This is a genomic window from Porticoccus litoralis (assembly GCF_030676955.1).
In the GTDB taxonomy this organism is placed as follows: Bacteria; Pseudomonadota; Gammaproteobacteria; order Pseudomonadales; family Porticoccaceae; genus Porticoccus; species Porticoccus litoralis.
The window spans coordinates 230,687-287,713 of sequence record NZ_JAUUUU010000001.1; the positions used below are offsets into that span (position 1 = coordinate 230,687).

General features: G+C 52.6%; 58 protein-coding genes and 1 tRNA gene (1 of these 59 running past the window's edge). 30 read left to right on the forward strand and 29 right to left on the reverse strand.

All coding sequences use genetic code 11. The features are described from left to right. The first annotated feature begins 140 nt into the window (after nt 1–140). From Q8A57_RS01165 to argF, 5 genes are all read left to right on the forward strand, one after another. The gene (locus Q8A57_RS01165) at nt 141–1,379 is read left to right on the forward strand and encodes a porin (protein ID WP_305169090.1); all 1,239 of its coding nucleotides are present in this window, start codon (nt 141–143) and stop codon (nt 1,377–1,379) included. 122 nt (nt 1,380–1,501) lie between these two features. Next, entirely contained in the window at nt 1,502–1,936 is a 435-nt protein-coding gene (locus Q8A57_RS01170) for an FMN-binding protein (RefSeq protein WP_305169091.1), read from the forward strand. A 13-nt stretch (nt 1,937–1,949) separates the two neighbouring features. Continuing rightward, on the forward strand, nt 1,950–2,702 hold the full coding sequence (locus Q8A57_RS01175; protein WP_305169092.1) for a PepSY-associated TM helix domain-containing protein: 753 nt from the start codon (nt 1,950–1,952) through the stop codon (nt 2,700–2,702). A gap of 115 nt (nt 2,703–2,817) precedes the next feature. Beyond that, a complete protein-coding gene (locus Q8A57_RS01180; RefSeq protein ID WP_305169093.1) occupies nt 2,818–3,987 on the forward strand; it encodes an acetylornithine transaminase in 1,170 nt (389 codons plus the stop codon). 6 nt (nt 3,988–3,993) lie between these two features. Then, nucleotides 3,994–4,911 carry an ornithine carbamoyltransferase gene (gene argF / locus Q8A57_RS01185; protein WP_305169094.1) on the forward strand — a complete coding sequence of 306 codons (918 nt, stop codon included), beginning with the start codon at nt 3,994–3,996 and terminating at the stop codon, nt 4,909–4,911. 60 nt (nt 4,912–4,971) lie between these two features. On the opposite strand, the gene Q8A57_RS01190 is transcribed toward argF, so the two are convergent. From Q8A57_RS01190 to hisB, 7 genes are all read right to left on the reverse strand, one after another. Then, nucleotides 4,972–5,496, reverse strand: a complete 525-nt coding sequence (locus Q8A57_RS01190) for a lecithin retinol acyltransferase family protein (protein ID WP_305169095.1) — start codon at nt 5,494–5,496, stop codon at nt 4,972–4,974. 204 nt (nt 5,497–5,700) lie between these two features. Continuing rightward, entirely contained in the window at nt 5,701–6,165 is a 465-nt protein-coding gene (locus tag Q8A57_RS01195) for a tetratricopeptide repeat protein (protein ID WP_305169096.1), read from the reverse strand. A 57-nt stretch (nt 6,166–6,222) separates the two neighbouring features. Continuing rightward, complete coding sequence (gene murI, locus Q8A57_RS01200) at nt 6,223–7,011, reverse strand: glutamate racemase (protein WP_305169097.1); 789 nt, start codon at nt 7,009–7,011, stop codon at nt 6,223–6,225. An 88-nt stretch (nt 7,012–7,099) separates the two neighbouring features. Beyond that, nucleotides 7,100–7,576: a hypothetical protein gene (locus Q8A57_RS01205; protein ID WP_305169098.1), complete on the reverse strand. Its 477-nt coding sequence runs from the start codon at nt 7,574–7,576 to the stop codon at nt 7,100–7,102. A gap of 90 nt (nt 7,577–7,666) precedes the next feature. Then, nucleotides 7,667–8,395 carry a 1-(5-phosphoribosyl)-5-[(5-phosphoribosylamino)methylideneamino]imidazole-4-carboxamide isomerase gene (gene hisA, locus Q8A57_RS01210; RefSeq protein WP_305169099.1) on the reverse strand — a complete coding sequence of 243 codons (729 nt, stop codon included), beginning with the start codon at nt 8,393–8,395 and terminating at the stop codon, nt 7,667–7,669. 62 nt (nt 8,396–8,457) lie between these two features. Then, entirely contained in the window at nt 8,458–9,114 is a 657-nt protein-coding gene (gene hisH, locus Q8A57_RS01215) for an imidazole glycerol phosphate synthase subunit HisH (protein WP_305169100.1), read from the reverse strand. Between the two features lie 12 nt (nt 9,115–9,126). Beyond that, the gene (gene hisB, locus Q8A57_RS01220) at nt 9,127–9,720 is read right to left on the reverse strand and encodes an imidazoleglycerol-phosphate dehydratase HisB (RefSeq protein ID WP_305169101.1); all 594 of its coding nucleotides are present in this window, start codon (nt 9,718–9,720) and stop codon (nt 9,127–9,129) included. Between the two features lie 118 nt (nt 9,721–9,838). Between hisB and Q8A57_RS01225 the strand changes: the two genes are divergently transcribed. The 6 genes from Q8A57_RS01225 (at nt 9,839) to Q8A57_RS01250 (ending at nt 15,866) form a co-directional block, all read left to right on the forward strand. After that, nucleotides 9,839–10,117: a hypothetical protein gene (locus Q8A57_RS01225; protein WP_305169102.1), complete on the forward strand. Its 279-nt coding sequence runs from the start codon at nt 9,839–9,841 to the stop codon at nt 10,115–10,117. A 53-nt stretch (nt 10,118–10,170) separates the two neighbouring features. After that, complete coding sequence (locus Q8A57_RS01230) at nt 10,171–12,195, forward strand: TonB-dependent receptor (RefSeq protein ID WP_305169103.1); 2,025 nt, start codon at nt 10,171–10,173, stop codon at nt 12,193–12,195. 101 nt (nt 12,196–12,296) lie between these two features. After that, entirely contained in the window at nt 12,297–14,372 is a 2,076-nt protein-coding gene (locus Q8A57_RS01235) for an AsmA family protein (protein ID WP_305169104.1), read from the forward strand. Then, nucleotides 14,372–15,412, forward strand: coding sequence for an A/G-specific adenine glycosylase (gene mutY, locus Q8A57_RS01240; RefSeq protein WP_305169105.1), 1,041 nt, complete (start codon nt 14,372–14,374; stop codon nt 15,410–15,412). Before Q8A57_RS01235 ends, mutY begins: the two co-directional genes overlap by 1 nt. 23 nt (nt 15,413–15,435) lie before the next feature. Next, nucleotides 15,436–15,708, forward strand: coding sequence for an oxidative damage protection protein (locus tag Q8A57_RS01245; RefSeq protein WP_305169106.1), 273 nt, complete (start codon nt 15,436–15,438; stop codon nt 15,706–15,708). An 82-nt stretch (nt 15,709–15,790) separates the two neighbouring features. Beyond that, nucleotides 15,791–15,866, forward strand: a tRNA-Phe gene (locus Q8A57_RS01250). A 397-nt stretch (nt 15,867–16,263) separates the two neighbouring features. Here Q8A57_RS01250 and Q8A57_RS01255 read toward each other — a convergent pair. The 6 genes from Q8A57_RS01255 to acuR form a co-directional block, all read right to left on the reverse strand. Next, on the reverse strand, nt 16,264–16,431 hold the full coding sequence (locus Q8A57_RS01255; RefSeq protein ID WP_305169107.1) for a hypothetical protein: 168 nt from the start codon (nt 16,429–16,431) through the stop codon (nt 16,264–16,266). Nucleotides 16,432–16,829: 398 nt separating this feature from the next. Continuing rightward, nucleotides 16,830–18,374 carry a cryptochrome/photolyase family protein gene (locus tag Q8A57_RS01260; RefSeq protein WP_305169108.1) on the reverse strand — a complete coding sequence of 515 codons (1,545 nt, stop codon included), beginning with the start codon at nt 18,372–18,374 and terminating at the stop codon, nt 16,830–16,832. Continuing rightward, nucleotides 18,371–18,526, reverse strand: a complete 156-nt coding sequence (locus tag Q8A57_RS01265; RefSeq protein ID WP_369427752.1) for a DUF2256 domain-containing protein — start codon at nt 18,524–18,526, stop codon at nt 18,371–18,373. Before Q8A57_RS01265 ends, Q8A57_RS01260 begins: the two co-directional genes overlap by 4 nt. Beyond that, nucleotides 18,523–19,827: a DASH family cryptochrome gene (locus tag Q8A57_RS01270; protein ID WP_305169109.1), complete on the reverse strand. Its 1,305-nt coding sequence runs from the start codon at nt 19,825–19,827 to the stop codon at nt 18,523–18,525. Before Q8A57_RS01270 ends, Q8A57_RS01265 begins: the two co-directional genes overlap by 4 nt. A 416-nt stretch (nt 19,828–20,243) precedes the next feature. Further along, nucleotides 20,244–21,230: an acrylyl-CoA reductase (NADPH) gene (gene acuI, locus Q8A57_RS01275; protein WP_305169110.1), complete on the reverse strand. Its 987-nt coding sequence runs from the start codon at nt 21,228–21,230 to the stop codon at nt 20,244–20,246. Nucleotides 21,231–21,276: 46 nt separating this feature from the next. Continuing rightward, nucleotides 21,277–21,906 (reverse strand): acrylate utilization transcriptional regulator AcuR, encoded by a 630-nt coding sequence (gene acuR, locus Q8A57_RS01280; RefSeq protein ID WP_305169111.1) that lies wholly within the window; start codon nt 21,904–21,906, stop codon nt 21,277–21,279. A 347-nt stretch (nt 21,907–22,253) separates the two neighbouring features. Between acuR and Q8A57_RS01285 the strand changes: the two genes are divergently transcribed. Then, entirely contained in the window at nt 22,254–22,841 is a 588-nt protein-coding gene (locus Q8A57_RS01285; RefSeq protein ID WP_305169112.1) for a hypothetical protein, read from the forward strand. A 51-nt stretch (nt 22,842–22,892) separates the two neighbouring features. On the opposite strand, the gene Q8A57_RS01290 is transcribed toward Q8A57_RS01285, so the two are convergent. Then, nucleotides 22,893–24,401 carry a protein adenylyltransferase SelO gene (locus tag Q8A57_RS01290; RefSeq protein WP_305169113.1) on the reverse strand — a complete coding sequence of 503 codons (1,509 nt, stop codon included), beginning with the start codon at nt 24,399–24,401 and terminating at the stop codon, nt 22,893–22,895. Between the two features lie 310 nt (nt 24,402–24,711). Between Q8A57_RS01290 and Q8A57_RS01295 the strand changes: the two genes are divergently transcribed. The 4 genes from Q8A57_RS01295 to Q8A57_RS01310 are packed head-to-tail and all read left to right on the forward strand — an operon-like array spanning nt 24,712 to nt 26,816. Next, entirely contained in the window at nt 24,712–24,930 is a 219-nt protein-coding gene (locus Q8A57_RS01295; protein ID WP_305169114.1) for a hypothetical protein, read from the forward strand. Then, nucleotides 24,917–25,429: a glycosyltransferase family protein gene (locus tag Q8A57_RS01300; RefSeq protein WP_305169115.1), complete on the forward strand. Its 513-nt coding sequence runs from the start codon at nt 24,917–24,919 to the stop codon at nt 25,427–25,429. The genes Q8A57_RS01295 and Q8A57_RS01300 overlap by 14 nt, the downstream gene beginning before the upstream one ends. Continuing rightward, on the forward strand, nt 25,426–26,250 hold the full coding sequence (locus tag Q8A57_RS01305) for a DUF547 domain-containing protein (RefSeq protein ID WP_305169116.1): 825 nt from the start codon (nt 25,426–25,428) through the stop codon (nt 26,248–26,250). Before Q8A57_RS01300 ends, Q8A57_RS01305 begins: the two co-directional genes overlap by 4 nt. A 26-nt stretch (nt 26,251–26,276) precedes the next feature. Continuing rightward, nucleotides 26,277–26,816, forward strand: a complete 540-nt coding sequence (locus tag Q8A57_RS01310; RefSeq protein ID WP_305169118.1) for a hypothetical protein — start codon at nt 26,277–26,279, stop codon at nt 26,814–26,816. A 171-nt stretch (nt 26,817–26,987) separates the two neighbouring features. Here the strand turns inward: Q8A57_RS01310 and pntB are convergent, their stop codons facing one another. The 5 genes from pntB to rpmE all read right to left on the reverse strand — a co-directional run bounded on the left by pntB (nt 26,988) and on the right by rpmE (nt 32,412). Further along, a complete protein-coding gene (pntB, locus tag Q8A57_RS01315) occupies nt 26,988–28,382 on the reverse strand; it encodes a Re/Si-specific NAD(P)(+) transhydrogenase subunit beta (protein ID WP_305169119.1) in 1,395 nt (464 codons plus the stop codon). A 12-nt stretch (nt 28,383–28,394) separates the two neighbouring features. Continuing rightward, nucleotides 28,395–29,975 carry a Re/Si-specific NAD(P)(+) transhydrogenase subunit alpha gene (locus Q8A57_RS01320; protein ID WP_439651635.1) on the reverse strand — a complete coding sequence of 527 codons (1,581 nt, stop codon included), beginning with the start codon at nt 29,973–29,975 and terminating at the stop codon, nt 28,395–28,397. A gap of 471 nt (nt 29,976–30,446) precedes the next feature. Then, the gene (locus Q8A57_RS01325) at nt 30,447–31,196 is read right to left on the reverse strand and encodes a DUF4197 domain-containing protein (RefSeq protein WP_305169120.1); all 750 of its coding nucleotides are present in this window, start codon (nt 31,194–31,196) and stop codon (nt 30,447–30,449) included. A gap of 171 nt (nt 31,197–31,367) precedes the next feature. Then, nucleotides 31,368–32,192 (reverse strand): thermonuclease family protein, encoded by an 825-nt coding sequence (locus tag Q8A57_RS01330; protein WP_305169121.1) that lies wholly within the window; start codon nt 32,190–32,192, stop codon nt 31,368–31,370. 4 nt (nt 32,193–32,196) lie between these two features. Then, the gene (gene rpmE / locus Q8A57_RS01335; protein WP_305169122.1) at nt 32,197–32,412 is read right to left on the reverse strand and encodes a 50S ribosomal protein L31; all 216 of its coding nucleotides are present in this window, start codon (nt 32,410–32,412) and stop codon (nt 32,197–32,199) included. A gap of 243 nt (nt 32,413–32,655) precedes the next feature. Here rpmE and Q8A57_RS01340 point away from each other — a divergent pair, with 243 nt between their 5' ends. Both Q8A57_RS01340 and Q8A57_RS01345 read left to right on the forward strand, forming a co-directional pair. Next, a complete protein-coding gene (locus Q8A57_RS01340) occupies nt 32,656–34,860 on the forward strand; it encodes a primosomal protein N' (protein WP_305169123.1) in 2,205 nt (734 codons plus the stop codon). 82 nt (nt 34,861–34,942) lie between these two features. After that, entirely contained in the window at nt 34,943–35,533 is a 591-nt protein-coding gene (locus tag Q8A57_RS01345; RefSeq protein WP_305169124.1) for an SPOR domain-containing protein, read from the forward strand. Between the two features lie 46 nt (nt 35,534–35,579). Here the strand turns inward: Q8A57_RS01345 and smrA are convergent, their stop codons facing one another. The 3 genes from smrA to Q8A57_RS01360 are packed head-to-tail and all read right to left on the reverse strand — an operon-like array spanning nt 35,580 to nt 40,815. Then, nucleotides 35,580–36,176 carry a DNA endonuclease SmrA gene (gene smrA, locus Q8A57_RS01350; RefSeq protein ID WP_305169125.1) on the reverse strand — a complete coding sequence of 199 codons (597 nt, stop codon included), beginning with the start codon at nt 36,174–36,176 and terminating at the stop codon, nt 35,580–35,582. Between the two features lie 59 nt (nt 36,177–36,235). After that, nucleotides 36,236–37,303 carry a Glu/Leu/Phe/Val dehydrogenase dimerization domain-containing protein gene (locus Q8A57_RS01355; RefSeq protein ID WP_305169126.1) on the reverse strand — a complete coding sequence of 356 codons (1,068 nt, stop codon included), beginning with the start codon at nt 37,301–37,303 and terminating at the stop codon, nt 36,236–36,238. Between the two features lie 2 nt (nt 37,304–37,305). Next, a complete protein-coding gene (locus Q8A57_RS01360; RefSeq protein WP_305169127.1) occupies nt 37,306–40,815 on the reverse strand; it encodes an indolepyruvate ferredoxin oxidoreductase family protein in 3,510 nt (1,169 codons plus the stop codon). A gap of 203 nt (nt 40,816–41,018) precedes the next feature. On the opposite strand from Q8A57_RS01360, the gene Q8A57_RS01365 reads away from it, so the two are divergent. Further along, the gene (locus Q8A57_RS01365; RefSeq protein WP_305169128.1) at nt 41,019–41,492 is read left to right on the forward strand and encodes an Lrp/AsnC family transcriptional regulator; all 474 of its coding nucleotides are present in this window, start codon (nt 41,019–41,021) and stop codon (nt 41,490–41,492) included. A gap of 31 nt (nt 41,493–41,523) precedes the next feature. On the opposite strand, the gene Q8A57_RS01370 is transcribed toward Q8A57_RS01365, so the two are convergent. The 4 genes from Q8A57_RS01370 to Q8A57_RS01385 all read right to left on the reverse strand — a co-directional run bounded on the left by Q8A57_RS01370 (nt 41,524) and on the right by Q8A57_RS01385 (nt 44,065). After that, nucleotides 41,524–42,063 (reverse strand): hypothetical protein, encoded by a 540-nt coding sequence (locus Q8A57_RS01370; RefSeq protein WP_305169129.1) that lies wholly within the window; start codon nt 42,061–42,063, stop codon nt 41,524–41,526. Between the two features lie 139 nt (nt 42,064–42,202). After that, nucleotides 42,203–42,562 (reverse strand): diacylglycerol kinase, encoded by a 360-nt coding sequence (locus Q8A57_RS01375; protein ID WP_305169130.1) that lies wholly within the window; start codon nt 42,560–42,562, stop codon nt 42,203–42,205. A 2-nt stretch (nt 42,563–42,564) separates the two neighbouring features. Further along, nucleotides 42,565–43,377 (reverse strand): serine O-acetyltransferase, encoded by an 813-nt coding sequence (gene cysE / locus Q8A57_RS01380; RefSeq protein ID WP_305169131.1) that lies wholly within the window; start codon nt 43,375–43,377, stop codon nt 42,565–42,567. Next, the gene (locus tag Q8A57_RS01385; protein ID WP_305169132.1) at nt 43,370–44,065 is read right to left on the reverse strand and encodes a M15 family metallopeptidase; all 696 of its coding nucleotides are present in this window, start codon (nt 44,063–44,065) and stop codon (nt 43,370–43,372) included. The genes cysE and Q8A57_RS01385 overlap by 8 nt, the downstream gene beginning before the upstream one ends. A gap of 99 nt (nt 44,066–44,164) precedes the next feature. Here Q8A57_RS01385 and Q8A57_RS01390 point away from each other — a divergent pair, with 99 nt between their 5' ends. Further along, a complete protein-coding gene (locus tag Q8A57_RS01390) occupies nt 44,165–44,989 on the forward strand; it encodes a mechanosensitive ion channel family protein (protein WP_305169133.1) in 825 nt (274 codons plus the stop codon). A gap of 15 nt (nt 44,990–45,004) precedes the next feature. Here Q8A57_RS01390 and Q8A57_RS01395 read toward each other — a convergent pair whose 3' ends face one another. Further along, nucleotides 45,005–45,769, reverse strand: coding sequence for a YiiX/YebB-like N1pC/P60 family cysteine hydrolase (locus Q8A57_RS01395; RefSeq protein WP_305169134.1), 765 nt, complete (start codon nt 45,767–45,769; stop codon nt 45,005–45,007). Nucleotides 45,770–45,784: 15 nt separating this feature from the next. Beyond that, nucleotides 45,785–46,252 (reverse strand): LEA/WHy family protein, encoded by a 468-nt coding sequence (locus Q8A57_RS01400; protein ID WP_305169135.1) that lies wholly within the window; start codon nt 46,250–46,252, stop codon nt 45,785–45,787. Between the two features lie 342 nt (nt 46,253–46,594). Here Q8A57_RS01400 and htpX point away from each other — a divergent pair, with 342 nt between their 5' ends. The 5 genes from htpX (at nt 46,595) to Q8A57_RS01425 (ending at nt 50,322) form a co-directional block, all read left to right on the forward strand. Next, nucleotides 46,595–47,488, forward strand: coding sequence for a protease HtpX (htpX, locus tag Q8A57_RS01405; protein ID WP_305169136.1), 894 nt, complete (start codon nt 46,595–46,597; stop codon nt 47,486–47,488). After that, on the forward strand, nt 47,488–47,829 hold the full coding sequence (locus Q8A57_RS01410) for a Rieske (2Fe-2S) protein (protein ID WP_305169137.1): 342 nt from the start codon (nt 47,488–47,490) through the stop codon (nt 47,827–47,829). The genes htpX and Q8A57_RS01410 overlap by 1 nt, the downstream gene beginning before the upstream one ends. A gap of 87 nt (nt 47,830–47,916) precedes the next feature. Further along, nucleotides 47,917–48,456 (forward strand): ATP-dependent protease subunit HslV, encoded by a 540-nt coding sequence (hslV, locus tag Q8A57_RS01415; protein ID WP_305169138.1) that lies wholly within the window; start codon nt 47,917–47,919, stop codon nt 48,454–48,456. Between the two features lie 104 nt (nt 48,457–48,560). Continuing rightward, nucleotides 48,561–49,886 (forward strand): ATP-dependent protease ATPase subunit HslU, encoded by a 1,326-nt coding sequence (gene hslU / locus Q8A57_RS01420; protein WP_305169139.1) that lies wholly within the window; start codon nt 48,561–48,563, stop codon nt 49,884–49,886. Between the two features lie 40 nt (nt 49,887–49,926). Next, nucleotides 49,927–50,322 (forward strand): gamma-butyrobetaine hydroxylase family protein, encoded by a 396-nt coding sequence (locus tag Q8A57_RS01425; RefSeq protein ID WP_305169140.1) that lies wholly within the window; start codon nt 49,927–49,929, stop codon nt 50,320–50,322. A 54-nt stretch (nt 50,323–50,376) separates the two neighbouring features. Here the strand turns inward: Q8A57_RS01425 and Q8A57_RS01430 are convergent, their stop codons facing one another. After that, the gene (locus tag Q8A57_RS01430; protein ID WP_305169141.1) at nt 50,377–51,648 is read right to left on the reverse strand and encodes an acetyl-CoA hydrolase/transferase family protein; all 1,272 of its coding nucleotides are present in this window, start codon (nt 51,646–51,648) and stop codon (nt 50,377–50,379) included. 665 nt (nt 51,649–52,313) lie between these two features. Here Q8A57_RS01430 and Q8A57_RS01435 point away from each other — a divergent pair. From Q8A57_RS01435 to ubiB, 5 genes are all read left to right on the forward strand, one after another. Further along, nucleotides 52,314–52,994: a GGDEF domain-containing protein gene (locus Q8A57_RS01435; RefSeq protein WP_305169142.1), complete on the forward strand. Its 681-nt coding sequence runs from the start codon at nt 52,314–52,316 to the stop codon at nt 52,992–52,994. Between the two features lie 80 nt (nt 52,995–53,074). Next, on the forward strand, nt 53,075–54,784 hold the full coding sequence (olsF, locus tag Q8A57_RS01440; protein ID WP_305169143.1) for a bifunctional ornithine lipid synthase OlsF: 1,710 nt from the start codon (nt 53,075–53,077) through the stop codon (nt 54,782–54,784). Between the two features lie 121 nt (nt 54,785–54,905). Next, nucleotides 54,906–55,655 (forward strand): bifunctional demethylmenaquinone methyltransferase/2-methoxy-6-polyprenyl-1,4-benzoquinol methylase UbiE, encoded by a 750-nt coding sequence (ubiE, locus tag Q8A57_RS01445; protein WP_305169144.1) that lies wholly within the window; start codon nt 54,906–54,908, stop codon nt 55,653–55,655. Beyond that, nucleotides 55,655–56,317, forward strand: coding sequence for a ubiquinone biosynthesis accessory factor UbiJ (locus tag Q8A57_RS01450; protein WP_305169145.1), 663 nt, complete (start codon nt 55,655–55,657; stop codon nt 56,315–56,317). The genes ubiE and Q8A57_RS01450 overlap by 1 nt, the downstream gene beginning before the upstream one ends. Nucleotides 56,318–56,319: 2 nt before the next feature. Next, nucleotides 56,320–57,027, forward strand: partial view of a ubiquinone biosynthesis regulatory protein kinase UbiB gene (gene ubiB / locus Q8A57_RS01455; RefSeq protein WP_305169146.1) — the start only. 903 nt of this gene lie beyond the right edge of the window; only the first 708 of its 1,611 coding nucleotides appear in the window; the start codon lies at nt 56,320–56,322; its stop codon lies off the right edge, out of view.

The window sequence follows — 57,027 nt, forward strand, 5'->3', positions numbered from 1 at the left end:
AAAAATTCTTTTACTTCCCAACAGCACTACCAATAACGCTAATACAAATAGGAATTGTTTGCACGTGAGAACGATTCTCGTTATAGTTTGGGCCGTCTTACCCAAAGGCATTCAACAGAAGAACATTCGGAGAAAGCAACATGTACAAGAAGACTCTGCTTGCCGCGGCCGCCATTGGGCTAGCCTCGACAGCACAGGCTGCAGCACCATCACTCGAAGAAATGTGGGAATTAGTGCAAAAGCAACAGGCAGAAATTGCCCAACTTAAATCACAGCTCAGTGAAACCGAACAACGTGTCGCTCAGACTGAAGAAAAAACCGAAGCCACCTTCGCCGCAGTCGAAGAAGTCAGCGCCGGTCCCGTTGCCAAGCTGGCAGAGTGGGCTGAAAAAACTACTATTGGCGGCTACGGTGAGGTCCACTACAACAACCTCACGTCTGATAATTCTGACAACTCCAAAGATGAGTTCGACCTGCACCGCTTTGTGCTGTTCTTCGGCCACCAATTTAATGATGATCTGCGCTTCTTCTCTGAACTGGAAGTCGAGCACAACGTCGCGGGAGAAGGCAAAAATGGTGAAGTGGAAATCGAACAAGCCTATATCGAATACGATTATGCACAGCACCACCGCGCCAAGGCCGGTGTGTTCCTGATGCCAGTGGGCATTATTAATGAGACCCACGAACCCGATACTTTCTACGGTGTTGAACGCAACAATGTTGAAAAAGACATTCTGCCTGCTACCTGGTGGGAAGCTGGTGCCATGTTCAGTGGCGAACTGGCTCAGGGGCTGAGTTACGATGCAGGTGTGCACTCGGGCCTGTATATCAATCCCATGGATGGCAAATATAAAATTCGTGATGGCCGCCAAAAAGCCAGCGAAGCAAAGGGTGATGATCTCGCCTATACCGGTCGCCTGAAATACACCGGAGTACCCGGCCTGGAATTGGCCGCCACCGTTCAGTACCAGTCCGACCTTTGGCAGGGCGAAACCTTCGGCGGTGAAGACGAAGCAGACGCCACATTGTGGGAAGCCCATGCCATTTACAACAGCGGTCCCTTTGGTATTCGTGCGCTTTACGCTCACTGGGACATCGACGACGCCATTGAAGCCGTTCAGGCCGGTGCCGATGAGCAGGAAGGCTTCTACATCGAACCCTCCTACAGACTTTCTCCAAAACTGGGACTGTTCGCCCGCTACAGCGAATGGGACAATCAGGCTGGCGAGAGCGGTGACACCGAAAAAGAGCAATATGATATTGGTGTAAACTACTGGCTGGCAGAAAATGTGGTGCTGAAAGCAGACTACATGCGTCAGGAAGTAGAAGTTGGTGACGAACTGCGTGGATTTAACCTGGGGGTAGGTTGGAGCTTTTAAGCCAACAACATTTATCAACATCCATGAGGAGAGCAGCGAAAGCGGCTCTCCTTTTTGTCGTACTCTTCACTGTAATTGGCGGCGCTTGGGGCAAAGGGGTGTATCAGACCGGGCCTGAGTTTGTGGCAGAAGTTTTCGGGGACACCAAACCCCAGGCGGACTACCTACTGCTCACCCCCGGCCGCAAAGAGATTGCCAGCCAGATCATGAATCGCAGCATGCGTGGATTGCGCACTCGCTACTGGCATAACGGCAACACCTCCGCCTGGATCATGGAAGAAATCGGCAAGGAATTGCCTATTACCATTGGCGTAGTGATCAACGACAATCGTATCCAACAGGTGAAAATTCTGGCCTTTCGCGAAAGCCGTGGCTGGGAAGTGCGCTACCCGTCATTTACCGCGCAGTATGCGGATGTCAAAATAACTGAAGACTTCCATCTGGATACACATATTGATGGCATCACCGGGGCAACCCTCTCGGTACGTGCGGTAACTAAAGTTGCCGCCCTGGCCCTCTACTATCACCAGCAAGCCTTCCAGAAACCAGAAGAATAAGAGAGCTGTACCCTTGCCGCAGAGACTCCGCAAGATTTTTCTATTCAATATCAAGTGGCACCGCCGCATAGGATTGGGTATTACCATCATGCTGATATTCCTGGCAGCCACCGGCATTCTGCTCAATCACTCCCCCGCCCTGAACCTGGCTGACAAACACCTGAAGGGGCCCTGGCTGCTGAACTGGTATGGCCTGGAACACCCGCAGCTTGAAGGTGTCAGGATTGGCGATCAATGGCTAAGCCTTTCCGACAACAGCCTGTTTCTGGATACTGCACCGGTCGCCACCTGCCCTGCACCATTACATGGCGCCGCTGGAGTGCCGGATATGTTGCTGGCACTTTGTGAGGATGCCCTGCTGTTGCTCACGCCATCGGGCGAGTTAATCGAAAAAGTCGATACATTCAGTGGGTTGCCCGAGGGAATCACCCGGTTGCAGGCCCTCAACAACCAAATACTTATCAGTAATGCGCAACAAACCTATGTCATTGATCCAGAGAGCCTGTCAATCTCGGTCCGAGCCAACATAGAAGATGGATGGAGCACACCAACTGCGGTGCCTGACGCGCTGTTCAAGCAGATTGATAGCAGTGCCCTACCTGGAATATCGCTGGAAAGCCTGATTCTCGACCTCCACAGCGGGCGTTTTTTTGGAGCCGCCGGTGTGTGGTTCGTAGATATTATTGGCATTCTTTTGTGTGTATTGGCCCTTACCGGAATCTGGGCCTGGAACAGCAGACGCCGACTCAATGGTGGTGGTAAATAAACCCTGACACCCCGCAAAGCCGCGGGATGATTGCCATTGTTGAAAAATCCCTATAGTATTCCGCACCTTGGGCAGCGCAACTGGCGACTGCCTTTTTTTGTTTTGGAAGATTGCGATGACCAGTAACGCATTGATGAACAATTACGGCACTCGAAAAATAACCCTCACCCGGGGACAGGGTAGCTGGGTTTGGGATGATCAGGGCAATCGCTACCTTGACGCCATTTCCGGCATTGCCGTCTGTGGACTGGGCCATGCCCACCCGGAAGTGACAAAAGCCATTGCCGAGCAGGCTGCCACGCTGACCCACTGCTCCAATCTCTATAACATTCCCAACCAGGAAGCTCTGGCGGAACAGCTGCGCGACCTCTCCGGTCTTGAGAAAATGTTTTTCTGCAATTCCGGCGCTGAGGCCAATGAAACCGCCATCAAACTGGCGCGTATGCTGGGCAATAAGCGCGGCATCGATGAACCCACTATTATCGTCCTGGAAAATGCCTTCCACGGGCGCACACTGGCGACTCTGACAGCCACCGGAAACCGCAAGGTTCAAGCCGGCTTTGAGCCGTTGGTCAGAGGTTTCGTACGCGCGCCCTATGGCGATATCGAAGCGCTGAAAACCATCGCTAAAAATAACCGCAAAGTAGTCGCGCTGTTGCTGGAACCCATTCAGGGTGAAGGCGGTATTCGTGTGCCTGAGGCAAATTACCTGACAGGCCTGAGACAGCTCTGTGATGAACAGGACTGGCTGCTGATGCTGGATGAAATTCAGACCGGCAATGGCCGCACTGGAAAATATTTCAATTACCAGCATGCGGGTATCCTGCCAGATGTGCTGACCACAGCCAAAGGTCTGGGCAATGGTATGCCGATTGGTGTCTGCCTGACCGGGCCCAAAGCGTCAGAACTGATGCAGCCTGGTAGCCATGGCTCCACGTTTGGGGGCAATCCCCTGGCCTGCGCCGCAGGGCTGGCAACAGTGAAGGTCATTCAAGAGCAGAACCTTTGCCAACAGGCCGCCGACATGGGCAACTACCTTCTGCAGCAGTTGACAGAGCGACTCGGTGGCCTGGATGACGTCATCGAAGTTCGCGGCCAGGGATTGATGCTGGGTATAGAAATGAAACAACCCTGTACCGAGCTGGTGGAAAAAGCCGCTGCAAAAGGTTTGTTGATTAATGTCACTGCCCAGTCCGTGATTCGCCTGCTGCCGCCTCTGAACATCAGCCAAGAAGAAGCTGACCAACTGGTACAAACACTGGGTGAGCTACTCACACAGGAGTAAAAGACTATGGGATTGAGACACTTCCTGACCTTGCAGGACCTGACCAAGACAGAGCTCAAAAGCCTGTTGCAACGTGCTGTCGAACTCAAACAGCAACACCGCAACAGCACGGCAGGTCGCCCCTGTGAGGGTAAAGTGCTGGCAATGATTTTCGAGAAATCATCCACCCGCACCCGGGTTTCCTTTGAAGCCGGCATGGCCCAACTTGGCGGCAGCGCCCTATTCCTGTCACCCAACGATACCCAGCTCGGTCGCGGAGAACCAGTGGAAGATTCTGCCCGGGTCATCTCACGCATGGTGGATATCATCATGATCCGCACGTTTGGGCACGACCGCATCTCTACCTTTGCGGACTATTCCAGCGTGCCGGTAATTAACGCACTGACCGATGAATTCCACCCCTGTCAGTTGCTTGCCGACATGCAGACTTACCTGGAACACCGGGGCAGTATTCAAGGCAAGAAGGTCGCGTGGGTGGGTGACGGCAATAACATGTGCCAGTCATACATGAATGCTGCCGACATGCTGGACTTCGAACTGATCATCGCCTGTCCATCAGGCTACGAACCTTCACAAACATTACTGGACAGATTCAGCAACCGTGTCTCCATCGTTCGAGACCCCGTTGCCGCCCTGAAAAATGCGGACCTGGTGGTAACGGACACCTGGGCCTCCATGGACCAGGAACAGGAAAAGAAACAGCGTGAAAAGGATTTTGCCGGGTTCCAGGTCAACGAAGCAGTGATGCAGAGTGAAGCCGCTGCAGACGCCCTGTTTATGCACTGCCTGCCTGCCTATCGCGGCCTGGAAATCAGCGAGACCATGCTGGAATCGAAATGGTCCGTGGTATGGGATGAAGCCGAAAACCGTCTGCATGCCCAGAAGGCATTGATGGAGTTCCTTCTCGCCGAAGCGGCGAAGTAAAACACGAAACTGCCCGCTGGGTGCCGGTATCCCTGCTGCGCTGGGAAATGGCCCCAGCAGCTAGCGCAACAGCCGCCAAGGCAACTCCACCAGGTTGGTCAACGCCTTACTGGTGCGATACTTGGCAAAATTACCGCCGGTGAGAGCCTGTCGCCACAAATCGGTAATCTGTTCACTGTTACTGATGCCGGTTTTACACCAGCTGGCAAAGTGCTCACAGTTGTTAAACATCCAGTCAAACGCAAATTCACCCAGCCGGCTTTCAGCCCGACTCATTACCGCATCCGGTGAAAAATCCAGCTCTTCGACCTTAAGCCCCCGCAGGCTGTCCATAAACTTGTTAATGCCAAGGCTGGTGCGATCGATCAGGTCACCGCGTTTTAAGGTTTCAAAAAAACGCTCGTAGTCACGGACCAGCACTTCATCCCCGCGGGCAAACTTTTCAAGGCTGGTCCGCCGCACCTGGCGCGGGGTTACCCAGTGGTTGCTGGTATAATGAATCACCGTTCCATCACCCGCATCAATGCCGTGGTGGGCATAGACGCCACCATAACGCCGAACATAGATGTGGTCACCTCGAGCCATAAAAGCGTCCCTTCCGCCAAGGCCTGAACAATGGGTAGATGATAGCAGTTTAACGGATTTTATTGGCTTTACGTGACACCACTTTTGGCGGTGGGAACGACTGATAACGTAAGCACAAAAGGCTGTGCAAAATACAAATCATCACTCCGGCAAAACACCCCATAGAACGCTACAAATTACGGGTGTGAATGTATTCACTGTCATTCATAGCTGGCTTAGAAATTGCTGATAAGCATCACTGGATGTGATTTCTTGAAACTCCTGCCGCTGAGCGATTAACTCAACAATGTGTGGAGTTTTTAAAACCTCTTCTCTGGCAAAGGCGACAAACCCGGCGGTATCTCCAGCCAGGGCGTAATTTTTGAAGATACGGTACTGTGCTCCGTAATCGGTTGAGTCCAGCTCATACGCCGATTTAAATGCGGAAATGGCTCCCGGGTATAACTCTAGCGCTTCAAGACAAGTGCCGTATTGAAACCATCTGGAGGGCATACTCGGATCTGCCTCCACCAGCGACCGGATAATGGGGAGCGCTTCAGCCCACTCAGAGGCACTGGCGTGAGCGTAATACTGGTCAATGGGCTTCAACGCAGGTGTTTCTGCAAAAACACTTGCAGATACCATTGCAGAAACTACCCATGCCAGAAATGTGAAAATGAGATTTTTCATATGTGCTCCAAGGTAGTCTCAGCTTGACGTTTAAGTCCTGTGGTAAGTCTGGCCAGGCTAAAACTGCCGCACAAGTGATGATGGCCCCCAGAAATGCTGAACCTGCGCCTGGAATAGGGCCAGCTCACCACTACTCCAGAATTCTTCACCGCCCGTTGTTGAATTTGTTGCCGTCAGCCCTTGGCTTTCAAGGCGTCGACAAACCTCATTGGCCACAGCCAGCTCTGTGCTAATGATTGAAACATCTGGACCAGCTACCCGAGCGATCACCGGGGCAAGGTGTGCATAGTGTGTACAGCCAAGAACGATGGTATCAACCCCTCTGGCAAGTAGAGGGTGTACATATTTTTCCACCAAACCCGCCGCCTCTTCAAAACTGAGTTTTAACGATTCAATCTGGACAACCAGCTCAGGGCAGGGCATGACTTCTACTCTGATGCCATCGGAAACACGCTTTGCCAGTTCCGTGAATGAATCCGTCACCAGGGTTTTTGTGGTGGCCAAAATGCCCACTACCCCACTTTTGCTATTGAGTACTGCGGGTTTAACTCCCGGTTCAACGCCAATAAAAGGCACTGGATATTTAGCTCGAAGTTCAGAAATACAGGTTGTGGTGGCGGTATTACAGGCTACAACCACCGCCTTGACCTGGCGAGATAGAAGGAAGTCAGTAACGGCAAAGGAGCGATCCAGAATGTACCTGTCGGGCCTGTCGCCATAGGGGGCGTGTCCGCTGTCCGCCACATAGAGAATATCTTCGCAAGGCATTAATTCCCTGATTTTTCTGGCAATTGTCAGGCCACCAATGCCTGAATCAAACACCCCGATGGGGCCCGAATCTCTCATGTGTCTGTCAACAGCCTTTCTTCCTGTGGTGTACTTTCGACTGCGCTATGTATTCGTGCATTTTTTCACACTCGAAAAATCTAGTGTGCTATTCCTGTGGAATAGTTCTGCGATATCGGCCATACAGAAAATTGAGCAATCCATACAGTACCCCACCGAACAGACACAGGTAGAACGGCACAGCCAGAAAAACCAAACCCGCTGTGGATGAGCGGTCAGTGGAGACAATGCGGTGGGCATCAGCGTAGAGGTACACCGAACAGGCCGTCAACAACAGGGAAATGATCAGTCCTGAAATCTGGTAGCGGTTGACTCTGCCTACACCGACAATCTTCTTTCCCAACAGGGCAAGCAACAGAAAGGGCGATGAAACAATTGCACCCATCATGACCAGACTGAACGCTGTGAGTAACACGTCCTGTAAAGCCAAACCGCTTTTCAACAGAGAAAGAAATGCGCTTTTGGCGCCCAGGCTGAGGATATAAAAAGCGACAACCATGCCGACCATCAAGACAAAGAGCTCAATCCTTCTAACGACTTCGGCACTACTGATATGACTAGACATGCTTTCCAACCTGAATGGGGAACCAAACCCCATTCTGAGGTAAACCGGGGATTGCTGATACGTTTTTCTGGTTGGTGTGTGACCGGATACTCAGCCGTCGCAGTGGCGCTGGGCTTCAGCGACATCCAGCGTCCCTTCGTAGATGGCACGACCAGTGATGGCACCAAGAATACCCTGATCGGCAACGGCATTGAGTGCCACAATATCGTCCATATTGGTGATACCACCGGAGGCGATCACAGGAATCGAAGAAGCTCGCGCCATATTGACGGTTGCCTCAACATTCACACCCTGCATCATGCCGTCACGATCAATATCGGTGTAAACAATCGCGCTGACACCGTCCGCCTCGAAGCGTTTAGCCAGGTCAGTGGCCTTAACTTCGGTGACCTCAGCCCAACCATCGGTTGCCACCATGCCCTGCTTGGCATCGATACCGACAATAATGTGACCTGGAAACTGTTTGCACATTTCGGTGACAAACTCGGGTTCCTTGACCGCTTTGGTGCCGATAATGACGTAATTTACACCGGCCTTCAGGTAGGCTTCGATGGTTTCCGCATTACGGATTCCGCCACCAATCTGAATAGGCAGATCCGGGTAAGCCCGAGCAATTGCAGTGACAACATCGCCATTCACTGGTTCACCGGCAAAGGCGCCGTTAAGGTCCACCAGGTGCAACCTGCGCGCACCGGCATCTACCCATCGTGATGCCATGTCAACGGGATCTCCGGAAAATACAGTGGAGTCTTCCATGCGGCCCTGGCGCAGACGCACACACTGGCCATCTTTCAAATCAATTGCGGGGATAATCAGCACTGCTCGTTTCCTGTCTGTTCGGGGTAGGTCATTATGATTGTTGGTTGGTCAACCCGGCAGGGTTATTCACCCAACCAGGAGACAAAGTTGCTCAGCAACTGCAAACCGGCGGTGTGGCTTTTTTCCGGGTGAAATTGCACCGCGAATAAATTGTCGCGTGCCACGGCGGCGGCAAAACGCACAGAGTAATCACAGGTGCCCGCCACCAGCTCCGGGCGACTTTCGTCCACGTAGTAACTGTGCACAAAGTAAAAACGGGAATCCTGCTCAATCCCATGCCACATGGGGTGATCAATGGACTGGCTCACTTGATTCCAGCCCATGTGAGGAACCTTCAACTTTTCCCCATTAGCATCGTGGAGATCACGGCCGAAAAAACGCACCTGACCGGGCAGAATGCCTAAACAGTCAACACCGTTATTTTCTTCGCTATGTTCCAGTAGCGCCTGCATACCAACACAGATACCCAACACTGGTTTACCCTGATTGACGGCTTTGGTAACGATATGATCAAAGCCGAGGCGGCGAATTTCGCCCATGCAATCACGAATGGCGCCCACACCGGGAAAAACCACCCGATCGGCATCGTCCACTTCGGTAGCATCGGAAGTAATCACCACTTCGGCGCGAGGCGCCACGTGTTCCAGTGCTTTAGACACAGAATGTAGGTTGCCCATGCCATAATCCAGCACGGCGATACGGGTACGAAAGTCTGTCATAGAAATTACTGCTTACAGGGTGCCCTTGGTAGACGGCATCACACCGGCCATTCTCGGGTCAGGTTCTATCGCCATCCGCACTGCACGGCCAAAGGCCTTGAAGATGGTCTCGATCTGGTGGTGCGTATTGCTGCCGCGCAGATTGTCAATGTGCAGGGTAACACCTGCGTGGTTGACGAATCCCTGGAAAAACTCATACCCGAGGTCCACATCGAAATCCCCGACGCGGGCACGGGTAAAATCCACGAACATTTCAAGGCCTGGACGACCGGAAAAATCCACCACAACACGGGAAAGCGCTTCGTCCAACGGCACATAGGCGTGCCCATAACGACGAATCCCTTTTTTGTCACCCAGTGCTTTCTGGAAAGCCTGACCGAGAGTAATCCCCACATCCTCTACGGTGTGGTGATCGTCAATGTGTGTGTCGCCATCAGCCTTAATGCTGATGTCCATCAGTCCATGGCGGGCAATCTGGTCCAGCATGTGCTCGAGGAAAGGCACACCAGTATCAAAACTGGATTGACCGGTGCCATCGAGGTTCACCTCAACGGTAATCCGGGTTTCCAGGGTATCACGACTCACCGTCGCTTTGCGTTGTGCCATGGGTTTCTCCACACTCAGCCCGACATTCGGGACGGCGTATTATAAAGCCCTCAACCCCGCCCTTCCACAGGCATCGCAAAGTGATTACACTTCCACGTCGGTTACGGATGATTTATCAATGCAGTTTCGAACCCCGAACATTGTCATAGCCTGCCTGTTGGCACTCACCACACTGTGGATGGGTGAGCTGGCTGCTGCCCACATTCATGTGGACAGCGACAATGTCAGTTGTGAAATCTGCCACAGCTCTCACAACAATAGCGCCACGCTACAGAGTTATGCCGCTACATTTCCCGCAATTCATCCGGTCACCACAAAGCATGTGGCGGCCACCCCGCCACTTGCCAGCCACAACGCTGCTCCCGAAAACAGCCGCGCACCTCCTTCCCTGAGCTGAACTGACACATTCACTCAACTTTTTTACCCAATTCTGCTCAGGGAAGCTGAACCATGAAGACTTACTTTATGGCAGCACTGGCCGTCGCCAGTCTGCCCATTGCTGCATCCGCACAGGACCAGCATCAATCCACACTCAATGAAGTGATCGTTTCTGCCTCACCGCTGGAAGAGCAATCCGCCGGCATCAACCAGGCTGTCAGCGTGCTCAGCGGCGAGGAACTGCGCAATAAAGCCGCCGCCACCATTGGCGAATCTCTCAAAGACGAACCAGGCGTTACCAGTTCTGGCTTTGGACCCGGCGTGGGACAACCCGTTATCCGCGGACAATCCGGCAATCGCGTCAGAGTTTTGCAAGACAGCATGGGTACCATGGATGCCTCAGATGCCAGTGGCGATCACTCTATCACCCTAGAAGCATTGGTGGCGGAGCGCATCGAAGTCCTGCGGGGCCCAGCTACCCTGCGCTACGGCAATGGCGCCTTTGGCGGCGTGGTTAATGTTATCGACAATCGTATTCCCGATGAACTACCTGATGAACTCAAATCAGCTGTGGAATACCGGCATAACAGCGCCAATGATCAAAACAGTACGGTTTTTGTCATGGATGGCGCTATAGCCGATACCCCACTGGGCAATTGGGCCTGGCACCTGGACGGACTCTATCGTGACAGTAATGACCTGGAGGTTGATGGATTCGCTCAACTGCCTGAAGACGATGAAGAAGATCACGAAAGCACCCATGGCTATATTGATAATACCGACTCCCAGGCACACAACGTAACTGCAGGCCTTTCTTGGATTGGCGACAAGGGTTTTATCGGCCTTTCTGTCAGTGAAATGGAAAATAACTACGGTGTTCCTGCAGGTGGCCATCACCATCATGAAGAAGAGGAAGAAGACGAGCACGAGGAAGAAGCCGAAACTATTCGTATCGATATGGAACAAACCCGCGTTGATCTAAAATCGGAGTGGCAGGATATTCTTCCAGGCATTGAATTGGGACGTTTCGGTTTCAGTTACAACGACTATGAACACACTGAGCTGGAAGGTGGAGAAAAGGGCACTCGCTTTACCAATGAAGCCTTTGAAGGCCGGGTGGAGCTGCTCCATCAGGAAATCGCTGGGTGGACTGGCGCTTTCGGGTTACAACTGGAAGACCGGCAATTTGCCGCCATTGGCGAAGAATCCTTTATTCCCAAGTCTGACATTCAGAATAGTGGTGTTTTTTGGGTGGGTGAAACCAGCCACGGTGATTTGAGTTATGAAGTGGGGCTACGACTGGACCGTCAGACCATTGACCCCGATGGCAGCTCTGAAATCGACCACAATACCCAAAGCCTGTCCTTTGGCACCCTATGGCAGATGACTGACGAGCAACGTGTCAGTTTCACGTTCACCCGTGCCCAACGGGCACCTGCCATTGAAGAACTGCTATCAAATGGCCCACATCATGCCAGTCAAAGTTTTGATCTCGGTGATGAAAATCTGGATGAGGAAACCAGCCACAATTTTGAATTTGGCTATCGATACGAAGGCCCCGTAAACCTCTCTCTCAACCTGTTCTACAACAGCATCGACGATTTTATCTTCAAGAAAAATACGGGTGTGGAAGATGACGACGAAGAATTAACCATCTATCAATATAATCAGGAAGACGCAACCTTCAGGGGAATTGAAGCCTCAGTGGTTATTCCCGTGGCTGAGCGCTGGGAAATTGAACTGTTCAGCGACTATGTGCGCGCCAAACTCGACAAGAGCGGAGATGTGCCTCGCATTCCACCACTGCGCTACGGTGCAGCCCTGGATTACACCGCCTACAGCTGGACCGCCGGCATGCGCCTGACCCAAGCCAATGAACAGAGCCACGCCGGTGAGTTTGAGGATGACACCGATGCCTACACTCGTCTGGATGCCCACGTGCACTACCACATTGATACGGCTGCAGGAAACTGGCTCCTGTTTGTGAAAGGCACCAATCTGCTGGACGACGAAATCCGCAACGCCACATCCTATCTACGCGACTCAGCCCCAGAGTCGGCACTCAGCCTGGAACTAGGTGTGAGATTCAGCTTCTAACTCCCAGGCCGGCAATTATCGCTGGTAAACAAACTTGGTCATTGCGGGTAACATGACTCCCGCAATGACCAATTTAATCCTGGGGTAAGGGAGACAATTCCATGAAGTTTTTGAAAATTGTATTGCTGGTAGCAGTACTTCTGATTGTCGTGGTGATTGGCGGTGTCGCATTCCTGCTGGTCGGCGTTGACCCCAACAGCTACAAGCCTGAACTGGAAAAACTGGCCCGGGACAATGGCGTCGAGCTGAAAATGGAAGGCGACCTCGGCTGGTCTTTTTTCCCCAACCTGGCAGTGCACGCTGGGGCCACCTCCCTCTCCGGCATTGACGACAGCGCCGGTATACCCGATGTGCGCTTCAACGACGCAAACTTCGTACTCGACTGGAAAGCCCTGCTAACCCGCAAAGTGCGGCTGGCCGCCATTGCTGTAGAGGGTGCCGATATCCGTGCCAAAACCGCTGCCGAAGCGGCGAATGTCGCCGCGCTACCTGGTGCTGCAGCCTCAACCCAGAAAACCGAAACCGCTGACCTGCCCTTTGAAGTGGCCATCGACAAGATGTCGCTCACCAACAGCCGCATCACGATTGTTACACCCGGCGCACCGGATCAGGTATTCGATCAACTCAATTTCACCAGCGAAGGGCTTAACCTCGATAACCGGCCTTTCGACCTGAGCTTGGAAGTCAGCACCCAAATACCGGACCAACCCAACCCCTTTGCCCTATCGCTGAACTCACGGGCGGCTCTGCAGTTGGAACCGCAGCAAGTCAGCCTGTCTGATGCCAAACTGACCCTGAAGGGTCTCGATAAATTACCCCTGACACTGAACTTCAACGCCAGCTATAACGGCGCCAGTGACAGCTTCTCTCTCAGCGACCTTACCGGCAGCGTTGGTTCCGCCAAAATCAGCGGTGCTATGACTGGCGAAAAAGTCCAAACGGCACCCGCGCTGACAGGCGAAATTTCACTGCAAAACCTGCTATTAAAAGAGCTGCCTATGGAGCCACCGGAGGGCTTCAGCCGTGTGGATCTCAGCACCAAATTTTCCGCTTCGGAAAAAGCGGTTTCTCTGGATGACCTGAAAGTCACGTTGGATAAGTTCAACCTCGGCGGCAAGCTGTCCATGCAGCTCACTACACCCCGGCAGCTGGACATGATCATCAACGGTAACGATCTGGTATTGCCCGCCACTACAGAGACTTCCAGCACCGAAGAGCAGGCGGCAATCTTTACCCCACTGCTGGCCCCCCTGGCCATGTTGGAAGGTGGAAAGGGACATATTGAAGTCAACCTGGCCAGTATTACCGCTGACAATATTCGCGTCGACAAGCTGCACTTGAACCTGTTCACCAACGGCAATGTGGTGCAGATTGCCGATCTCTCCGGCGGCGTGTTTGGTGGAGCGTTTAAAGTCAATGCCAAGGCAGACCTACGCAATAAAACCCCATCCGTTACCTTCTCCAAGACATTGACTGCCATCGACTTGAACCAGGCACTGGTCACCCTCGCGGAGCAGGGCGATATTCACGGCCATTTAACAATGGATTTCAACGGCACCAGCAGCGGCGACACCAGTGATGCCCTGATGGCCAATATGAACGGCAGCGGCAAGTTCAGTTTTACCGATATGCAGGTGGACAATATCAATGTCGAGAAAAGCTACTGTGAGATGGCGTCACTGGTGGAGGGAAGAACCCTCACTGGTAAGACCTGGCCAAATTTCACCAGGCTCAACGATATGCAAGGCACGGTGAAATGGCAGGACCAGATCATCAACCTGCCCGGCTTTACCACCGGCCTCGGCAATTTGGCGGTCTCCGGCAACGGCGGTGCCAATCTGGCCAGCGAAACCTATGACATGCTCATCAAGTCCCGCCTCAATGGTGACACCACCTCAGAAACAGGCTGTACCGTAAAGAGCAAAACCATCCAGAATCGGGATATTCCCTTTCGCTGCACCGGTTCCTTCGCCGAAAACGGAGGCGGCAAGTGCCTGCCGGACAAGCAATTTATCAACCAGCTGATCCAGGGAAAAATTCAGGAAAAACTGATCGACAAGTTCCTTAAGCCCTCAGAGAGTAAAACCCAGGAAGGTGATACCAGCGGCGAAACCACTGAACAGAAAGACCCCAAACAACAGTTGATGGAAGGCCTGCTGAAGGGACTGTTCAACTAGTGACTGACCGTTTTGCCGAAAAGCTGCTCCACTGGTTCGACCTGTACGGGCGCAAGGATCTGCCCTGGCAACAAAACATCCACCCCTACCGGGTGTGGGTGTCGGAAATCATGTTGCAACAGACCCAGGTCAGCACGGTCATTCCCTACTTTGAGCGCTTTATGGCGAGCTTTCCGGATGTGCAGTCCCTGGCAAATGCCGAGCTCGATCAGGTGCTACATCACTGGACCGGGCTGGGCTACTACGCCCGAGCCCGCAACCTGCACCGCGCGGCGCAAATAGTGGTAACAGAGTGTGGCGGCGAGTTTCCCGACGATGTGGAAGCGCTGCAACAACTGCCGGGAATCGGTCGTTCCACCGCTGGAGCTATCTGCGCCATCGCCCACCAAAAACAAGCAGCTATTCTCGATGGCAACGTTAAACGAGTTTTGGCCCGGTACCACGCCATTGCTGGCTGGCCGGGTCAAAGCAGCGTTTTAAAACAACTCTGGGAACAAGCAGAGCTGCATACTCCATCAGAGCGTATCGCAGACTATACCCAGGCGATCATGGATCTGGGCGCCACCGTATGTACCCGAAGCAAACCGGATTGTGACAACTGCCCTCTCGCAGATAATTGCCAGGCGCTGGCAATAGGCAACCAGGCCGATTTTCCCGGCAAGAAGCCACGGAAGGAGCAACCTGTGCGCCGCTGCCTGTTTCTGGTCATTCGCAACCCCGAAGGCGACATATTGCTGGAACGACGCCCGGCCAACGGCTTGTGGGGCGGCCTGTGGGTCTTTCCCCAGTGCCCAGAGATAGAAGACATCCACAACACCTGCGACCAACTTGGCTGTACTCCCAAAAGCTGGGAGTTGCTGTCTACGCGACGCCACACCTTCAGCCACTTTCATCTCGATTACCAGCCAGCGCTAATCGAAGCCCAGCAGACGTCACAGGTCATGGATAGTCCGGGCCTGGTCTGGTATAACCCTGCATCATCACTGGAGCTCGGAACCGCCCAGCCGGTCAGACAGCTCCTGCAACAGCTTACGCAATAACTTATCCATTAAAAGGTATTCCCATGGCACGTATGGTTCACTGCAAAAAATTCAACGAGGAACTGGAAGGCCTGGATGCGCCCCCCTTTCCCGGCCCCAAAGGTCAGGATATTTTTGAGAATGTCTCCAAGAAGGCCTGGTCGGAATGGCTGGAACATCAGACACGGCTCATCAATGAAAAACACCTCAATATGATGGACCTCACTGCTCGCACCTATCTCAACGAACAGCGGGACAGGTTCCTTTCGGGACAGGAAATTGACGAGGCAGAGGGGTTTGTGCCGCCCTCGGAATAAATTCCACGGCTACCCTTGACGCTGCATATGTGAGAAGGTTTAATACGCGCCTTCTGAGACGCCAAGCGGCTCTTGGAACATTGCCCAGATAGCTCAGTCGGTAGAGCAGAGGATTGAAAATCCTCGTGTCGGTGGTTCGATTCCGCCTCTGGGCACCACTCATACTAAAATGCGCCTGAAACGCCTTAATTTCGTTAGGTTTTTTGGCGCATTCATTCAAAAGTAATCTAAAAAGTAATCTAAATCTTAGCTAGTTTAAGCTATCCCCCCCCGGGGGGGGGGGGCTATTCCATCCCCCTTACTCCATTAGTACCACCCCAGATACAAAAAAGGGTGAATAGAGAAGCTCTGAATCCGATTCAAAGAGTCTTGCCACTGGTTTTGGGATTGAGCGAATGATGTTATAAGCTCCAGGGTGTGATGGAGAGTAGCGATACTTTGAGACAAGCAACCACGATGAGCTAACTGTCTCTTAAATCAGGGGTGGCCAAGTCCGGATTTCTTTAACGACATACAGTGTGTGATCAACCAGTTGAAGCCATCGGGAATGTGGGTTCACCAGTCGTGGCTGATGTGCAGGTGATGTTCTTCTAAAATCACCTCAAGACCCTGGTCACTATGGCGAGATGCATCATAAGCCAGATTGAGTACGCTGTCTTGTTCGTCATAAGACACCAAGTGAAAGGGAAAGCGCTTAATGATATCTATAATGGCTCGTTGCACGTCGTCGTCTTTTCCCCGTCATAGCTTCAGGTGATCAAGCACCAGGTTCCAGATATTAACGTAAGTGCGGAGTCTAATTAGTTTCCAAGTTTATTGTGTAGGTAGTGGCAATGAGAAAAACGGCCCAGAATTTACTGAATCATATCAATAACCTTATGAAAAATTTACTTATAATAGCTTACATATTTATTTTATAACCCCACAAATACCCGCAAAACTGATGCGCTGGGGTGTGTTTTATATAGCCCGGGGACAAGCAGTCTAATGCTAACGAGTGGGATAGTTAGAAGCTTGTTAGAAATTAAAAAATAAATACCAAATAAATTAATGAATTATATGAATTCTTTTGTTGATTGAGATAACGCTTTTAACTGTTGTAAGCGGATTTTAAAGCGGCGCTACAGTTCATTAAGCGAATCAAGATAGAGGGAGGCCTGCTGCAAGATTGCTGCTCGTTCGGCTTCAGGTTTTTTATCCCAGTTTCTATAGACCATGGCTGTGCGCGGACTGTTGGCAAAACGTGCTTTATGGCGTTCATGAAAGTGCCAATAGAGTGAGTTGAAGGGGCAGCTTCTGTTTCCTGCTCGCAGTTTTACATCATAAAAGCAGCTTTTGCAGTAGTCGCTCATACGGCTGATGTATTGGCCAGAACATGAATAGGGCTTGGAAGCTAGCAAACCACCATCAGCAAATTGGCTCATGCCACGGGTGTTTGGCATCTCGACCCACTCGATAGCATCGATGTAGATACCTAGATACCAAGCGTCGACTTGATTCGGATCTACGCCGGCGAGAAGAGTGAAGTTCCCTATCACCATCAGACGCTGAATATGATGGGCGTAAGCATAATCCAGAGATTGGCCAAGACTTTGCTCCATACAGTGCATTTTGGTTTTACCACTCCAGAAATATTCTGGAAGATCCTTGTTTGCTGCAAGTACATTGAGGGTTGGGTATTCTGGTAAGTTGATCCAGTAGATGCCACGAACAAACTCTCGCCAACCTAGTATTTGGCGTACAAAACCTTCGATTTGTGCTAGATCTATCACTTCTGGTCGGGCTCGATACTCGGCTATTGATCGCTCTATCACCTGTGCCGGCGAGATCATTTTGGCGTTTAGGGCGAATGAGAGTCTTGAATGATAAAGACTCCATTTATGCTCTGAATTAGCAGTCATCGCATCTTGGAACTGTCCAAACAGCGGTAGGCAATGAGTACAAAAAAACTCAAGAAGTTGAAGCGCCTCTTTGCTCGAGGTGGGCCAAACTAATTGTTTTGAGATCTTTCCAAAATAGCTGATCTTATGTCTATCTAATCGCTCTAACACCGCTTGGGTTGATTGGCTGAAGCACAGAGGTTGAGGAATCTGCGCCAAGTCAGATGCTTTAAGTGCTTTGCGATTTTCACTGTCGAAATTCCAACGCTCCCCCTCTGGTTCACCGCTTTGCATTAGATAACCATAGCGTTGACGCATGCGGCGATAGAACGCCTCCATTCGTAAAGGACGTTGTGGTTTAAACTCTTTACTGATCTCTTCGAAGGGGAGCAGGAAGTGCTCAGTATCAACCTCTCGAAGACCTATGCCAGTAGGAATTTTCAACTTGCGTAGCTGCTCTAAAAGACGGATCTCATCAGGGCGCTGAAACTCAACTCGTTCAATCTTATGCTCTTGGCAGATCACTATAATTAATTGATCAATCGAGTCGTACTCTGCTGTTTGATCAAGTGTCAGGTGAAGGACCTGATGTCCTGCATCTTTGAGCGCTTCTGCAAAACGTTGCATACCTATAAAGAAAGCGACAATTTTCTGCACGTGGTGTCTCACATATCGCTGCTCTTGGTGCAGCTCTGCGATCAAATATAGGTGGTCGCTGTTTCGCTCTCGGTACCAGCTGTGTTGGGCATTAAGTTGATCGCCCAGAATCACTCTTAATGTCTTCATCGAGTCTTTTTAGCCTCGCATTTGCAGCGCTCCGAACAGTATCGTACCTGCTCCCAATCGCGAGCCCACTTTTTGCGCCAACTGAAGGGGCGTTGGCAATGCTCACACACTTTTGTTGGAAGTATCTGCTTGTGATGCATCATCTCCCTCATTTATAAACAGGCCAAAGTGGATCGCCGTAGTAGTCAAAGAGGGCAGTGGTTTGGCAATCCTTATTGCCATCCCAGCTCTTGATGAAGCGATGCTGGGGATCGTGAATCTCTGTCTGTTTTTCCAGATTAAACTGGCGATGGCCTCTCGGATCTGCACCGACACCTGCGAGGTACTGCCAGTTTCCCCAATTACTGGCGATGTCAAAATCGAGTAACTGTTGTTCAAAATACTCAGCACCGTACCGCCAATCGATAGCGAGTTCATGAACAAGGCAGCTAGCAACGAGCTGGCGTGCACGGTTAGATATATACCCCGTCGCTTTAAGCTGTTTCATTGCGGCATTTATAATTGGGTAGTGTGTGTGGCCCTCACGCCAAGCACGAAATCGCTCCGCGTAATAACTGGTGAGCGGGTTGCGATTATGTGGCCCTTTGAAGGCGTAAAGTCGGTCCCCCCAGTGCAGTGCATACCATTGGAAGTATTCACGCCAAAGCAGCTCAAATTTAATCCAGTAGGTCGATTCATTGGCCCCATTTTGCGATTCATACTCGCTGAGTCTAGCGATGACTCGTCTACACGAGAGAGCCCCGACAGCTAACCAGGGGCTCAATTTTGTTGAACTTTGCCAATCATCCAAGGCGTTGCGAGTCTCTTTATATGTGAGAGGCGCAGTGCTGTTGAAGTAAGTCTCCAAGTGCCGCAATGCAGCCACTTCACCACCGTGAACACTCGCTGTTAGTTCAACAGGTTTCCTTATACTTGATTGAAGGATGGGTGGTGGCAACGACGTCGGTGCTGTGACGGGTTGATCGATGACTAGACCTTCAACACGTTTACGAAATGGGGTGAAACTGTTATCAAGATCGGAGAGCGCAAAAGGCAGCTGTGACTCTTGAAAGATAGTTGCCGTCTCTTCAACCACTATCTGAAGGTGAGGGAAACGCTTGGCAATCGCTTTGATTGCTTGTTGCTCGTAGCTACCTGTGTGACGAGAGGTCACAATTTTATCAATCGAGTGTTGTTGCACCAGACGGGTCAACGACTCCAGATAGTCGCCATCGATCTTATGAAGGCATTGGCCAAGCGTGGATAGTTGTTGATCGAGAGTCGAGATTGTTTGCTGTAAAAATTGAGCACGATGCGTGCTTAAATGTTTCTCACCGAGATGAAAAAAGAGCTCTATTCTTGGGTCATGAATGTATATGCAGTGGAGCTTGGTATCTTCAGAGACCGCATTAAAAACTGAATTGTCGTCTAGGCGAAGATTATTAGTAAACCAAAGCAGTGAGGATCGGGACACAGGTAATTCCTTGAGTATGTCCCCAGTACGGCACAATAAATCAATTAGATCATTCAAAGTCTTGTGCGTTCATTGTTGAAGAGCATGAACTCTGAGTGACTAACAAATACAGCAAGCAGGACAAACCTACTCGTTGCTCTGGTTTGCCTCTGCTCTAGGCGTTGGGGCTACAGCCCGAGCAAAAAACACAACTCAAGTACCATTGCACCCCCGTTGCCATCGCCTACACTTGAACGGAATCCGTTTTATTGGACAGTATTATGGCCTACTTTCGATAAGTGGGGTCAGAAGGTAAGTGGAGGCAGATAAGACTTTTAACCGGTCTGCCCATACGGGCCTGCCTCACTCGCCTGCCATAAAACGCTTCCACCTCATTTTTAAAGCTTAGGAGTGTCCACCTCTTCAGGGTAAGTCCATTAGCGGTTTACATCGACAATGACTCGACCTCGGACTTTACCTTCTAATAACTCAGTCGCTACGCCTTGTGCTTGTGATAGCCCAATTTCAGTGTAAATATTTTGCAATTTCGTAACGTCTAAATCGGTTTCAAGGCGCTTCCATGCTTCTAGGCGTTTAGCCTTCGGGCACATAACGCTATCAATACCGACAAGCGTGACACCCCGCAAAATAAACGGTGCCACGGTCGCTGGAAAATCCATACCTGCGGCTAAGCCGCAAGCGGTAACGACTCCTCCATATTGAGTTCCAGCACAAGCGTTGGCGAGTACATGCGACCCAACTACATCAACAACACCAACCCATCTTTCTTTGGCAAGAGGCTTTCCTGGATGCTGAAGTTCATCACGGTGCATAATTTCGCTGGCGCCTAATGACTTCAAGTAATCGGACTCTTCTTCAACCCTGCCACTTAATGCGATCACGTCATACCCTAATTTTGAAAGGATAGCGACAGCCACACTGCCAACGCCACCCGCTGCGCCTGTTACTAAAATCTTGCCCATTTCAGGCTTAATACCCTGACGCTCAAGTGCCAGAATACAGAGCATCGCGGTATATCCAGCGGTACCAATTGCCATCGCGAGCTTAGGGTCGAACGATGCAGGTAGTGGAACTAACCAATCGCCATTGACGCTCGCTTTTTGTGATAGACCACCCCAATGAGTTTCGCCGACCCCCCAGCCATTAAGTACAACTAAATCACCAGCCTTGTACTCGTTATGATTCGATTCTGACACCCGTCCAACAAAATCAATTCCTGGAACCATCGGAAACCGTCGAACAACAGGCGACTTGCCTGTAATAGCTAAGGCATCTTTGTAGTTTAGGGTTGAGTAGAGAACCTCTACTTTCACATCACCTTCGGGGAGATCAGACTCTGCCACAGAGGTAAAAGTTGTGGTGTATTCGTTGTCCGCTTTATTTATTACAAGTGCGTTAAACATAGATATCTCCTTTATTAGACCGATCGTCTATTTAATTTCGAAAAAATTAAAGGCTTGCCAAGTAAAAGCCTGAAAACGCCTTCAAGGGTTTGGCACTTCGTTCTAATTTTGCTCTCAGAACAGCTCCTTCCCAGCCTGTCCAAAAAATATATGCCAGCTGTTTACAATCTAAATCTGAAGAGATTTGTCCATGTACTTTGGACTCTTCAAGGCAGCGCTCTACTGAGCCTTGCCAGTCTTCAAGAACACTGGTTAGACGTTCTCGAAAATCCTCGGGCAATCTTCCCATCTCTTGCCCAAGATTGCCGATTAAGCATCCGCGCTTGAAATCATATTTCTCCATCGACCTTTCAGCATCGGTCATATATGCCTTCAGACGATCTAGTGGCTGTAAGGTATCATCGAGAAGGAAGCGATTAAGCTTTCCTTTTAAAGCCCTTGAATAGCTATCGATCAGCTCTAAACCGAACCTATCCTTACTTTCAAAGTAGTGGTAGAACGACCCTTTGGGAACCCCAATACTTTTCAGTATTTCATCGATACCGGTGGCAGAAAAACCTTTCTCCGCGAGGATCTCTATACCTGTATGAATCAATTGAGTACGCGTTTCATTGTGCGCAGAAAGATCCTTAGGGGGTCGACCGCGACGACGTTTTATGGGGGCTAATTCATTCATAAGGCCAATATTAGACCGATCGTCTTTTTAATTCAACTGATTTTTATTTAATGATGTAAACACGCGGGGTCAAATGAGAATTTGTTTATGAATACCCAGCCATACACAGCGACACCGCACGACACTGAATGCTCTTTTAGCCAATTCGCGTAGGCACAAAGTCCTGCCAGAAAAAACGCTTCTACACGTCTAATCAACTTTCGATGTATATGCTTAAGTGACTATCACTGGTATCAAATACAACATCAAGCAGGTATGCCAGATTCAACCAAATACAACTCAAGTACCATTGCACCCCTATGACTATCGCCTACACTTGAACGAAAACTGTTTCAGGGAACAGCGTGATGGCCAATCTCCTAAACCACTTTATTCTTCGGCCTCTTATGATGCTTGTCTTGTTCGTTGGCCTGGGCAAGTGTCTATTGGTCGTGGCGGCTGATGAATTTCCGCTAGGTAACAAATCGATTTACCTGAAGGATAATAATGGGAAGGAATTCCCCATCGGGCAGGTGAGCTTCAACTCTGGTGGGAACGGCGTAATCGCCTACGAGCTGAACATGGATACTGAGCGGTTTAAGGATTTCTTCTTATCCATGAAGGAAATGAAATGTCTGGAAGGTAAGGAAATCTGGTGTTTTATCCCCTACCCCTATAAGCACTCACGCACAGTAAGCGCCTCTGACTTGCGTTGGCTCGAACACGACCTGCTGTTCATGTTCAAAACTCCGACAGAGTTTGGCGCCAATCTGTGGAATGGAATCTATTACGACATGGCGTTAGAAGGGGACATGATTCACGGCACAGCTCGGGCCATTGACCTCAATCATATTTCCGCGCCTCCGGAAGACCTGGCCACCCCGCCCTACGGCGAAGCCGACATTGATGACCTGGAAACCGCAACACGCTGGCTGCCTTTTATTGAGATTCGCTAGTGAAGTGACGCATATCGCTCTACGTCTGAACTGTTAAAACCCGCCCGACGATCAGGTGCCACAAAAAGTCTGGAATACACTCTGTTCGGGGGTTGCCGGCATGGCGTACTCTGCTTTATCCAGGTCAAAAATAAAGGGGTTGGCCAACACATCCACCAGTTGATGAAATACCTCGAAATCTCCGTCGTAGGCTGCATCGATGGCCCTTTCCACTTGATGATTGCGTGGAATAAATACCGGGTTGCAGGCGAGCATACGGTTGCGAATGTCTGTAATTTTTTGCTGGTTCCCGCTCGCAGCATCCTCCGCCGCGCCAACGCCCAGGTGTTGCTGCCAATCGTTGATCCAACCGTGAAAGTCTTCGGGTAAAGAATACAAACTGTTTTCAGCAACAGCTAAGCCATCCCAATCCAACCAATCGGACAACACCCGAAAACCGAGGGTGAAATCTATCTGGTGCTTGCCCATCAGCGAGAGTAGTTCTGTCACCAACTGATTCGCATCACCTGTCACCACTACTACCCCAATTTTGGCGCACATGCGTCGCTGGTAACTCTGCTGATACAGGTCGTTGAATTGCTCCAGAGCTGCCTGAGCCTGCTTAACGGCCCGCTCTTCATCACTATCAATCAGGGGCAACAGGGCCTGGGCCAGGCAAGCGAGATTCCACTGGGCAATGGCGGGCTGATTTCTGTAGGCATAGCGTCCACTATGATCGATGGAGCTGAATACCGTTGTCGGATCGTAATGTTCCATAAAGGCACAGGGGCCATAATCCACGGTTTCACCACAGATCAGCATGTTGTCGGTATTCATGACACCGTGAATAAAACCAATGGACTGCCAGTGGGCCACCAGCTCTGCCTGGGCATCGATGACGCTGCACAGTAATGAATAATAGGGATTCCCGGCCCGCCCGGCGTCGGGGTAATGGCGGGCAATCACATGGTCGGCGAGCTGTTCCATGGTGTCGAAATCCTGCCGGGCGGCAAAATACTGGAAGGTTCCAACCCGGATATGACTGCGCGCCACCCTGGTCAGAATAGCTCCCGGCAGCACTTTTTCGCGTATGACTTTTTCACCGGTGGTCACTGCTGCGAGACTACGGGTGGTAGGCACACCTAACGCGGCCATCGCCTCGCTGACGATGTACTCGCGCAACACCGGCCCCAGGGGTGATCGTCCATCTCCCATGCGGGAAAATGGCGTGGTGCCAGCACCTTTTAATTGCAGGTCATAACGACGCCCATCATTACCCACGACTTCACCAAGCAGTATCGCTCTGCCATCTCCGAGTTGTGGATTCCAATTGCCAAATTGGTGCCCCGCGTAAACAGTGGCAATAGGCTCTGCACCATCGGGAACTACATTTCCGGCCAGTACGGCAATGCCTTCCTCACTGGCCAATTGCTGGGGGTCAATACCCAATGCTTCTGCCAGTGCTGCGTTCACGCGAATCAGTCCGGGCTTTTCCACCGGGGTTGGCAACTGCGACGCATAGAGGGATTCCGTCAATTGACGGTAGGTGTTGTCGAAGGGAATTTGCACGACATGCTTCATGGCTGGTATAAGGCCTTTATCACTATGGGGTTGTACTGCGATGCCATCTGTTTATAGCGGGGGTTACTCTAGCATAGCAATACCCGGGGCAACGCAGCCCGCGGCCTTTGGCATAAATATAAAAACCCCATAGCACGGGACTATTCCCCTTGGCACAACAGAACATATCCAATGGTGTGAACCATTTAAAGAAACCCGGCAAAAGGTCGATAGAAAAAGCTGTTGGAATATCGCATCATTCAGTCCCCCTTCAGAAACTTCAAACTAGAAAGTTAAGGCAGCCTGATGTTGATAAGCCATTGGCAAGGTGGTGAAATCGCTAACACAAACCCGCGACAAAACTGGCACACCCTTGTTCGACACGATTATGGTCTGTGACAACGGCTCCCAGGACAACACAGCCCAGTGCGCCCTGCAGGCGGGTGCATCGGTGGTTTATCAGCATACACCCGGCTATGGACTGGCCTGCCTCACGGCCATCGCCCAGTTAAAAGATTTTGATATCTTGCTTTTTTATGGATGGCGATAATGCCTTTAGGGCTGAGCAAGCCATTCCACTGGTCGAAGCTATCTCACGAGGTGCGGATGTGGCCATCGGTTCCAGAGTGCTGGGCAAAACCGCGCCCGCTGCCCTCACCTTCCCGCAGCGGGCCGGCAATCGCCTGGCAAGTTTGCTGATCCGTCATCTCTGGGGAACTAACGTTACAGACCTCGGCCCCTTGCGGGCCATCAGTCGGCAGGCCTATGACCGTCTCGATATGCAAGACAAGCGTTTTGGCTGGACTGTGGAAATGCAGGTCAAGGCGGTACAACAGGGCATGCGCGTGGAGGAATATCCGGTAGACACCTACCGGCGTATTGGCCGCTCCAAGATCAGCGGCACCATCAAGGGGACCATTGGAGCCTCGGTGGGTATCTTATCGACCATAGCCAAATTGTGGTGGCAGCAAGATCAACGCCAATGGCATACACGGCGCCGAAACGTCAGGAATGCACCCGTCACGGTTACGGGAGAACATCGTCCATGAAAACGTTCAGTGCCCCGACTTTTTTACTGCTGGTTTTGCTAGTGCTATCCAGCGGCAACGTTCTGGCCGCACCCTCCAGCAAGCACCTGGATTTCTGGAATCACAGTAATGAATCAAATCTGACGACCGTAGACCACAGTACATGGCAGGGGTTATTAAACCGCAATGTGATCGATCAGCACCCTTCCGGTATCAACCGTTTTAACTACGCGGAGATTTCCGAGACGGATAGACGGCTGCTCAGCAGTTACCTGGAACAGATGCAGGCGATCGATCCCAGGGAATTGAGCCGTGCGCAACAAAAGGCCTATTGGATCAACTTCTACAACGCCCTGACCATCAATCTGGTTATCAGCCACTATCCCGTTGAATCGATTACCAAGCTAGGCGAGGGTCTATTCAGCTTTGGGCCTTGGGACGACGAAATCAGCCAAATAGCCGGAGAGTCATTATCACTGAATGACATCGAGCACCGTATTCTTCGCCCCCTGTTTCCCGACAATCGCATTCACTACGCCGTCAACTGCGCCAGCCTGGGTTGCCCAAACCTCGCCAAACAGGCCTACACAGCTGAACACCTCGATGAACAATTGGAGAAAGCCGCCCGCGACTATATTAACCACCCGCGCGGTGTCGATTTCAAAGAAGGTGTCTTGTGGGTCTCCAGTATCTACGACTGGTATCGCGATGATTTTGGCGGCAGTGACCGGGCCCTGCTTCGCCATTTGATGCAATACGCAGCGCCGTCTCTGGCAGAAAAACTGGGCGGCTATGAGGGCAAGATCAAAGATCACTACGACTGGGCACTGAACAGTCCCTGACTACGCCAACAAAAGGAAAGATTTTGATGAAGAAAGCTATCTCGCTAGTGGTATTCCTGTCCTGCCTGAGCCAGCTCTGTTATGGCGTGACGGAAGAAGAACGAAAGGCTAACTGGGACAAGCTGCGAGAAATAAAAAGCCAGACTACCCTAGTATTGCACCCCCAAAAAGGGGAAATAACACGAGGCCCCAATATAGTCGAACCCGGTGATGATCTTTCCAGTCATTTCTCGGAAGTTTACCTGTTAAGAATTATCGACCCCCAGGATAATGAATTCTACAAAATACACATTACCGCTCTGCACCGAGGAGACCAGTGGATGAACTACACACTGGCCGCCCGTAAAACGGGGTCCGGATTAAAGCTCTTAGCACTCTCACGAGAGGAGCGAACTGACAGTGAAGGCAACACCATGCGCGAAGAGCAGCTCGAACTCGCCATCAGCTTTCTGGATCTTGCCAACAACATTGGTGGCCGTGGGCTCGATATTCTATTGCTCGGCGAAACCCGGCAGGAAATTCATATTTCCAGTTTGTACCTGTTAGCCATGATGCAGAGCATTTGATGATCGCCTTGACCCAGCCAACCTATTTCTCTTGTTTACAGACGACCTTGGCTGACAACACAAACGTCAAACCGGGGACTTACCCCGTCGCCAAATTCAACAATACCCGGTGACAATCAACAAAAAAGGCCCGCAATTGCGGGCCTTTTTTGTTGGTGAAGTATCGTGAAGTTAACCCCTGAGGGCACCCAATATCTTATCCACTGTCTCCTTGGCGTCACCAAACAACATACGGGCGTTCTCCTTGAAGAACAGCGGGTTTTCCACGCCAGAATAACCGGTAGCCATACCGCGCTTAAGGATCACCACCTGACGAGACTTCCACACTTCCAGCACAGGCATACCGGCAATGGGGCTGCCCGGGTCTTCTGAAGCCGCCGGGTTAACCGTGTCGTTGGCACCGATCACCAGCACCACGTCGGTCTGCGGGAAGTCGTCATTGATTTCATCCATTTCCAGCACGATGTCATAGGGCACATGGGCTTCAGCAAGAAGCACGTTCATGTGTCCCGGCAAACGACCCGCCACCGGGTGAATACCAAAGCGCACATTGATGCCCTTGTCGCGCAGGAACTTGGTGATATCTCCCACCGCGTTCTGGGCCTGAGCCACCGCCATGCCATAACCGGGCACGATGATCACAGAATCAGAGGCAAGCAGCTCTTCAGCCAGTTCATCCACAGAGGTTTCCTGGATTGTTTGATCTTCCAAGTCCGCAGAAGAACTGCTGCTGGTCTGGCCAAAGCCACCGAGAATCACGCTGATAAACGAGCGGTTCATGGCACGGCACATGATGTAACTGAGGATAGCACCACTACTACCCACCAGCGCGCCGGTGACAATCAGTAGATCATTGCCAAGCATGAAACCAATGGCTGCCGCGGCCCAACCGGAGTAACTGTTAAGCATCGAGACCACCACTGGCATATCGGCACCACCGATAGCCATGATCAGGTGAACCCCCAGGACCGACGCAATGGCTGTCATCAGGATCAGAGCAAATATCCCCGCCGCCTTGCTCTCAGCACCGACGAACATAATACCCAACACGATCGTCACCAGCAGCGCAGCCAGATTCATATAATGGCGTCCCGGCAGAGTCAGTGCCTTGCTGGGAATTCTGGCGTCGAGCTTACCGCAGGCAATCAGCGATCCAGTAAAGGTGACGGCGCCAATAAAGATACCCAGGTATATCTCGATCAGCTTGATCGTGTGCTCGGCACCGTGGGTAACAATCAACGGTTCGATATAACCTGAAAAACCCACCAGCACGGCGGCCAGACCCACAAAGCTGTGCAGCAGTGCCACCAGCTGGGGCATCTGCGTCATTTCCACTTTGTTGGCGAGCATCAGGCCGATGCCGCTACCAATGAGAATTGCCAAAACAATACTGACAATGCCACTGCCACCAAAGCTGGCAATGGTCACGATGATAGCGATGAAAATACCCGCCACACCGTAGTAGTTACCCTTTCGGGCGGTTTCCTGATGGCTCAGTCCGCCAAGACTGAGAATAAACAAAATGCTGGCCACAACGTAGGCCACACTAACTATTCCATAACTCATGGTGTGACCCCCTTATTTGCGGAACATTTTCAGCATGCGATGGGTGACTCGGAAGCCCCCCGCAATGTTAATAGTGGCGATGAGCACAGCCACAAAGGCCATTATGCCCACTGCAGCTCCTTCAGCCCGAGCCAGGTGCAACAGCGCCCCGATCACGATAATGCCACTGATGGCATTGGTGACACTCATCAGCGGTGTGTGCAGTGAAGCCGTGACGTTCCAGATCACCTGCCAACCGATAAAACAGGCCAGCACAAACACGGTAAAGTGGGTGAGGAAGCTTTCCGGCGCATAAGCACCAACGCCGAGCAGCGCCAACGCCGTGACAGCAAACAGTGCGATCTTGCCACCCCACTTGCGCAGCGGCGAGGGTGCGACGGCAGCCTTACCCGCCGGTGAGGGCTCTTCGGTACTGGGTTTGGGCGCAGCAACCGACACTTCAACCTTGGGTGGTGGCCAGGTAATAGACCCGTCATTCACCACGGTCAATCCGCGGATCACGGTATCTTCCATATCAACCACTGGCTGACCATCTTTCTCGGGTGTCAGGTCAGTCACCAAGTGGACCAGGTTACTGGCATAGAGGTCACTGGACACCTTAGCCATGCGGCTGGGCAGGTCGGTGTAACCGACAATGGAGACATCGTGCTTCACAGCAACCACACCGGGTTCGGTCAGCTCACAGTTGCCACCGCGCTCGGAGGCGAGGTCGACAATCACACTGCCGGGCTTCATGGATTCAACCATTTCCGCAGTAATCAATTTAGGTGCTGGACGGCCGGGAATCAGTGCCGTGGTGATGATAATATCCACCTCTTTGGCCTGTTCCGCAAAAAGTGCCATTTCCGCCTGGATGAACTCGTCGCTCATTTGCTTGGCGTAACCGCCACCGCCGCTGCCATCCTCGTCACCGAAATCCAGCTCCAGGAACTCGGCACCCATACTTTCCACCTGTTCTTTAACTTCCAGGCGGGTATCAAAGGCGCGCACAATAGCGCCCATACTGTTGGCGGTACCAATGGCCGCCAGACCGGCGACGCCGGCACCAATAATCATGATCTTGGCTGGGGGCACCTTGCCAGCAGCAGTGACCTGACCGGTAAAGAAACGACCGAAATGATTGGCTGCTTCAATAACTGCCCGATAGCCGGCAATGTTGGCCATAGCGCTCAGGGCATCCATTTTCTGGGCACGACTAATACGGGGCAAACTGTCGATAGCAAATGCCGTCACGCCCTTTTCAGCCAACTTGTCGAGTAATTCAGGGTTCTGGGCGGGCCAGATATAACAGGCCAGAGACGCCCCCTGTTTCATCATGTCGACTTCGTGACGACCTAACTGTGAATTATCCATGGGAGCACGTACTTTCAACACAAAGTCCGCTTGTCCCCAGAGGGAGGGAGCATCCACCGCAATGGCGGCGCCGGCGTTCACATAAGCCTCGTCGTCGTAGTGGGCAGGATCACCAGCCCCCGACTGAATCAATACCTCATAGCCCAGCTTGATGAGCTTTTGTACCGAGGCCGGTGTAGCGGCAACACGCCGCTCGTCCGGAAAAATTTCCTTCGGGATACCTATTGTTATCATCAGCATTCTCTCCAAACCTGATCTCGGGTCAGGTGCATAGTCCATAAATGTAAACACGCAAAGCGGGTTCGCCTAACTTGTGACTATCCAGCCGGAAAAACATGACTGTGCCGTAACTAAAGCACTGAATACTTTAGAAAACCAGCATATTGTCCGTTTTTAAATAGTAAAAGTGTTGCTGCTCCTACAACCGCTTTGAATGTTACGCCATACACAGGCAGCGTAAATCATTCTTTTATAGGATAGTTTTATGAGATATATAAGAAATTATGATGAGTTACGAAATCGCATAAGCCATCTTTTACAAAACATTTACAAAATCGCCCTTAAGCACTGCTTTGACGTTACTGATAAAGAGGTATGACATCCGGGCTCTGTCAAAAGTACCTCACTGACATCCCCTCAATAACGCCCACTGCGCTAAGGGGCGGCACCTTATCATGCTCACCCACATTTACCACCCGTAGCGAGAAAAAATCAGCGGCTGAAGAGTTTTTTAAGTAGCGCTGTAGTCTGTTTGGCTGGGTCCTGCCGAATGGCCGCCTCTTCCTGAGCCAGATAATAAAAAATACCAGCCATGCCTTTTTCAATGGTGTAATCGGTAAGATCGGTTTTCAGGTCCGGCACAAATGGCAAAGTTTTGTAGTTGCCGGCAATACTGTCATAAACCTGCACGGCACCCACCTGACTGAGACTGTCGGCAATCACCGGACGCATTGCCTCACCCAGAGAACCACTCATTTTGTCACGGAAGTATTGGGTAGCGGCATCTTCCGAACCATTGTAGATATTGCGGGCATCCTCAATCGTCATCTCGCTGATGGCATCCAGAAACAGTGTCTTGGCCTTTGGCGTCGCGGCTTCGGCAGCTCGGTTAAGCCGTGTTTCCAGTTCCACCAGGCTGGCGCCCATACCAACCTTCTCCAGCAAAGCCTTGGCCTGTTGGATTTGCGCAGGCAACGGAATATGAATCTGCTCGTCTGCCAAAAACCCATCGTTGGCCCCGAGCTGTGATACCACTTTGCCGGTGCCCACCTTGAGGGCGTCCTTGAGTCCAGCGGCAATTTCCTCCACCGACAGATTATTCAGAGAGGCGGAAGAAGTCTCTGTAGAAGTGCCCGTGGCACTTTCCAGCAACTGTCGACCGCTTTCCCACCAGCTGGCGGCATTTACGGCCATGGAGAACATCAGCAATGACAGGGTAACGAAATGAATTCCAGACTTCATGGGTAGCACTCTCTGATCCTGAGAAATGAGCGCATAGCGTAGCACGGCTGTTGTATGGGGTTAATGGCAATTCGCCGCTTAAATGAGATGAGTAAACTTGATTGAAAAAAGCAGGCTAAAGATAAAAAACACCTACAATTAACTTTAAATTCTATAGTTAACTATATGTAATTATTTAACTTCTATACCGTACTGAGTTTCAACTTTCATGCGCCACTCTTTTTGATTTTCTTTACCCGCTCGGTATACCCACCCCTGAACCTCAATAAATCGCCCTTGTAGAGATTGGTACCAATTGCGATCAAAGCGATACCAATGCTCAGGATAGGTAATGGCAACCAGGCGATTATCCAGCTCAAGTCGCCAGCTCTTTTTGCCCAGCTTTATTGCGGTCACCTTGCCCTGCACCCGTTGAAATCCGCCAGTGGCAATACCTGAGGCGGACACCGGTGCAATCCCGGCGGCACTCCACAAACCAAGCCCGGCGGAACGTGCTCGCGCTTCGGCACTGGCCAGACATTCCGCCTGGGTCAGATTTGGCGGAACGGCTACATGATAGGCAAGCCCCTGCTCCAGCAACTGTTGCTCAAGACTTTCACCCCGAGTATTAAACACGTGTGCCAGCGTGCGTCCGTATCGATCTTTGGCCTGCTTGTCGACAGATATCATGACCTGTCCTGAATGGCGGACAAACTCCTCAACCAAACGGGTAGCTGCTTTTGCCAGTGGTTGATCCGGCCTGCCATCACGCCCCATTTCGGTGGCGTTGACACCGATCAGTCGCAGCTTGCGACCATCGTCAAGTTTCAGGGTATCGCCGTCGTAGACGTGATAGACGGAAACAGGCTCAAGGGGGCCAACGGGTTCACAGGTTACGCCGGCCCAAGCCGATCCAAAAAATACGAAAGGAAGTAAAGCGAAAAAACGTACAACAAAAAACGCGCTTCGGGCTTTAGCCGGAAGCGCGTTTTGGCCGCCTCGAAAGGCCAGCTGCATAAACTTATTTCTTGGCGGAACGACCAGCGAAACGCTTGTTGAAGCGGTCGATACGGCCACCAGTATCAACAACTTTCTGCTTGCCGGTGTAGAAGGGGTGGCACTGGGAGCAAACATCCACGTGGATGCTGTCACTCAGGGTGGAGCCAACTTCAATAACGTTGCCACAACTGCAAGTTGCAGACAACGTGCCATAATTCGGGTGAATTTCTGCTTTCATTTTCTCTTAGCCTCTGTATCTTGCACACCGCAACCCGATCTCTGTTCAACCCGAATCTCCTGTCTGGGATCAGTATGCACATCTGGTACACTGCAGATCTCGGTCAGGTTTTGGCTGATTGCCAATGCGTTCAGCCATTCGGGATGCCTTTCAATTATGCCGGGCACCGCATGCCGCCTTAACGGAGCGCGAATACTACCAGAAAACAGTCCCCTTTCAAGGTTTTAGCATAAAAACACTGCGATGACAGATCCCGCCATTCTCCGCATTGCCATTCCCTCTCCATTGCGGCGGCTGTTTGATTACCTCTACCCTGCCGAACTTGGCCCATTACCAGAAGCAGGCTGCCGCGTACTGGTCCCTTTTGGACGCCGCCAACTGGTTGGGATTGTCATTGGTCAGGCAAGCAGCAGTGAAGTACCAACAGATAAATTAAAGCCCATAGCGGCGTTGCTGGATTGCGAGCCCCTGCTATCTCAGAATCTTCTGGAGCTGGGATCATGGGCCGCCAGTTACTATCAGCACCCGATCGGCGATGCACTCAGTTCACTGTTACCTGTGCTGCTGCGCCGCGGAGAACCACTGCCTAGCAATGCAGAACCGGCATGGCAACTGACAACTCGCGGCAAAGGACTACCGGAATCAGCCCTGTCCAGAGCACCGCGACAGCAACAGGTGTTACAGCAACTGCAACTTCGCACTGCCAGCCGTAGTCACTTTCAGCAACTGGGCATCAGCAGCACCATATTGCGGCAGCTGGAACAGAAAGGTTTGATTGAGCAGATTGAGTTGGCACCAGAAGCCAGCGTTGATCATTCAAACTTGCTGGCGGAACCTTCCCTGCCCCTTTACCCAGAACAACAACAGGCCCTGGAACAGATTCAACTGTCGGGTTTTCACAGCTACCTGCTGGATGGCACAACCGGAAGCGGCAAAACCGAGGTTTACCTGCAACTGATTGAACAGGTGGTGCGAAAGGGTCGCCAGGCGCTGGTCATGATTCCTGAGATCAGCCTGACACCTCAGACCTTACAGCGCTTTACCTCAAGATTTAATTGTCCTGTCGCCGTAATTCATTCCGGACTCACAGACAGAGAACGGGCATTGGCCTGGGATCAGGCCAGAACCGGACGGGCAGCCATTGTCCTTGGCACCCGCTCCGCCATTTTTACGCCACTGAAAAACCCCGGCCTGTTAATCGTTGACGAGGAACATGACAGTTCTTTCAAGCAACAGGAAGGGTTTCGCTATTCGGCCCGAGATCTGGCAGTGTGGCGCGCCCAGTCAGAACAAATACCCCTCATACTGGGTTCGGCCACGCCATCCCTGGAGTCACTGTACAACTGCCAGCAACAGCGATACACCCGCCTGGTATTGTCATCCCGTGCCGGCGCGTCGCAGCAGCCTGCCTGGCAGACTGTCGATGTTCGTCAGCACCGCCTGTCCTCTGGTTTCTCCCGAGAATTGTTTGATGCCATGCAGACGCAACTGGATGACGGCAACCAGGTACTGGTCTTCCTGAACCGCCGGGGATTTGCCCCCACGCTCAGCTGCCACCAGTGCGGCTGGATTGCCAACTGTCACCGCTGCGAAGCTCGGCTCACCGTACACCGCCAGATTAACCGCCTGATCTGCCACCACTGTGAGTTTCAGCAGACTGTGCCGACGCGATGCTCCCAATGCCATAGCGTGCAGTTACAGTGTGTGGGCCAGGGCACGGAACGAAGCGAGGAAACCCTGGCAGCTCTTTTCCCGGATTTTCCGGTCATTCGGGTTGATCGGGATACTACCCGCCGCAAACAGGCCATGCAGGAAATCGTTGCAAAGATTCACAGCGGCGAGCCCTGTATTTTGGTGGGCACACAAATGCTGGCTAAGGGCCACCATTTCCCCAATGTCACGCTGGTGGCAATACTGGATGCCGACGCCGGACTGTTCAGCGCAGATTTTCGCGCCGCAGAGAAAATGGGCCAGCTAATCACCCAGGTTGCGGGACGGGCTGGGCGAGGAAAAAAGCCCGGCATGGTCATTCTGCAAAGCCAGCACTGTGAACACCCGTTGATTTCCACCTTGATCCACCAATCCTACAGCGAATTTTGCGAGATGCTGCTAACTGAACGGCGACTGGCCCAGCTGCCACCGTTTCGCTATATGGCATTGCTACGAGCCGAGGCCCGCAACATGACTGATGCTGAAAACTTCTTAGCCTATGCCCGCCAATTGGCTGAACAGCAGGTTTCACCCAACCCGGACATCAGCTACCTGGGGCCACTACCCGCACCAATGGAAAAACGCAGCGGTCGTTTTCGACAGCAATTCAGTATCACCTGCCGCGAAAGACCCAGGCTCCAGCAGTTGATGAGCTGGCTTTGCCCACAACTTGAAGCGTCCTCTCTGGGGAAAAAAGTGCGCTGGTCGGTAGATATCGACCCACAGGATATGAGCTGATAACAGCATTTAATTGGAAGCGCTGGCGGCCACTGTGAGTTAATCCTACAATGGCGCCCAGCATAGGAGTAGTGTCACACCCATGACCCGGGATTACGCCAAAAAAGCCTCACAAAAAAATCATAAACGCCCCAACGCAAGAAAAAGTCGCGCCACAAAACAGGGGGCGCCGGGATGGCTCTGGTTGCTGGCCGGCATTCTGCTGGGGGGATTGATAGTGACGCTATATCAACTCGCCAATACCGAAGATGGTGACAAACAGCCTGCACCCCAAAAAACTAAACCCCAACAGCAGGCGCACGAGGAACCGAACGGCAAGCCACGCTTCGATTTCTATACGCTGCTGAGAGAAACCGAGGTCATTGTTCCGGACAACCCCGCCCCTACCAACCGCTCTGAAAGCGAAGCAGTTCCGGAACCTAAAGTCACCGCCAATGAAGTGTTCCTGCTGCAGGTTGGATCATTCAAAAGCAACTCGGATGCGGATAGTCTTAGGGCTCGTTTACTGTTATTGAATCTCAGCACCAGCATTGAAATGGTAAGCCCGAGAAAAGGAGAGACCTGGCATCGGGTACTGGTCGGCCCCTTTACCAACCACTCCGATGTGACAGAAGCCCGCAACCGCCTGGCGAGCAACGGTATTGATTCGCTGTTGTTGAAACGCAAAGAATAATCAGATTCGGCTTTTTCAGATAAGTCTCACCGGAAAAACGATAGTTCTATCCGCGAAACTTTCGCCCCTTGTGGTGTCGCTCAAGGTTTTCGATTCGCTTTTTTTCGCTTTTGCGCAACATCACATAGGTGGCACCCGTGCCGCCATGCTGGGGCTGGGCACTATGGAATGCCAACACCTCTTCGAACTGCCGCAACCACTGATTAGTACAGCTTTTTAACAACGCCGGTTTTTCGCGATTCTCTCCACGACCATGGGTGATCAGGGCACAACGAATTTCATGTTTAACGCAGTCCCGAATGAACTGGTACATCTGCTGCCTCGCCTGCTCAACAGTTAATCGGTGCAGGTCCAGCCTAGAATCAATGGTGTATTTGCCCAGTCGCAGGTTTTTGTAGACACCGTTTTGAACTCCCTCGCGTTTGAATGCCAGCACATCCCTTGGCTTGACCATAGGGATATAGGCTTCCGAAGTCAGGCCATCAGCATCCTGTGTAATTTCCTGTTGCGCAGCCTTGCGCCGCACAACCAGCCCCGGTGATTGCTCCCTGACCTTGCTTAACAACACACGATCCGAGGGCTTTGACAGGGGCATCACATCGTCCATCTCCTGCCGAAATAAATGATTATCGTCGTCGCTCACTGCCAAACACTCTTGAAGTTACTAACGGCTCGGGCAGGCAATTATAGCCCTGGCAGCGCTCAGGCTGCATCTGTATGAGCTTGGGTGCTACCCATGAATCTGGACCTGGCCAGCTCATCGGCCACATCACTGGTCGCAGCTCCGGTGACCTTTGACCGCTGAAAGATTTCAGGCAAGGTTTTAGCTGCCATCTCGTCGATATGGCGTAATACCTCCTGGCGATCAGCACCGAAATACTGATAGTAGACGTCGATTAATCCCCCAGCATTGATGACGTAGTCCGGCACATAAAGGATACCCGCCGCCTGCAAGCGCTGGCCGTCCTCCGCGGTCGATAACTGGTTGTTGGCTGACCCCGCAACCACAGGTGCAGCCAGTTCGCGAAGGCCAGTCTCATTAATCACCGCCCCCATGGCACATGGTGAAAACACTTCCGCCGGCTGACGCAGAATATCTTCCGGCAACACTGGAATCACGCCTAGGTCGGCAACTGCCTTTTTCAGGTTATCTGTGAAGATATCCGCAGCATAGACTCGCGCACCGGCAGCGCTGAGCAGTCGAGCCAGTTCGTAGCCGACTTTCCCCACCCCCTGAATAGCGACACGAATACCAGCCAGCGTATCCCAGCCCAACTGGAAGCGCGCAGCCTGCTCAATACCGCGAAACACACCGTAAGCGGTATAGGGAGAGGGGTCACCACTGACACCGGCAACATGCTCGAAACCGGTGGCATACCGAGTTTCAGTCGACATCATTGCCACGTCCTGCTCACCAATTCCGACATCCTCTGCCGTCACATATTCGCCGTGTAGGCTTTCCACCAGGCGCCCCATCGCTTTTAACCGCTGAGGGGTTTTATCGCGCAGCGGGTCGCCAATAATCACGGCCTTGCCACCGCCCAAGTTCAACCCGGTAATAGCGGCTTTGTAGGTCATTCCCCGGGACAGCCGAAGCACATCCGTAATTGCTTCATCATCGCTGGCATAGGGCCACATTCGGCAACCCCCCAGAGCACAACCCAGGTTGGTATTGTGAATGGCGATAATTGCCTTCAGGCCACTGCTTGCATCGTGGTGAAAAACCAGTTTTTCGTGGCTGTCATAGTCGGGGTGTTGAAACACACTCATGATCATTCTCCTGCTGCCGACCGAGCCCCATCAGTCGTACTGTTTCCCGGATCAATAATACGCACGGGATCACTTCGATACCCCGCAAGCAATGCCCGTTCACGCAGCTTGGTGAGCTCAAGATTCTTCGCTTTCACATGGCCAAAGCCGCGTATGCGTTCCGGCAACGAAGCCAGTTCCACGGCCTGTTGATAGTTATCCCAACAAAGCCCTGTTAATAACTGCTCCACCAGGGACCGATAGTCCGCAATCAATTGTTGCTCCATTTTGCGCTCGGCACTGTATGAGAAAGGATCCAGGGAGCTGCCACGCAGAAAACGCAGCCTAGCCAACAACCTGAATATCGGCATTATCCAGCCCCCAAACTGGCGTTTGAGGGGCTGCCCGGTGCGGGGATCACGTCGTGCAAAAACAGGGGGCGCGAGATGAAATTTCAGGCTGAAATCGCCTTCAAACTCTTCGTGTAGTTGGCGTTCGAATTCTCCACTGGTAAATAACCTGGCCACTTCGTACTCATCTTTGTAGGCCAGCAACTTGAAATAATTGCTGGCTACGGTACGAGTCAACGCCATGTCCTGTTCCTCGCAGCCGGGAAAAGCTGCCCGCTCCGTAGTGCGCACCTGCTCCACTTGCTGGCGATAGTGATCTGCCAGGTTGTGATCCTGATAATCCTTAAGGCGCGAGTATCGGTCGTCAATCAGTTCATCCAGCGTAGCCACCAGCGGCTGCGAGGCAGCGTCCTCAACACCGGCCAACGCCATTACGCGATCCGGATCTACGGCATAGCGACGCCCCCAGAGAAAGGCCTTCAGGTTCATATCCACCGCGACATTGTTGAGGGTAATAGCCTGTTCGATAGCCTCTCGGGGTAACGGCACCAGACCCAGTTGCCAGGCATAACCGAGCAACAACATGTTGGCGCTGATAGCATCACCCATTAATCCGGTACCCAGGGCCGTGGCATCCATCAACCAGGTGCGTTCATCACCGATTTCCTCCTTCAGCACATGGGCCATCTGCCCGTAGGGAAAAGGCGCATCGGGATTGTGGGTAAATTCCGCCGTTGGGGACTCGTGACTGTTAAGCACTGCCGCGGAGAAGGCACTGTTCACTTTTGACAGGGCTTCCCGGGATGAGGAAACCACCAGGTCGGCACCCAGCAACAGGTGGGCATCACCCGCAGGAATACGCACACCATGAATGTCTGACTGCTGATTAGCGATACGCACATGACTGGTGACCGAGCCGAATTTTTGCGCCAGCCCGGTTTGAGTCAGCACCGAGGTACCTTTGTTATCGATATGAGCCGCCATACCCAAAACAGAACCGACCGTCAGCACCCCCGTCCCGCCAATGCCGGCCACGAGGATGTTGTAGGGAATATCTATGGGGACAATTTCCGGTTCCGGCAAATCGGACCAGGCGACATGATGTTCCAATCCTTGGTGCTTGCGAACACGGCCACCATGAACGGTAACAAAGCTCGGGCAGAAGCCTTTCAGGCAGGAATAGTCCTTGTTACAGGCGGACTGATCGATCATGCGTTTGCGACCCAACGGCGTATCCTTGGGAATAATCGACAAACAGTTGGATTTCTCACCGCAATCACCGCAGCCTTCGCAAACCCGCTCATTAATGAACATACGTTTCGGCGGATCATCCATAATCCCTTTTTTGCGGCGACGACGCTTCTCCGCAGCACAGGTCTGCACGTAGATCAGGACACTGGTTCCTTCAACCTCACGCAGTTCTCTCTGGACCCGATCCAACTGATCACGATGATCAAAACTGAGACCCTCAAAGCGCGGGAAATCACCACCAAACTGCTTAATATCATCCGAAACAACCGCAATGCGCTGCACGCCCTCGCCCCGCAGCTGCTGCACGATGCGGTCAACAGAGAGAATGCCGTCCACCGGTTGACCGCCGGTCATGGCCACCGCGTCGTTATAGAGAATTTTGTAAGTAATGTTGACCCCCGAAGCGACTGCTGCCCGAATGGCCAGCAGGCCGGAGTGGAAATAGGTACCGTCCCCGAGGTTCTGAAACACATGGGGGGTCTCGGTAAAAGGTGCCTGACCCAGCCAAGTTGCCCCCTCGCCGCCCATCTGCGTGAAGGTAAACGTTTCCCTATCCATCCACTGCACCATGTAGTGACAACCGATCCCGGCCATAGCCATACTGCCTTCGGGCACAACCGTGGAAGTATTGTGGGGGCAGCCGGAGCAATACCAGGGTTTGCGCTCCAGCATGGCCGGTTTGCTGTTCAGCGAACGCTCCTTGGCCTGCAGAAAGGCCAGCCGTTTTTCCACCGTGTCACTGGTGTAGAAACGACGAATACGGGACGCAATTACCTGTGCGATTAACGCGGGGGTCAATTCACCGAGATTTGTCACCAGCAGTTCTCGATACTCTTCGTACTCACCCACCACCCGAGGCCGTTTTTCCACCGGCCAGTTGTAGAGCTGCCCGGTGAGCTGGTCCTCAATCACACTGCGCTTCTCTTCGATCACCAGAATTTCTTCGAGTCCATCGGCGAAGGTATGCGTCATGGACGGTTCCAGAGGCCAGCTCATACCGACCTTATAGAGACGCAAACCAATTGCCGCGGCAAGCTGTTCGTCAATACCCAGATCATCCAGTGCCTGAAGGGTATCCAGGTAGGATTTTCCGGTGGTAACGATACCCAATCTTGCATTGGGGCTATCCAGCGTGATGCGATTGAGGTTATTGGCACGAGCGAAAGCGAGTGCGGCGTAAATTTTGTAACGTTGCAACCGCTTTTCCTGATCAAGCGGGGTATCCGGCCAGCGACCGTGGACACCATCCGGCGGCAATTCAAAATCCTCGGGTAATACAATGTGTATACGACCCGGATCAATTTCCGCCGAGATAGCTGCATCACAGTTTTCCGTAATGACCTTCATGCCCACCCAGCAGCCGCTGTAACGGGACAGCTCCCAGCCATAAATACCCAGATCCAGCACTTCCTGAACCCCTGCCGGGTTCAGCACCGGACAGGTAGCGCCGATGAACATATGGTCACTCTGGTGCGGCAGGGTTGACGACTTGCAGGCGTGATCATCTCCTACAATCGCCAGAACACCACCATATTTGGAGGTGCCGAAGGCGTTTGCATGCTTGAGTACATCCATGCTGCGGTCTAACCCCGGCCCTTTGCCGTACCACATGCCGTAGACCCCGTCATAGCGAGCGCCGGGAAACAGGTTGACCTGCTGACTGCCCCACACCGCTGTCATACCGAGGTCTTCATTGACCCCAGGTTGAAAATGCACATGGTGTTTATCGAGAAAAGGCCGGGCTTTCCAAAGCGCCTGATCCAGGCCGCCAAGTGGCGAACCACGGTAACCGGATATATAGCAGGCGGTATTCAGGCCACGCTGCTGATCGCGCTGATGTTGCAAGATGGGTAAACGAACCAGCGCTTCAATGCCTGACATGTAAGCCCGGCCCTTGTCGAGCAGATATTTGTCGTTCAGTGAAACATTCACAGACACCTCCTATGCAAGGTCACTGTGCCGAACCAGGGTTTTATTATCTGTTGCGCCAGGGTCTATACCCGACAACGACACTTTTTCCTGATTCTTCGACAAAAAGAATAGGGCATATTTCCGGCAATAGAGTTGCTTTTTTTGCTTAAAAAACCTATTTTTATGGAATATTTTTCTATTTTATATTTATGAAACAGGATTTTATGTCGAAACTTGACCAGACTGATATCAACATACTGAAAATACTGCAGACTGACGCCTCACTCAGCGCTCAGGATGTGGCGTCGCAGGTAAACCTCTCGACCACCCCCTGCTGGAGACGCATGAGTAAGCTGGAGGAATCGGGCATCGTGCGTAAAAAAGTCGCACTGCTTGATGCTGACCTTTTGGGGATGCAGATGGTCACGTTTGTCAGCATTTCACTGACGCGCAATGATGAAGATTCACTGGAAGCTTTTGAAGCGCAAGTGCAGCAGTTTCCGGAAATCGTCGAGTGCTATACCGTCACCGGAACCATGGATTATTTTCTGAAAATCATCACCCGCGACATCCAGCATTTTGAGACATTTCTAAGGCAACACCTTGCGCGACTGCCCTTAATACGCGATCTGCATTCCAATGTTGCCGTCACGCAGATCAAATACACCACTGAATTGCCCTTGGACACCCAGTTGTAAGCGGACCGGGGAACCAGACCTGGGTGATGGACTACTGAGAATCATCCAGAGAAAGGTGTGAGGTATCCACATCGCGGTCGGGCACGATGTTTCGCTCTTCTTCCTTCAGCACTTCGCTTCCCGCCTCGGCTATTGTCATGTAAGACGTGTCGATATTGGCCTGGGTAAAGTCCCGGCGCTGTTCCGGGGTCAGTACATCGGCACCCACCGGTGCCAGATCCATATCACCCGCTGGTAGTGAAGAAGCACCGGCTGGTGGTTCTGGGTTGGCAGTCAGATCTGAGCTGGCAACCGGCATTGTATCCACTGGCTCCGGTGAAGCGTCTTCGCTACTGGTGGCAACAGGACGGATACTCACCACGGCTCCGGCCCTTTGCATACCGGCCTGATAGCGTTCAGCCGTCGATTGATCAAGCCCTCGCTTAATAACCACCGGCCTGCCTGAAAACATGCCGTCAATCCGCGCGGGATCGGCAGAAAACAATTCGCCAAGCCGCTGTTTGACATCGACGATGGATTGGCCAGGCACCACATCACCCCGGAACACCACCTCGTAACTCATTTCACTCATTGTCAGATGCTTCCCTGTTTAGCCATGGTTATTGCTCATCCAGCGCCGGGGGTAGAAGCCGGTACAGGAAAAGTCTAGCAATTAAACAGCAATGTTACCCCATCAATCCCCACGATCGTGGCCCACCTCTCAAACTGCATCACATCAGCAGAATGGCCAGCCAGGTCAGCAGCACAAACAGCATAGCCACCAACACAGCAGCAGACCCCAGATCTTTGGCCCTGCCAGACAAAGCATGGTGCTCCAGGCTGATGCGGTCGATGGCCGCCTCCACCGCAGAATTTAGCAGCTCGACAATCAACACCAGCAATACCGAGCCGCAGAGCAACACCAGCTCTATGCCGTTGTCCGCCACCACAAACGCCAGTGGCAGCAGAATAACCGAAAGCCATACCTCCACCCGGAAGGCCTCTTCATGCTCAAAGCAGGCTTTCAATCCCCGCCAGGAATGCAGGGCTGCCATGAAAGCCCGACGCTTGATCAGTCCGCGCAGTGCCATGTTCAGCCCTCGCCTCCATTAATACGTTGATCCATTTCCCTTGAGGGCTCCGCTTCCCGGGGATGGCCAACCACTTTGGCAGGAACACCAACCACGGTGGTATGAGCGGGTACGGATTCTAGCACCAGGCTCCCCGCCCCCACTTTGGCACCCTGCCCGACTTCAATATTGCCGAGAATTTTTGCACCGGCGGCGATCAATACACCGCAACGAATTTTCGGGTGGCGATCTCCGGCGAGAGCACCAGTCCCACCCAGGGTTACCGAATGCAGCATGGAAACGTTGTCTTCAACGACGGATGTTTCGCCAATCACCAGTCCGGTGGCGTGATCAATCATGATGCCACCGCCAATTTCTGCCGCCGGATGAATATCCACCCCAAACACTTCGGAAGCGCGATTCTGGAGAAACAGAGCCAGTGAACGGCGTTGTCGCCGCCACAACCAATTGGCCACCCGGTGTACCTGCAGGGCATGGAAGCCCTTGAAATAAAGCAGCGGCATGCAGTAATGGTTACAGGCTGGGTCCCGCTCCACGTAGGCACTGAGATCCCGCCGCATCCGATCGCGGGTCTCTGTATCTTCCGTCATGGCTTCAAGCAACACCTGATGAATGCTCAGGTCGGAAAGCACACCATTGCCTAGCTGTTGTGCCAGGGTGTAGGCCAGCGCCTCCTCCAGAGAATGGTGGCTCAGTATCGACGCATAGAAAAAGCTGGCCAGCACCGGTTCCCGGGCTGCCATGTCAGTAACTTCCTGCCGAATGCTTTCCCACAACACATCTGGTGTGCCCTGCTCTGCTGTCAAACTAGCCATGTTTCTCCCGTGGCTGGGGCAAAATAAACCTGTCGAGGATTTCATCAAGATGGGCCAGAACCGTGTCCCTCAACGCCAGCTGGCTATTATCCGAAACTTTGCAGACAAATGCCCGATCCAATTTTGCTTCGAACTGCTCTGCGGTCGCCTGGTAGCTTAAATGCCAGGGCTCCGGCGCTACGCCACCCCTATCCACAGCGTAGGGGCGGCCAAAGCCATATGAGGCAGCATGCTGTTGTAACCATTCTGACAGCGGGGCAAATGGTCCACCCGGGGCGTATTCATCAGGCGTTAACTGCAACGGGTAATTCACTGGCACTGCTGCTTGATCCCAGATATCCATGTCCGTACCCCAGTGATGCCTGGAGCATCCAGGTAATGCAGACCAGCGAAGAATCGCCCAGAGGATCTCTGTCTCGGTCATCTCAGCCGGGTTCAGTGCGTTGCTGTGACGATCCAGTAGCGGACGTTGTCCTGTTGCCTTGGCGTTCCAGATGGCCAGTTGCCTTGGGTAATCCCGGTAGCCACTAGCAATTTGAATATTCAATCCTGCTTTCGCAGCAGCAGCTTGTAACGCACGGAATGGCGTCACCACTGCCGCGTGCAACCTGATGTCGCCATCAACATTGCAGAGATGATCACCGTTCTGGCCGCTCATCATGTCAAAGGAAATCGCAGTGGAATTCACGCAGTGCCAACCCTGTGGGTAATGGAGGAAAATAACACCTTAATATGACGAAACGTATTTTGCTATGCTCTAGCCACAACCCAGAAGGAGCGGCTTGTCATGCAACAAGAAATCGAACAAATCCAGGCCATATACAACACCATCGTTGAATTTTTCGTCACCTACAGCTTCCAGTTAGTGGGCGCACTGATCATTTTCCTGATTGGCTCAATTGTCGCCAACAAACTATCCCGCATGGTACTCGCCCTATGCGAGAAAAAAGAGCTGGATATCACGCTCAGTCGTTTTATTTCCAGCTTTGTGAAAATCATTATTCTCGTGGGTGTCGCCATCATCGCCCTTGGCAAAATAGGCATCAGCGTCACGCCCTTTGTCGCAGCCATCGGTGCTCTATCTCTGGGTGCTGGCTTGGCAGTTCAGGGGCTTCTGTCCAACTACGGTGCCGGTCTCAATATTATTATCACCCGACCTTTTGTGGTGGGAGACACCATCAAGGTGCAGGGGGAGACAGGATTGGTAGATGAGGTACACCTGGCCTACACCGTACTCAGGGACGAAGATGATGTCAGGATCACCATTCCCAACCGACATATTGTGGGTGAAATTATCCATAACTCTGCTGAAAACATGCTGGCCGAAACCACGGTAGGTGTCAGCTACGATTCTGACCCCCAGCAGGTCATCGGGATATTAAAAAAAGTGCTAGAGCAGCAGGGTGTCAGTTCAAACCGCGAACCACTAATTGGCATCGACAATTTTGGCGACAGCAGCATCAATTTCGGAGTGCGCTTCTGGGTGCCGACCCAGAGCTTCCACGAAACCCGATTTAAAGTGAACAACGCCATCTTTGAAGCACTGAGGCAGGCCGGCATCACTATCCCCTTCCCGCAACGGGAAGTGCGCATGCTGGGGGAAAAACACTAGTCTGGCAGATCCTGTTTACGATGGAGTGGCATCACCATCTTGCAGGCTTTCGGGTTCTCGCCAGGTAACCTGGTGAGGATCGAAGCCTGATGCCAGTGTCGGTTTAACAATCATGAAATAGGGTGACAGGTCAAAGTCGCGGGGTGCATAGAGACTGTGATGGCGGATATGCAAAAATTCCTGGTGGATTTCTTCCATATCCGTATCAAAGCGCCTCTCTACAGTGACCTCCGGCAAAATCGGGTACCGAATTGACTGAAAAGCCTGAGCTATCAAAGATGAACAGATGGCCCTGGTAGGATCACCACTGCCCAGCGCTAACATCCGCCGTCGCCATCGATTGGGTATAGGCGGTGTCTGAATCAGGTAGCGCATCAGATCGATAATGTTTTTCAGATCGTACTGGTGCCCCAGGCGCTCCAGAGCATACCCCAACAATCGTTGAATTTCGTCGGCATCCAGTTTGACCGGACGGCAGATTCGGGTCTGAAGATGCTGAAAGTGACTCAGGTGAACCAGCCTTACCCCCTCCTGGACATCTGCTTCGACCAGCATGCCCTCCTGTCCTTGGTAATCACCAACGTACAGTGCCGCATGGGACCAGGTCGATTGGGTGAGATATTTGATAGCCAGGCTGAAACGACTGACGCCTTCCACCAGTAAAACGTCACCCGGCTGAATGGTACTAGCAAGAAGGTGCGGACGGCTGGGTACTGTACTTAGATATCGCGGCTCGGACAGCTTGCGCGCCAGCCAGCGACCAATGCGCTCCAATACCACGTCGGGCCTCTCCCGCTATTTAACGCCGTATTTGCCCAGGTCAATGGAGCCGGACTCGACTACGGTGACGGGGAATCGCCACCATCCCAAGTTAATACGCGCCTCCAATTCAAATTCCACAGCTTGAGTGGAGTCTTCCATGAAGGCACCGATAATTTTCAGGCCACTAATGAGGTTTGCTGACGCTGGCACTTTGACCATTGACTGACCGTAAGCGGGCAACGGACGCAGGCCGCCGGAAACGCCACTAATCAGCTTCTGTCCCTGAAGCTTGAGGTTGTATGACATACCGGAAATGTTCAGCTCGTGAGCCGTGGGGTTGGTCACCTGCAAGGTAATCAGGAAATTCTGTTGAAGTCCATCATGGGAGCCGGGTTGCACGTTCACTAGATGTACTTCCGGCTTCTGGGACGTGGATAACAGGGCGCAACCAGAGAGCATGCATAGCATCACAAGCCATCCGACCAGTCTGAGTTGGCGCATTCAAACCCCCTGTTTAATCCGCTTTGCTGTTCAGGCCGATTGGCCAGATTAATAGCCGACATGATTAATGACAACGTTAGTCCACGGATGTTGCCGTAAAAAAACAAGTCTCGCCACTTAATTTATACCGCTGTTTCTGTCGCCAAGCCCTAAACCCGAGATCAACGACTGTCCTAACACCTCTGTGGACAACAGTGCGCGTACCAACCTCGCGGTTTTGCTAGAATCTGCCCGCTTGAAAGTGCAATCCAAAATAAAAGTCACCGCGAGCCATTGAATTTTTTGCGGGAGATCGCATCTTATAAGGTGCCAATTGTCGACACCACAACGAGGAGAGTTAGCGTGTTACGAATCGGTTTATTCATAGGCACCAACATTGCCATACTCCTGCTGTTCAGCATCGTGTTCAAGATGCTGGGGCTGGAGCACTACCTGGCATCCCAGGGTATCTATACCAATCTCGGTGGGTTGCTCGTCATGTGCGGCCTGTTCGGCTTTGGCGGTTCCTTTGTCTCCCTGCTGATATCCAAGTGGATGGCAAAGATGAGTACCGGCACTAAACTCATCGAGCAACCCCGGACACCGGACGAACGCTGGCTGATGGAAACCGTCAGTGATCTGGCCAACAAAGCCGGTATCGGCATGCCGGAAGTAGGTATTTTTCCAGCACAGCAATCGAATGCGTTTGCCACAGGTTGGAACAAGAACAACGCACTGGTAGCTGTCAGCGAAGGTCTTCTGCACCGCTTCGACAAGGAAGAAGTGCGCGCCGTCCTGGCCCATGAAATTGGCCACGTTGCCAACGGCGATATGGTCACCCTGTCCCTGGTTCAGGGTGTGCTGAACACCTTCGTGATGTTCTGTGCCCGTATTCTGGGCTCCATCATCGACAAGGCGGTGTTCAAAAATGAACGCGGCTACGGCATCGGTTACTTTGTCACCGTGATGGTATTACAGGTCATACTGGGTATTTTCGCCTCCATGATCGTCATGTGGTTTTCACGCTGGCGGGAATTCCGCGCCGACGCTGCCGGTGCGCATCTGGCCGGCCGCGGTGCGATGATTTCTGCGCTGCAACGCCTGCAGGAAGAAACCCAGGCCCATGTCCCCAACCAGATGCCCGACACACTGACCGCCTTCGGCATCTCCAGTGGCTGGAAACAGCACGCGACTCGCCTGTTCATGTCTCACCCGCCACTGGATGAGCGTATTGAAGCCCTGCGCCGGGGCGTTTGATGACGGCCAGTCCTCTCTGCCGCCTGGAAGACATACCCAACCCAGGCGGCATTGACCTGGAGATTGAGGGCGAGGCCTGCTTTGCCGTACGTCGCGGACAATCAGTACAGGTTTTTCGCAACAGTTGCCCCCATATCGGGGCGCCCCTCAACCTGATACCAGGCCAGTTTCTGGATCTGGAAAAAGAATATATTCAGTGCAGCACCCATGGTGCCCTTTTTGAAATAGACAGCGGCCTCTGTGTGGCAGGCCCCTGCCACAACCAATCTCTAAAGGCCAAATCCTGCACACTGATTAATGGCGAGGTCTACCTCGCGGACGATCTGGAAAGATCTCGTTAATCAGCGAGTTTAACCATTGAATTCACCGGCTACGCCCCCATCTATCGACTCAGGCAGCTACCCAGAACAAATCCACAGGAGATTCTTTTGGAACAATATCGAGGCACCACCATTCTTTCCGTACGTCGCAACGGCAAGGTAGTTATCGGTGGCGACGGCCAGGTGACCCTGGGCAACACCGTCATGAAAGGCAATGCGCGCAAAGTTCGTCGCTTGCACAATGATCAGGTCATCGCGGGCTTTGCCGGTGGTACAGCCGATGCCTTTACCCTGTTTGAACGCTTTGAAGCCAAACTGGAGCAGCACCGGGGTAACCTGACCCGGGCAGCGGTAGAGCTGGCCAAAGACTGGCGTTCTGACCGCATTCTGAGAAAGCTCGAGGCATTACTGGCTGTGGCCGACAAGGAGGCCTCCCTGATCATCACTGGCAACGGCGATGTGATCCAACCTGAAAATGACTTGATCGCCATCGGCTCCGGCGGGGCCTTCGCCCAGTCTGCGGCCCGAGCTCTATTGGAAAATACCGAGCTCGACGCAAAATCCATTGTCGAAAAAGGCCTGGAAATCGCTGGCGATATCTGCATCTACACAAACCACAATCGCACCATCGAAGAACTGGATTACTGATCAATGCCAAAGGTGGTACCCCCCCTTAGCATTGATTGAAAAGTTATTTCCGGCCCAGCACAGACACACCAGATGATGCGGCCGGTATCAGAGAGATTTACAGCATGTCCAATATGACTCCCCGAGAAATTGTTCACGAACTGGACCGCCATATTATCGGCCAGGATGCCGCCAAACGGGCCGTGGCCATCGCCCTGCGAAATCGCTGGCGGCGCATGCAGCTTGAACCCGAGCTGCGCAACGAAGTAACCCCTAAAAATATTTTGATGATCGGTCCCACGGGGGTCGGCAAAACCGAAATCGCCCGCCGCTTGGCGCGACTGGCCAACGCCCCATTCGTCAAGGTTGAAGCGACCAAATTTACTGAGGTCGGCTATGTGGGCAAAGATGTGGAATCCATTATCCGCGACCTGGTTGAAACCTCCGTCAAACTATTGCGCGAAAGTGAAATGCACAAGGTTCAGCAACGGGCAATGGATGCTGCCGAGGAACTGGTTCTCGACGCTCTGTTGCCACCTGCCAGGGACGGGGAATCCAGTGAGGCAGAGTCCAGTACCCGCCAGGTTTTCCGCAAGAAACTGCGTCAGGGCGAACTGGATGACAAGGAGATTGAAATTGATATCAGCGCCACTCCCATGGGCGTTGAAATCATGGCGCCCCCCGGCATGGAAGAAATGACCAATCAGTTGCAAAACATGTTTTCCAATCTGGGCAAAGACAAAAAGCAGCGTAAAAAGGTCACTGTAGCCCAGGCGATGAAACAACTGACCGAAGAGCAGGCTGCAAGCATGGTCAACGAAGAGGAGCTGAAAGTTCGCGCTGTGGAATCGGCCGAACAAAACGGCATCGTCTTTATCGACGAGATCGACAAGGTCGCCAAACGCGGCGAGACCTCCGGCGCCGATGTCTCCCGTGAGGGCGTACAACGGGATCTGCTGCCACTGATTGAAGGCAGCACCGTCACCACCAAGTACGGCATGATCAAGACCGACCACATACTGTTCATTGCCTCAGGGGCATTCCATTTTTCGAAACCCTCTGACCTGATCCCCGAGCTACAGGGCAGACTGCCCATTCGTGTGGAGCTGCAGTCCCTCAGCAGCGAGGATTTTGAGCGCATTCTCACCGAACCCAACGCCTCCCTCACCGAGCAGTACAGGGAGCTACTGGCGACAGAAGCGTTAAACGTCAACTTCCAGCCGGACGGTGTTAAACGCATTGCGGAGATTGCCTTTGAGGTCAATGAACGCACGGAAAATATTGGCGCCCGACGCCTGCACACACTGATGGAGAGGCTGCTGGAAGACATTTCTTTCGAGGCATCGGATCGGGGTGGACAAGACGAGCCCGTGAATATTGATGCGGCATTTGTTGACCAGCAGCTCACGGAAATATCCCGAGATGAGGACCTGTCTCGGTTTATTCTCTAATTCAATGCTCTCTGCTCATCAAACGTAAAGGCAAATCATTGTGTTGCCCAATAAAGTAAAAGTTGGCAAGGAAGATGGCAGCCTCACCCTGGAGTATCCGGATGGGGCATGCTTTACCATGTCGGGTGAATACCTGAGGGTTCATTCACCCAGTGCGGAGGTGAAAGGACATGGTCCCGGACAGGAAGTACTTCAGCACGGTAAGCAGGGTGTGCGGGTCACGGGGGCTGCTGCCTCCGGCAACTACGCCCTGACACTGACATTCAGTGACGGCCATAACAGTGGCATCTTCAGCTGGGATTACCTGAGAGATCTCGCCCAAAACCATGAACAGTACTGGCAACATTACCTCGACAAGCTGACCCAATCGGGGAGATTTCGAGATGCCAACACCCAACCCGTAAAGCTAATGGACCCGCGCAGTCCAAAAAACTAGGCCTCAACGAACTTAACACTCCGTATCATTACAGTCGGAATCATCAGATTTCGCTCAACCAGCCTGTCGGTGCGCCGCTGCCAGAGCCTCTCGAAAGTCCGGGTGCGCAATATTGATAAGCTTTTCAGCCCGTTCCTTTAGACTGGCCCCGTATAAATGCGCCACACCAAACTCTGTGACCACGTAATCCACTTGGGCTCGGGATGTCACCACCCCTGCACCACTGGCCAGGTGGCTAACGATGCGCGACCGCTTGCCTGACAACGCAGTGGCTGGCAAAGCGATGATGGAACGCCCACCTTCTGACATCTGAGATCCGGTCACAAAATCCACCTGCCCGCCGAAGCCCGAGTAAACCCGGTCGCCGATGGAATCAGCACACACCTGGCCACTCAAATCCACCTGGATCGCACTGTTGATAGACATCACCCGGGGGTTTTTGCGAATCACTGCGGGATTGTTCACGTATTCAGTATCGAGAAAAACAACTTCGGTGTTGTCATCCACAAAGTCATACAACGCCCGTGAACCGAGCACGAAACTGGTGACTATTTTCCCCGGATGAACGACCTTATTGCTATTATCGACGACACCCTTCTCCATCAACGGCAAGACACCACTGGAAAACATCTCCGTATGGATACCGAGATGTCGATGACCATCAAGATGGGCCAATACCGCATCCGGGATTGCCCCAATGCCCAACTGCAGGCAATCGCCATCGCGAATCAGCTCTGCAACCAGGCGTCCAATCTGCAAATGTGTCTGGTTGGGGGTTCCCACATCCAGACAGGGAATATCACTGTCAATTTCGACGGCGTAATCAATCGTGTCAAACGGAATAGCTGCATCACCATGGGTGCGAGGCATCTGCGGATTTATCTGTGCGATGATCGTCTTGGCCACACTGGTGGCAGCCAGCGTGGCTTCCACCGACACCCCCAGGGAGCAATTGCCGTGGCGGTCCGGCGGCGATACCTGAATCAGAGCCACATCCACCGGCTGGCGGCCATTGCGAAGCATTTTTGGTATTTCCGAAAGGAACATGGGCACATAATCCGCCTTGCCCTGATTCACCAACTCTCGCGTGCTGTGGCTGACAAAGTAGCAGCGGTTGCGCAGGTGTCCATCCAGCTCCGGCTGACAGACCGCTTCCGCGTGTTCCAGGTGCAGCTGTAACAGCTGGATATCCCTATGATCCTTTGCTTTTACTGCCAGGGCTTCCAGCATTTTATAAGGAGTTGCCGCCATGGAGTGGCACCAGATGCGGTCTGACGAGCGTATGGGGGCAAGAGCTGCTTCAGCGGTTGCACAGATAACGGGCATAGCGTTGTTTCTCTCTGAATGTCCGGGAAGTGATCGGGACCATTCTAATCTGAATATATGTCGTTTGGATGAACCCTGCGCCTCAACGTCAATGGTGAAGGGTTGGGTTAAGGTAACAAGGATAACCCCCCATCAGAAGGCTGTTCACAGGATCTGCTTGTTGCAGGCTGATATTTCTGCAAGTTTACCATCGAGCATATTCAGAATGTGGCGGCGAACCATTACACCCTGAACCTTACTCATCTTATGCACCATGGGATAACTCTTCGGTTTATCCAGTAACATTTGTTACGCCGGGCTCAGCGGGGCTTCATCAGGTGAGGCAAAGTATAAGCACATCACTGAGCATGCTGTCTTTAACTGAAGCTAGTCGCTGATTGGGCTGTTGTTCCCAACGGTATAGCGACATTTGACAAACTCCCACCGCAACTGGACTCAAGTACGTACGGCCGGTGACATCACTGATATAGCTTTTTCACCAATGTCGGTTGTTATCTCTGGGCAAGGGAAATATGATCAAAGACTCATAAAGTGATGAGTGCCGTTGCGCTTTCACGAAAAAATTCGATCTGCCCAGCAAGCTCCAGGTAACAGTACGTGTTGTCGGGGTGGTACTCGGCGCAGAATTTCTGGTCAGGGCTTTATATAACAGCCTGGCCCTTGAATTGAGTACGTTCCAGGCATCAACACTGAACGCCTTTGCGCTGGTGGTGATTTCCACGCCGATAATTTATTTCTGGGTTGTGAAGCCCTATGTCAGCGCATACCAGAATGCCCTGAACCAGATTGAATATATCTCCTGCCTCGACCCCCTGACCAAGCTGGCCAACCGGCGTCTCATCTCTGTGCATGTAGGAAAAACTCTGGCCAATGCTCAACGACACGGTCTGCACGGCGCCCTGATGGTGATGGATCTCGACGGTTTTAAACCCATTAACGACCGGCACGGCCACGAGGCCGGTGATGCGGTACTGGTGGAAATTGCCCAACGCCTGCAAGCCATCGTGCGCACGGAAGATATCGTCGGCCGGCTGGGAGGAGATGAATTTGTCGTCGTACTCAGCAACCTGGGGAGACAATCGGATGAAGCGCTTGCTAGGTCAAAGTTCGTGGCAAAAAGACTCTTAGACGCTGTGGTAAAAACCGTCGAGTTCAACGGTGAAACATTGAGTGTCTCTGCCAGTATTGGCATCCGCTTTATTGACCTCGACCCTAACATCACTGCCGATACACTGATCAATGAAGCCGATGCCGCCATGTATCAGGCAAAAAAAGCGGGAAAGCCCCGAGCCGTTATTTTCCGGGAGCAGATACTGTTGCCGGAAATGCACACCACCACATCCTGACTGACACAATTCTGACATCAGTCCATCAAAAAATTGTCATCAAACCGTTATACGCTGGCAGAAAAGGAGCAGAGCCAGTCATGCTTAATGTCGAACATTTTATCCAGGATCGTTATCCCGGTTTTTACCAGCGCCACCCCAAGCTGGTACGACCCATTATCCGTGTATTGCGGATGCTGTTCCGGGAACAAAGCTTCCAGCAATTCGAACAGGACTATCCCTACCTACACGGCTTTGACTTCGTCGAACAAGTACTGGATTACTTCGACTTCCGCTACACCGTACGCGACCATGAACGCCATCGCATTCCCGCCCAAGGCCGGGTAGTCATTATCGCCAACCATCCTATCGGCTCCCTCGATGGACTGGCACTACTGAAGCTGGTAAGAGAAACACGGCCGGACGTGAAGGTGGTGGCCAACGAACTGTTGTTTACCATCAAGCCCCTTCACAAGCTGCTGCTGCCGGTGGATAACATGGGCGGAAACACTACCCGACAGAACCTAACAGCCATCCGTGAGCACCTGGACAACGAGGGTGCCGTGATTATTTTTCCCGCCGGGGAAGTATCCCGTTTCGGACCCCAAGGCATCCGCGATGGCGAGTGGCGCAGTGGCTTTCTGCGTATGGCCATCAACAGCAAGGCGCCGGTGCTGCCGGTGTTTGTGGATGGCCGGAATTCCGCACTCTTTTACAGTGTGTCACTGCTGGTAAAACCGCTCTCCACTCTGCTGCTGGTGCGGGAAATGTTTAAGCAAGCACGCAACTGCGTGGACGTACGCATCGGTGAACCGGTCAGTTACGACAGCTACCAGCGCATCAACGTGCCCTTGCGGGAAAAGACCAAACTTTTTAAACGCCACCTGTACCGCATCGGTCAGGACAAGAAGGGTATTTTTGGCACCGTCAGCGCCATTGCCCACCCGGAAAATCGCGCCCTGCTCCGGGATGAAGTCAAGTGCTGTGAACTGCTGGGTGAAACCGGTGACGGTAAGCAGATTTACCTGTACCGCTACCAGCCGGACTCCCTGATCATGCGAGAAGTGGGCAGGCTGCGGGAAATTGCTTTCCGTGCCGTAGGCGAAGGCACTGGCAGCCGCCGGGATATCGACGGCTACGACCAACACTATTTCCACCTGCTACTGTGGGACGAACAGGAACTGGAAATTGCCGGGGCCTACCGATTTTGCGACGCCACCCTGAGCCTTGAACAGATGGGTAGAGAGCAGCTCTATTCCACTGAACTGTTTCACTACACCACATCAATGAAACCCTATCTGGAGCGGGGCCTGGAACTGGGCCGCAGCTTCGTCCAGCCCAAGTACTGGGGCCGACGCAGCCTCGACTACCTGTGGTACGGCATCGGTGCCTTTTTGCGCAAGAATCCCCACTACCGCTATTTGTTCGGTCCAGTGACCCTGAGCAACAGCTACCCGGAGTGGGCCATGGAGATGCTGGTATATTTCTACAGCCGCCACTACCCCAGCCTACAAAAACTGGCGGAGCCCATCCTGCCCTATCGCATCAGCCCCGAGCGACTGGAAGAGCTGGCGGAGAAATTCCCCGGAAAAGACCAGAAGGCAGAATTCACCCAGTTGAAGAGCGAACTGGCCCATATGAATCTGAGCGTACCCACCCTGTTCAAGCAGTACACCGAAGTCTGTGAGTTGGGCGGCGTGCAGTTTGCCGGTTTCAACATCGACCCAGCTTTTGCCAACTGTGTAGACGGTTTGATCATCGTCGACCTGGCCCGCCTCAAATCGTCGAAGCGGGAACGCTACATCGGTTGATCCATAGCTGCCTCAACGATATTGATCCCTGTCAGGAAAACCCGCTGACGAGCCTCCCGCCAAGGGACACTCCGTCAGTGTCGGTGTACAATGTCGGCCTTTATTTATCCGGCAGCCGGCAATGACTGACAACAAGACCACCCATTTCGGTTACAAAACTGTTCCCGTCCAGGAAAAGGCCGCACGCGTGGCCGATGTCTTCCACTCTGTGGCGGCAAAATATGACCTGATGAACGACCTGATGTCCGGGGGCATTCACCGCCTCTGGAAGCGATTTACCATTGAGATGTCCGGGGTCCGACCTGGTCAGCGCATCCTGGATATTGCCGGGGGCACCGGCGACCTGGCGGCCAGGTTTGCACGCCTGGTCGGTCCAGATGGCGAGGTGGTACTGGCGGATATCAACGACTCCATGTTGAAAATAGGCCGGGACAAGCTGATGGATCACGGCGTTGCCAGCAACGTCCGCTATGCCCAGGCGGATGCCCAGCACCTGCCCTTCGGTGATAATACGTTTGATTGCATCACTATCGCCTTTGGTCTGCGCAACGTGACCGACAAGGATCTGGCCTTGCGTTCCATGCTGCGGGTGCTGAAACCAGGTGGCCGCTTGCTGGTGCTGGAGTTTTCCAAACCCACCAGCAATCTGCTCGGAAAAGCCTACGACTTCTACTCGTTTAACCTGTTACCCCGCATGGGCAAACTGGTGGCCAACGATGCTGAAAGCTATCAGTACCTGGCGGAATCCATTCGCATGCACCCGGACCAGCCAACCCTCAAGGGCATGATGCAAGAGGCAGGGTTTACCAATTGTGAATACCACAACATGACCGGCGGCATTGTTGCCCTGCACCGGGGCTTCAAACCCTGATGTTTGATTTCCTGAAACAGAACCCCCTGTCGGCTCTGCACAGCAGTGCACTGATGGCTGTGGAAACCGCCATTAACAACGCACTGGCCTACGACCCGGCAACGCTGCAGTCCATTGCCTGTCTGGCGGGCAAGGTACTCACTGTCGAATGTACGCTGCCCCCGCTGACGTTCCACATCATTCATACCGAACAGGGAATAAGCCTGATGTCCCACTATGAGGGCACGGCGGATACGACCCTGAAAGGCTCTGCACTGTCATTGGCGGCGCTGGCGGTGGACGGACAGGATCGGGTATCGTTTTATGGCACCGGGGTGGAGGTACGTGGCGACCACGACCTACTCAGGGAAATTCGCAGGATCTTTGCAAACCTCGAGGTGGACTGGGAGGCGGCCCTGGCCAAGTTGATCGGCGATGTGCCGGCACACCTCGTAGGGGAATCCCTGCGCAGCGCTGCCAACTGGCAAAAACAGGCCGCCGAGCGTGCCGGCAGTGCCGCAGCAGCTTTCAGCCAGGAAGAGGCCAAGCTCACACCCGGCCGCGCGGAAATGACGCATTTCAGTCAAAAAGTAAAACTACTGTCCGAAGATACAGACCGACTGGCAGCCCACATCAACCGGCTGAAGGTCCGTCTAGACCAACGCGATGGCGAAACAGGCTGATCATGTCCCGTATTCACCGACTCAGCACCATCCTGCGCACGGTTACCCGCTACCGTTTGGACCTGTTTTTTGACAGAGACAAATTACCCCGCAGTGCACGCCTGCTACTTGCCGGCACCCGCCTGCTGCCACAGCCTTCAGCTCCCCGGGGTGAACGGCTACGAAAAGCACTGGAAGACCTCGGCCCGATCTTCATCAAGTTTGGTCAACTACTCTCCACCCGACCTGACCTGATTCCACCCGATATCTGCAGTGAACTGGACAAGCTGCAGGACAATGTGCCGCCCTTTGACAAGGCCCATTTTGTCGCCATTGTCGAAGAGGCGCTGGGAGACAGCATTGACAATCTGTTTCTGCAGTTTGACCGCGAACCCCTGGCCTCTGCCTCAGTGGCACAGGTACATGCGGCGGTGCTTCCCAATGGCCGAGAAGTGGTGGTCAAGGCCATTCGTCCTGGTATCGAAAAAGTCATCGAACAGGACATCAAACTGCTGTTCACCATTGCTCGCTGGCTGGAAAAAAACACCATTGATGGCCGACGCATGCGCCTCATGGAAGTAGTCAGCGATTACAAAAATACCATTTTTGATGAGCTGAACCTGCAACGTGAAGGTGCCAACGCCTCACTGTTAAGACGCAATTTTGAAGGTTCTCCCCTGCTCTACGTGCCGGAAGTGTTCTGGTCTCACACCAATGAAAAAGTACTGGTG

What these genes read in the sequence shown, in the direction of transcription:
- Q8A57_RS01165 (WP_305169090.1), top strand. Translation starts at nt 141, where the DNA reads ATGTACAAGAAGACTCTGCTTGCCGCGGCCGCCATTGGGCTAGCCTCG.
- Q8A57_RS01180 (WP_305169093.1), top strand. Translation starts at nt 2,818, where the DNA reads ATGACCAGTAACGCATTGATGAACAATTACGGCACTCGAAAAATAACC.
- argF (WP_305169094.1), top strand. Translation starts at nt 3,994, where the DNA reads ATGGGATTGAGACACTTCCTGACCTTGCAGGACCTGACCAAGACAGAG.
- Q8A57_RS01190 (WP_305169095.1), bottom strand. Translation starts at nt 5,496, where the DNA reads ATGGCTCGAGGTGACCACATCTATGTTCGGCGTTATGGTGGCGTCTAT.
- Q8A57_RS01195 (WP_305169096.1), bottom strand. Translation starts at nt 6,165, where the DNA reads ATGAAAAATCTCATTTTCACATTTCTGGCATGGGTAGTTTCTGCAATG.
- murI (WP_305169097.1), bottom strand. Translation starts at nt 7,011, where the DNA reads ATGAGAGATTCGGGCCCCATCGGGGTGTTTGATTCAGGCATTGGTGGC.
- Q8A57_RS01205 (WP_305169098.1), bottom strand. Translation starts at nt 7,576, where the DNA reads ATGTCTAGTCATATCAGTAGTGCCGAAGTCGTTAGAAGGATTGAGCTC.
- hisH (WP_305169100.1), bottom strand. Translation starts at nt 9,114, where the DNA reads ATGACAGACTTTCGTACCCGTATCGCCGTGCTGGATTATGGCATGGGC.
- hisB (WP_305169101.1), bottom strand. Translation starts at nt 9,720, where the DNA reads ATGGCACAACGCAAAGCGACGGTGAGTCGTGATACCCTGGAAACCCGG.
- Q8A57_RS01225 (WP_305169102.1), top strand. Translation starts at nt 9,839, where the DNA reads ATGCAGTTTCGAACCCCGAACATTGTCATAGCCTGCCTGTTGGCACTC.
- Q8A57_RS01230 (WP_305169103.1), top strand. Translation starts at nt 10,171, where the DNA reads ATGAAGACTTACTTTATGGCAGCACTGGCCGTCGCCAGTCTGCCCATT.
- Q8A57_RS01235 (WP_305169104.1), top strand. Translation starts at nt 12,297, where the DNA reads ATGAAGTTTTTGAAAATTGTATTGCTGGTAGCAGTACTTCTGATTGTC.
- Q8A57_RS01245 (WP_305169106.1), top strand. Translation starts at nt 15,436, where the DNA reads ATGGCACGTATGGTTCACTGCAAAAAATTCAACGAGGAACTGGAAGGC.
- Q8A57_RS01260 (WP_305169108.1), bottom strand. Translation starts at nt 18,374, where the DNA reads ATGAAGACATTAAGAGTGATTCTGGGCGATCAACTTAATGCCCAACAC.
- Q8A57_RS01265 (WP_369427752.1), bottom strand. Translation starts at nt 18,526, where the DNA reads ATGAGGGAGATGATGCATCACAAGCAGATACTTCCAACAAAAGTGTGT.
- acuI (WP_305169110.1), bottom strand. Translation starts at nt 21,230, where the DNA reads ATGTTTAACGCACTTGTAATAAATAAAGCGGACAACGAATACACCACA.
- acuR (WP_305169111.1), bottom strand. Translation starts at nt 21,906, where the DNA reads ATGAATGAATTAGCCCCCATAAAACGTCGTCGCGGTCGACCCCCTAAG.
- Q8A57_RS01285 (WP_305169112.1), top strand. Translation starts at nt 22,254, where the DNA reads ATGGCCAATCTCCTAAACCACTTTATTCTTCGGCCTCTTATGATGCTT.
- Q8A57_RS01290 (WP_305169113.1), bottom strand. Translation starts at nt 24,401, where the DNA reads ATGAAGCATGTCGTGCAAATTCCCTTCGACAACACCTACCGTCAATTG.
- Q8A57_RS01300 (WP_305169115.1), top strand. Translation starts at nt 24,917, where the DNA reads ATGGATGGCGATAATGCCTTTAGGGCTGAGCAAGCCATTCCACTGGTC.
- Q8A57_RS01305 (WP_305169116.1), top strand. Translation starts at nt 25,426, where the DNA reads ATGAAAACGTTCAGTGCCCCGACTTTTTTACTGCTGGTTTTGCTAGTG.
- Q8A57_RS01310 (WP_305169118.1), top strand. Translation starts at nt 26,277, where the DNA reads ATGAAGAAAGCTATCTCGCTAGTGGTATTCCTGTCCTGCCTGAGCCAG.
- pntB (WP_305169119.1), bottom strand. Translation starts at nt 28,382, where the DNA reads ATGAGTTATGGAATAGTTAGTGTGGCCTACGTTGTGGCCAGCATTTTG.
- Q8A57_RS01320 (WP_439651635.1), bottom strand. Translation starts at nt 29,975, where the DNA reads ATGCTGATGATAACAATAGGTATCCCGAAGGAAATTTTTCCGGACGAG.
- Q8A57_RS01325 (WP_305169120.1), bottom strand. Translation starts at nt 31,196, where the DNA reads ATGAAGTCTGGAATTCATTTCGTTACCCTGTCATTGCTGATGTTCTCC.
- Q8A57_RS01330 (WP_305169121.1), bottom strand. Translation starts at nt 32,192, where the DNA reads ATGCAGCTGGCCTTTCGAGGCGGCCAAAACGCGCTTCCGGCTAAAGCC.
- rpmE (WP_305169122.1), bottom strand. Translation starts at nt 32,412, where the DNA reads ATGAAAGCAGAAATTCACCCGAATTATGGCACGTTGTCTGCAACTTGC.
- Q8A57_RS01340 (WP_305169123.1), top strand. Translation starts at nt 32,656, where the DNA reads ATGACAGATCCCGCCATTCTCCGCATTGCCATTCCCTCTCCATTGCGG.
- Q8A57_RS01345 (WP_305169124.1), top strand. Translation starts at nt 34,943, where the DNA reads ATGACCCGGGATTACGCCAAAAAAGCCTCACAAAAAAATCATAAACGC.
- Q8A57_RS01355 (WP_305169126.1), bottom strand. Translation starts at nt 37,303, where the DNA reads ATGAGTGTGTTTCAACACCCCGACTATGACAGCCACGAAAAACTGGTT.
- Q8A57_RS01365 (WP_305169128.1), top strand. Translation starts at nt 41,019, where the DNA reads ATGTCGAAACTTGACCAGACTGATATCAACATACTGAAAATACTGCAG.
- Q8A57_RS01370 (WP_305169129.1), bottom strand. Translation starts at nt 42,063, where the DNA reads ATGAGTGAAATGAGTTACGAGGTGGTGTTCCGGGGTGATGTGGTGCCT.
- Q8A57_RS01375 (WP_305169130.1), bottom strand. Translation starts at nt 42,562, where the DNA reads ATGGCACTGCGCGGACTGATCAAGCGTCGGGCTTTCATGGCAGCCCTG.
- cysE (WP_305169131.1), bottom strand. Translation starts at nt 43,377, where the DNA reads ATGGCTAGTTTGACAGCAGAGCAGGGCACACCAGATGTGTTGTGGGAA.
- Q8A57_RS01390 (WP_305169133.1), top strand. Translation starts at nt 44,165, where the DNA reads ATGCAACAAGAAATCGAACAAATCCAGGCCATATACAACACCATCGTT.
- Q8A57_RS01400 (WP_305169135.1), bottom strand. Translation starts at nt 46,252, where the DNA reads ATGCGCCAACTCAGACTGGTCGGATGGCTTGTGATGCTATGCATGCTC.
- Q8A57_RS01410 (WP_305169137.1), top strand. Translation starts at nt 47,488, where the DNA reads ATGACGGCCAGTCCTCTCTGCCGCCTGGAAGACATACCCAACCCAGGC.
- hslU (WP_305169139.1), top strand. Translation starts at nt 48,561, where the DNA reads ATGTCCAATATGACTCCCCGAGAAATTGTTCACGAACTGGACCGCCAT.
- Q8A57_RS01430 (WP_305169141.1), bottom strand. Translation starts at nt 51,648, where the DNA reads ATGCCCGTTATCTGTGCAACCGCTGAAGCAGCTCTTGCCCCCATACGC.
- olsF (WP_305169143.1), top strand. Translation starts at nt 53,075, where the DNA reads ATGCTTAATGTCGAACATTTTATCCAGGATCGTTATCCCGGTTTTTAC.
- ubiE (WP_305169144.1), top strand. Translation starts at nt 54,906, where the DNA reads ATGACTGACAACAAGACCACCCATTTCGGTTACAAAACTGTTCCCGTC.
- Q8A57_RS01450 (WP_305169145.1), top strand. Translation starts at nt 55,655, where the DNA reads ATGTTTGATTTCCTGAAACAGAACCCCCTGTCGGCTCTGCACAGCAGT.